Source organism: Pseudoalteromonas sp. NZS100_1, from assembly GCF_015864285.1.
Taxonomy (GTDB): Bacteria; Pseudomonadota; Gammaproteobacteria; order Enterobacterales; family Alteromonadaceae; genus Pseudoalteromonas; species Pseudoalteromonas arctica.
The window spans coordinates 1-57,671 of record NZ_JADYXN010000022.1; the positions used below are offsets into that span (position 1 = coordinate 1).

The 57,671-nt window shown below is 39.2% G+C and carries 55 protein-coding genes (1 of these 55 running past the window's edge); 22 read left to right on the forward strand and 33 right to left on the reverse strand.

Annotated features, from left to right (window positions below):
• Nucleotides 1-114: 114 nt before the first annotated feature.
• Together I6F66_RS14385 and I6F66_RS14390 are read right to left on the reverse strand one after the other, a co-directional pair.
• A complete protein-coding gene (locus I6F66_RS14385; protein WP_010554238.1) occupies nucleotides 115-1,332 on the reverse strand; it encodes a pyridoxal phosphate-dependent aminotransferase in 1,218 nt (405 codons plus the stop codon).
• Between the two features lie 105 nt (nucleotides 1,333-1,437).
• Nucleotides 1,438-1,782 (reverse strand): Hpt domain-containing protein, encoded by a 345-nt coding sequence (locus I6F66_RS14390; protein ID WP_007582543.1) that lies wholly within the window; start codon nucleotides 1,780-1,782, stop codon nucleotides 1,438-1,440.
• Nucleotides 1,783-1,919: 137 nt separating this feature from the next.
• Between I6F66_RS14390 and I6F66_RS14395 the strand changes: the two genes are divergently transcribed.
• Both I6F66_RS14395 and I6F66_RS14400 read left to right on the forward strand, forming a co-directional pair.
• A complete protein-coding gene (locus I6F66_RS14395; RefSeq protein ID WP_197209393.1) occupies nucleotides 1,920-2,516 on the forward strand; it encodes a tRNA-uridine aminocarboxypropyltransferase in 597 nt (198 codons plus the stop codon).
• A gap of 20 nt (nucleotides 2,517-2,536) precedes the next feature.
• Nucleotides 2,537-3,319 carry a CLCA_X family protein gene (locus I6F66_RS14400; protein WP_197209394.1) on the forward strand — a complete coding sequence of 261 codons (783 nt, stop codon included), beginning with the start codon at nucleotides 2,537-2,539 and terminating at the stop codon, nucleotides 3,317-3,319.
• Nucleotides 3,320-3,367: 48 nt separating this feature from the next.
• Here the strand turns inward: I6F66_RS14400 and I6F66_RS14405 are convergent, their stop codons facing one another.
• Nucleotides 3,368-3,931, reverse strand: coding sequence for a cysteine hydrolase family protein (locus tag I6F66_RS14405; protein WP_024592527.1), 564 nt, complete (start codon nucleotides 3,929-3,931; stop codon nucleotides 3,368-3,370).
• Nucleotides 3,932-4,028: 97 nt separating this feature from the next.
• Between I6F66_RS14405 and I6F66_RS14410 the strand changes: the two genes are divergently transcribed.
• Nucleotides 4,029-4,952 carry a GlxA family transcriptional regulator gene (locus I6F66_RS14410; protein ID WP_197209395.1) on the forward strand — a complete coding sequence of 308 codons (924 nt, stop codon included), beginning with the start codon at nucleotides 4,029-4,031 and terminating at the stop codon, nucleotides 4,950-4,952.
• A 229-nt stretch (nucleotides 4,953-5,181) separates the two neighbouring features.
• On the opposite strand, the gene dcd is transcribed toward I6F66_RS14410, so the two are convergent.
• Complete coding sequence (gene dcd / locus I6F66_RS14415; protein ID WP_197209396.1) at nucleotides 5,182-5,766, reverse strand: dCTP deaminase; 585 nt, start codon at nucleotides 5,764-5,766, stop codon at nucleotides 5,182-5,184.
• 6 nt (nucleotides 5,767-5,772) lie between these two features.
• On the reverse strand, nucleotides 5,773-6,849 hold the full coding sequence (gene apbC, locus I6F66_RS14420) for an iron-sulfur cluster carrier protein ApbC (protein WP_197179516.1): 1,077 nt from the start codon (nucleotides 6,847-6,849) through the stop codon (nucleotides 5,773-5,775).
• Between the two features lie 187 nt (nucleotides 6,850-7,036).
• On the opposite strand from apbC, the gene metG reads away from it, so the two are divergent.
• From metG to I6F66_RS14435, 3 genes are all read left to right on the forward strand, one after another.
• Nucleotides 7,037-9,058 carry a methionine--tRNA ligase gene (gene metG / locus I6F66_RS14425; RefSeq protein ID WP_197179524.1) on the forward strand — a complete coding sequence of 674 codons (2,022 nt, stop codon included), beginning with the start codon at nucleotides 7,037-7,039 and terminating at the stop codon, nucleotides 9,056-9,058.
• Between the two features lie 129 nt (nucleotides 9,059-9,187).
• A complete protein-coding gene (locus I6F66_RS22575; RefSeq protein ID WP_231611884.1) occupies nucleotides 9,188-9,379 on the forward strand; it encodes a hypothetical protein in 192 nt (63 codons plus the stop codon).
• 155 nt (nucleotides 9,380-9,534) lie between these two features.
• Nucleotides 9,535-10,101, forward strand: coding sequence for a bifunctional 4-hydroxy-2-oxoglutarate aldolase/2-dehydro-3-deoxy-phosphogluconate aldolase (locus I6F66_RS14435; RefSeq protein ID WP_197209432.1), 567 nt, complete (start codon nucleotides 9,535-9,537; stop codon nucleotides 10,099-10,101).
• 80 nt (nucleotides 10,102-10,181) lie between these two features.
• Here the strand turns inward: I6F66_RS14435 and lepB are convergent, their stop codons facing one another.
• The 4 genes from lepB to aceK form a co-directional block, all read right to left on the reverse strand.
• Entirely contained in the window at nucleotides 10,182-10,832 is a 651-nt protein-coding gene (gene lepB / locus I6F66_RS14440; RefSeq protein WP_197179528.1) for a signal peptidase I, read from the reverse strand.
• 152 nt (nucleotides 10,833-10,984) lie between these two features.
• A complete protein-coding gene (locus I6F66_RS14445; RefSeq protein WP_002963210.1) occupies nucleotides 10,985-11,239 on the reverse strand; it encodes a DUF2999 family protein in 255 nt (84 codons plus the stop codon).
• A 102-nt stretch (nucleotides 11,240-11,341) separates the two neighbouring features.
• Nucleotides 11,342-12,304 carry a zinc-binding dehydrogenase gene (locus I6F66_RS14450; protein ID WP_197179530.1) on the reverse strand — a complete coding sequence of 321 codons (963 nt, stop codon included), beginning with the start codon at nucleotides 12,302-12,304 and terminating at the stop codon, nucleotides 11,342-11,344.
• A 64-nt stretch (nucleotides 12,305-12,368) separates the two neighbouring features.
• Nucleotides 12,369-14,141 carry a bifunctional isocitrate dehydrogenase kinase/phosphatase gene (aceK, locus tag I6F66_RS14455; protein WP_197209397.1) on the reverse strand — a complete coding sequence of 591 codons (1,773 nt, stop codon included), beginning with the start codon at nucleotides 14,139-14,141 and terminating at the stop codon, nucleotides 12,369-12,371.
• Between the two features lie 117 nt (nucleotides 14,142-14,258).
• Between aceK and I6F66_RS14460 the strand changes: the two genes are divergently transcribed.
• From I6F66_RS14460 to I6F66_RS14475, 4 genes are all read left to right on the forward strand, one after another.
• Nucleotides 14,259-15,206: a LysR family transcriptional regulator gene (locus tag I6F66_RS14460; RefSeq protein ID WP_197209398.1), complete on the forward strand. Its 948-nt coding sequence runs from the start codon at nucleotides 14,259-14,261 to the stop codon at nucleotides 15,204-15,206.
• A 274-nt stretch (nucleotides 15,207-15,480) separates the two neighbouring features.
• On the forward strand, nucleotides 15,481-15,849 hold the full coding sequence (locus I6F66_RS14465) for a hypothetical protein (RefSeq protein ID WP_197209399.1): 369 nt from the start codon (nucleotides 15,481-15,483) through the stop codon (nucleotides 15,847-15,849).
• A gap of 136 nt (nucleotides 15,850-15,985) precedes the next feature.
• A complete protein-coding gene (locus I6F66_RS14470; protein ID WP_007582523.1) occupies nucleotides 15,986-16,192 on the forward strand; it encodes a hypothetical protein in 207 nt (68 codons plus the stop codon).
• A 416-nt stretch (nucleotides 16,193-16,608) separates the two neighbouring features.
• On the forward strand, nucleotides 16,609-17,040 hold the full coding sequence (locus tag I6F66_RS14475) for a hypothetical protein (RefSeq protein WP_197209400.1): 432 nt from the start codon (nucleotides 16,609-16,611) through the stop codon (nucleotides 17,038-17,040).
• A 12-nt stretch (nucleotides 17,041-17,052) separates the two neighbouring features.
• Here I6F66_RS14475 and icd read toward each other — a convergent pair whose 3' ends face one another.
• Complete coding sequence (gene icd / locus I6F66_RS14480; protein WP_197209401.1) at nucleotides 17,053-18,306, reverse strand: NADP-dependent isocitrate dehydrogenase; 1,254 nt, start codon at nucleotides 18,304-18,306, stop codon at nucleotides 17,053-17,055.
• A 187-nt stretch (nucleotides 18,307-18,493) separates the two neighbouring features.
• Between icd and I6F66_RS14485 the strand changes: the two genes are divergently transcribed.
• Complete coding sequence (locus I6F66_RS14485; protein WP_197209402.1) at nucleotides 18,494-19,297, forward strand: hypothetical protein; 804 nt, start codon at nucleotides 18,494-18,496, stop codon at nucleotides 19,295-19,297.
• Here the strand turns inward: I6F66_RS14485 and I6F66_RS14490 are convergent.
• Complete coding sequence (locus I6F66_RS14490; RefSeq protein ID WP_165727372.1) at nucleotides 19,294-19,845, reverse strand: hypothetical protein; 552 nt, start codon at nucleotides 19,843-19,845, stop codon at nucleotides 19,294-19,296. The genes I6F66_RS14485 and I6F66_RS14490 overlap by 4 nt on opposite strands.
• A gap of 370 nt (nucleotides 19,846-20,215) precedes the next feature.
• Here I6F66_RS14490 and I6F66_RS14495 point away from each other — a divergent pair, with 370 nt between their 5' ends.
• Together I6F66_RS14495 and I6F66_RS14500 are read left to right on the forward strand one after the other, a co-directional pair.
• A complete protein-coding gene (locus I6F66_RS14495; protein WP_002961566.1) occupies nucleotides 20,216-20,383 on the forward strand; it encodes a hypothetical protein in 168 nt (55 codons plus the stop codon).
• 139 nt (nucleotides 20,384-20,522) lie between these two features.
• The gene (locus I6F66_RS14500) at nucleotides 20,523-21,365 is read left to right on the forward strand and encodes a transporter substrate-binding domain-containing protein (protein WP_197209403.1); all 843 of its coding nucleotides are present in this window, start codon (nucleotides 20,523-20,525) and stop codon (nucleotides 21,363-21,365) included.
• Between the two features lie 84 nt (nucleotides 21,366-21,449).
• Here the strand turns inward: I6F66_RS14500 and I6F66_RS14505 are convergent, their stop codons facing one another.
• The 5 genes from I6F66_RS14505 to I6F66_RS14525 form a co-directional block, all read right to left on the reverse strand.
• Nucleotides 21,450-22,031, reverse strand: a complete 582-nt coding sequence (locus I6F66_RS14505; RefSeq protein ID WP_165741701.1) for a YceI family protein — start codon at nucleotides 22,029-22,031, stop codon at nucleotides 21,450-21,452.
• A 1-nt stretch (nucleotide 22,032) separates the two neighbouring features.
• Nucleotides 22,033-22,584 carry a cytochrome b gene (locus tag I6F66_RS14510; protein WP_165727370.1) on the reverse strand — a complete coding sequence of 184 codons (552 nt, stop codon included), beginning with the start codon at nucleotides 22,582-22,584 and terminating at the stop codon, nucleotides 22,033-22,035.
• Between the two features lie 274 nt (nucleotides 22,585-22,858).
• A complete protein-coding gene (locus tag I6F66_RS14515; protein WP_165727369.1) occupies nucleotides 22,859-23,695 on the reverse strand; it encodes a ScpA family protein in 837 nt (278 codons plus the stop codon).
• 6 nt (nucleotides 23,696-23,701) lie between these two features.
• On the reverse strand, nucleotides 23,702-24,322 hold the full coding sequence (locus tag I6F66_RS14520; RefSeq protein ID WP_165727368.1) for an L-threonylcarbamoyladenylate synthase: 621 nt from the start codon (nucleotides 24,320-24,322) through the stop codon (nucleotides 23,702-23,704).
• Complete coding sequence (locus I6F66_RS14525) at nucleotides 24,319-25,170, reverse strand: PHP domain-containing protein (RefSeq protein WP_165727367.1); 852 nt, start codon at nucleotides 25,168-25,170, stop codon at nucleotides 24,319-24,321. Before I6F66_RS14525 ends, I6F66_RS14520 begins: the two co-directional genes overlap by 4 nt.
• Nucleotides 25,171-25,634: 464 nt before the next feature.
• On the opposite strand from I6F66_RS14525, the gene I6F66_RS14530 reads away from it, so the two are divergent.
• The 6 genes from I6F66_RS14530 to trpA are packed head-to-tail and all read left to right on the forward strand — an operon-like array spanning nucleotide 25,635 to nucleotide 32,223.
• Nucleotides 25,635-27,203: an anthranilate synthase component 1 gene (locus I6F66_RS14530; protein ID WP_165727366.1), complete on the forward strand. Its 1,569-nt coding sequence runs from the start codon at nucleotides 25,635-25,637 to the stop codon at nucleotides 27,201-27,203.
• 1 nt (nucleotide 27,204) lies between these two features.
• Nucleotides 27,205-27,807: an aminodeoxychorismate/anthranilate synthase component II gene (locus I6F66_RS14535; protein ID WP_165727365.1), complete on the forward strand. Its 603-nt coding sequence runs from the start codon at nucleotides 27,205-27,207 to the stop codon at nucleotides 27,805-27,807.
• 11 nt (nucleotides 27,808-27,818) lie between these two features.
• Nucleotides 27,819-28,856 carry an anthranilate phosphoribosyltransferase gene (trpD, locus tag I6F66_RS14540; protein ID WP_197209404.1) on the forward strand — a complete coding sequence of 346 codons (1,038 nt, stop codon included), beginning with the start codon at nucleotides 27,819-27,821 and terminating at the stop codon, nucleotides 28,854-28,856.
• On the forward strand, nucleotides 28,849-30,213 hold the full coding sequence (trpCF, locus tag I6F66_RS14545; protein ID WP_197209405.1) for a bifunctional indole-3-glycerol-phosphate synthase TrpC/phosphoribosylanthranilate isomerase TrpF: 1,365 nt from the start codon (nucleotides 28,849-28,851) through the stop codon (nucleotides 30,211-30,213). The genes trpD and trpCF overlap by 8 nt, the downstream gene beginning before the upstream one ends.
• A 7-nt stretch (nucleotides 30,214-30,220) precedes the next feature.
• Nucleotides 30,221-31,405 (forward strand): tryptophan synthase subunit beta, encoded by a 1,185-nt coding sequence (gene trpB, locus I6F66_RS14550; protein ID WP_024590412.1) that lies wholly within the window; start codon nucleotides 30,221-30,223, stop codon nucleotides 31,403-31,405.
• The gene (gene trpA / locus I6F66_RS14555) at nucleotides 31,402-32,223 is read left to right on the forward strand and encodes a tryptophan synthase subunit alpha (protein WP_197139491.1); all 822 of its coding nucleotides are present in this window, start codon (nucleotides 31,402-31,404) and stop codon (nucleotides 32,221-32,223) included. Before trpB ends, trpA begins: the two co-directional genes overlap by 4 nt.
• Before the next feature lie 106 nt (nucleotides 32,224-32,329).
• Here trpA and I6F66_RS14560 read toward each other — a convergent pair whose 3' ends face one another.
• Both I6F66_RS14560 and I6F66_RS14565 read right to left on the reverse strand, forming a co-directional pair.
• A complete protein-coding gene (locus I6F66_RS14560; RefSeq protein WP_007582489.1) occupies nucleotides 32,330-32,908 on the reverse strand; it encodes a type 1 glutamine amidotransferase domain-containing protein in 579 nt (192 codons plus the stop codon).
• Between the two features lie 464 nt (nucleotides 32,909-33,372).
• Nucleotides 33,373-33,642 (reverse strand): HU family DNA-binding protein, encoded by a 270-nt coding sequence (locus tag I6F66_RS14565; protein WP_007375441.1) that lies wholly within the window; start codon nucleotides 33,640-33,642, stop codon nucleotides 33,373-33,375.
• A 191-nt stretch (nucleotides 33,643-33,833) separates the two neighbouring features.
• Here I6F66_RS14565 and I6F66_RS14570 point away from each other — a divergent pair, with 191 nt between their 5' ends.
• Both I6F66_RS14570 and I6F66_RS14575 read left to right on the forward strand, forming a co-directional pair.
• Nucleotides 33,834-34,409 (forward strand): inner membrane-spanning protein YciB, encoded by a 576-nt coding sequence (locus tag I6F66_RS14570; protein ID WP_165726114.1) that lies wholly within the window; start codon nucleotides 33,834-33,836, stop codon nucleotides 34,407-34,409.
• A gap of 89 nt (nucleotides 34,410-34,498) precedes the next feature.
• On the forward strand, nucleotides 34,499-35,140 hold the full coding sequence (locus tag I6F66_RS14575; RefSeq protein WP_165727361.1) for a CPBP family intramembrane glutamic endopeptidase: 642 nt from the start codon (nucleotides 34,499-34,501) through the stop codon (nucleotides 35,138-35,140).
• A gap of 78 nt (nucleotides 35,141-35,218) precedes the next feature.
• On the opposite strand, the gene I6F66_RS14580 is transcribed toward I6F66_RS14575, so the two are convergent.
• The 8 genes from I6F66_RS14580 to I6F66_RS14615 all read right to left on the reverse strand — a co-directional run bounded on the left by I6F66_RS14580 (nucleotide 35,219) and on the right by I6F66_RS14615 (nucleotide 48,565).
• Nucleotides 35,219-37,099: a hypothetical protein gene (locus I6F66_RS14580; RefSeq protein WP_197179562.1), complete on the reverse strand. Its 1,881-nt coding sequence runs from the start codon at nucleotides 37,097-37,099 to the stop codon at nucleotides 35,219-35,221.
• Nucleotides 37,100-37,108: 9 nt separating this feature from the next.
• Nucleotides 37,109-38,200 (reverse strand): hypothetical protein, encoded by a 1,092-nt coding sequence (locus tag I6F66_RS14585; protein ID WP_024607186.1) that lies wholly within the window; start codon nucleotides 38,198-38,200, stop codon nucleotides 37,109-37,111.
• Nucleotides 38,201-38,262: 62 nt separating this feature from the next.
• Complete coding sequence (locus I6F66_RS14590) at nucleotides 38,263-41,295, reverse strand: hypothetical protein (RefSeq protein WP_197209406.1); 3,033 nt, start codon at nucleotides 41,293-41,295, stop codon at nucleotides 38,263-38,265.
• A gap of 482 nt (nucleotides 41,296-41,777) precedes the next feature.
• Nucleotides 41,778-42,944, reverse strand: a complete 1,167-nt coding sequence (prpF, locus tag I6F66_RS14595; protein ID WP_197175520.1) for a 2-methylaconitate cis-trans isomerase PrpF — start codon at nucleotides 42,942-42,944, stop codon at nucleotides 41,778-41,780.
• An 11-nt stretch (nucleotides 42,945-42,955) separates the two neighbouring features.
• The gene (acnD, locus tag I6F66_RS14600) at nucleotides 42,956-45,565 is read right to left on the reverse strand and encodes a Fe/S-dependent 2-methylisocitrate dehydratase AcnD (RefSeq protein WP_197209407.1); all 2,610 of its coding nucleotides are present in this window, start codon (nucleotides 45,563-45,565) and stop codon (nucleotides 42,956-42,958) included.
• A 158-nt stretch (nucleotides 45,566-45,723) separates the two neighbouring features.
• Nucleotides 45,724-46,851 (reverse strand): 2-methylcitrate synthase, encoded by a 1,128-nt coding sequence (gene prpC / locus I6F66_RS14605; RefSeq protein WP_197209408.1) that lies wholly within the window; start codon nucleotides 46,849-46,851, stop codon nucleotides 45,724-45,726.
• Between the two features lie 46 nt (nucleotides 46,852-46,897).
• Entirely contained in the window at nucleotides 46,898-47,776 is an 879-nt protein-coding gene (gene prpB, locus I6F66_RS14610; RefSeq protein ID WP_002962361.1) for a methylisocitrate lyase, read from the reverse strand.
• Between the two features lie 96 nt (nucleotides 47,777-47,872).
• On the reverse strand, nucleotides 47,873-48,565 hold the full coding sequence (locus I6F66_RS14615) for a GntR family transcriptional regulator (RefSeq protein WP_165740738.1): 693 nt from the start codon (nucleotides 48,563-48,565) through the stop codon (nucleotides 47,873-47,875).
• A 265-nt stretch (nucleotides 48,566-48,830) separates the two neighbouring features.
• Between I6F66_RS14615 and rsmF the strand changes: the two genes are divergently transcribed.
• On the forward strand, nucleotides 48,831-50,282 hold the full coding sequence (rsmF, locus tag I6F66_RS14620; protein ID WP_197209409.1) for a 16S rRNA (cytosine(1407)-C(5))-methyltransferase RsmF: 1,452 nt from the start codon (nucleotides 48,831-48,833) through the stop codon (nucleotides 50,280-50,282).
• 336 nt (nucleotides 50,283-50,618) lie between these two features.
• Here rsmF and I6F66_RS14625 read toward each other — a convergent pair whose 3' ends face one another.
• From I6F66_RS14625 to I6F66_RS14655, 7 genes are all read right to left on the reverse strand, one after another.
• A complete protein-coding gene (locus tag I6F66_RS14625; protein WP_197209410.1) occupies nucleotides 50,619-51,743 on the reverse strand; it encodes an acyltransferase in 1,125 nt (374 codons plus the stop codon).
• 106 nt (nucleotides 51,744-51,849) lie between these two features.
• Entirely contained in the window at nucleotides 51,850-52,551 is a 702-nt protein-coding gene (locus I6F66_RS14630) for a VpsP family polysaccharide biosynthesis protein (RefSeq protein ID WP_197209411.1), read from the reverse strand.
• The gene (locus I6F66_RS14635; protein WP_197209412.1) at nucleotides 52,544-53,272 is read right to left on the reverse strand and encodes a tyrosine-protein phosphatase; all 729 of its coding nucleotides are present in this window, start codon (nucleotides 53,270-53,272) and stop codon (nucleotides 52,544-52,546) included. Before I6F66_RS14635 ends, I6F66_RS14630 begins: the two co-directional genes overlap by 8 nt.
• 14 nt (nucleotides 53,273-53,286) lie before the next feature.
• Complete coding sequence (locus I6F66_RS14640) at nucleotides 53,287-55,494, reverse strand: polysaccharide biosynthesis tyrosine autokinase (protein ID WP_197209413.1); 2,208 nt, start codon at nucleotides 55,492-55,494, stop codon at nucleotides 53,287-53,289.
• Between the two features lie 22 nt (nucleotides 55,495-55,516).
• Entirely contained in the window at nucleotides 55,517-56,035 is a 519-nt protein-coding gene (locus tag I6F66_RS14645; RefSeq protein ID WP_197209414.1) for a polysaccharide biosynthesis/export family protein, read from the reverse strand.
• Entirely contained in the window at nucleotides 56,035-57,249 is a 1,215-nt protein-coding gene (locus I6F66_RS14650; protein WP_197209415.1) for an outer membrane beta-barrel protein, read from the reverse strand. The genes I6F66_RS14645 and I6F66_RS14650 overlap by 1 nt, the downstream gene beginning before the upstream one ends.
• Nucleotides 57,233-57,671, reverse strand: partial view of an undecaprenyl-phosphate glucose phosphotransferase gene (locus I6F66_RS14655; protein WP_197209416.1) — the 3' end only. Its footprint extends 965 nt past the window's final position; only the last 439 of its 1,404 coding nucleotides appear in the window; its start codon lies off the right edge, out of view; the stop codon is at nucleotides 57,233-57,235. Before I6F66_RS14655 ends, I6F66_RS14650 begins: the two co-directional genes overlap by 17 nt.

Below are 57,671 nucleotides of genomic sequence, written 5' to 3' on the forward strand. Positions count from 1 at the left end.
CCAGATGGGTTAAGCCAAAACCATCTAAGTATCCCCATAAAAAGAAAAATGCCAGTCAGCTTAACTGACTGGCATTAGCCAAATTTGGCTCGTTTTTTTATTATTTTTTAATAACTATACTTGGCGATAGTCTTTAAAAAAGCGCTTCATTTTTAACATCGCATCCGATAAATCATCTTTGCTTGGTAAAAAGACCAACCTAAAATGATCAGGATCTGGCCAATTAAACGCCCTGCCATGCACAAGTAATATTTTTTCGGCTTTTAGCAAATCGTACATCATCTTTTCATCATCTTTGACGTTAAAAAGTGCTGTATCTACTTTGGCAAACGCATAGAGTGCGCCTTTAGGTTTTTTACAACTAATGCCTTCAATATCATTTAATCCACGCCATGCAATATCACGCTGCTCATATAAGCGCCCACCCGGGTTTATTAGACTATCAATTGATTGCACGCCGCCCAAAGCCTGTTGAATCGCATACTGTGCAGGTACATTGGCGCACAAACGCATAGATGAAAGTATTTCTAGGCCTTTGCGTAAATCATCCATTACCGAGGTACGACCGCTTAGAACCATCCACCCCATTCTCAGCCCCGCTGCACGGTATGTTTTTGCTAAACCATTAAAAGTAATAATAGGCACATCGTCGCAAAGTGAGCCGATTGAAGTATGCGTTATACCATCGTATAAAATCTTTTCGTAAATCTCATCGCTCAATAACAGCAGTTTATGTTCACGCGCTATATCAATTAATTGCATTAACAAATCATCACTGTAAACCGCACCAGTAGGATTATTAGGATTAATTAATACCAGAGCTTTAGTTTTAGATGTTATTTTGCTTTTTATATCTGCAATGTCCGGAAACCAATCTTGCTCTTCATCACATAAATAATGCACGGGATTACCACCCGATAACGTGACCGAAGCAGTCCAAAGTGGATAATCTGGAGCAGGAATAAGCACTTCGTCGCCATTATTTAATAGCGCTTGGGTGATCATCTGAATAAGTTCGCTTACGCCATTACCAATATAAATGTTATCTACATCTAAATTATGTAATCCACGTTGTTGATAGTGTTGATAAATAGCCACGCGGGCAGAATAGAGGCCTTTAGAGTCACAGTAACCTTGGGCTGAATATAAGTTGCGGATAATATCTCGGTGCATGTCCTCTGGCATATCAAAACCAAAAGCAGCCGGATTACCTATATTCAATTTTAATACTTTTTGACCTTCGTCTTCCATTTTTTTAGCTTGCGCTAAAACCGGCCCACGAATGTCATAACATACACCTTCTAATTTGTGACTCTTTTTAATATCAGACATTTTTACCTCGACTAGTGAGTCTTTAGACTAACCTAGTAAAGGCGTAAAATGCCAGCCTATTTAAACGCTTAATACTGAAATAAATTCACGTTTCAGTTTCAATAATTAACGAGATGCTAACCATTCATTTAGCTTAGCTTGAGAGCCTGTTACTTGAGCCATTAAGCTATTAGATGCGTCGATGGCTTCAGCTAAGTTATCTAGGTTTAAATTTTGTTCAATAACGCGAGATACTTCAGCAAGGCTTGAAGCACCAAACTGAGCAGCGTTAGATTTTAAGCTATGAGAATGACGAATCGCCGCTTCTCTGTCTTTTCCAATGGTTGCTAAAACTTCAGAGCCTAAACGCTCAAACTCCGAGCAGCAAAAATCAAGTGTATCAGCAAACTGCTCACCCAATAACGATTCCATACTCTCTAATGCTGATGTATCAATATTTATTTCTGTCATATTTTAAGCCCTTAAAACAATCCATGTAAATTACAGTTTAATAGTACTACTTTATATTGATGCGTAAAAAAAACCAACTTAATTACCTCATAAATGTATAATTGCGAGGATCATACTGGCAACAAAAAGTTTATTAAATGGCACGCACACTTTGTAATCATTGTAACTTTGCACTTAACACCTGTATTTGCAGCGCAATTACAAATATAAACAACAAAGTTAAGGTTATTATTCTACAGCACCCAAGCGAAGAAAAAATAGCAAAAAATACCGCTAAACTACTCAATTTGTGTCTAACTGATTGCCAAATAGTCAAAGGCGAAAATAATGACGACTTTTCTATTCTTAAATCACTGCCCGTAAGCTCAACTGTTTTGCTCTACCCTAACGAAAACGCTATTAATTTAGACGATAGCGCTGAGCAATCTAATATAAAAAACATCACCCATTTAATCGTGGTTGATGGTACATGGAAAAAAGCCTACAAAATTTTGCAGCTCACCACATTGCTAAATCAATTCAAAACGGTCAGTTTTAAACAGTTACCTAAAAATCGTTATGCTATTCGCAAAGCTCCTCGGGCCGACAGTCTTTCAACACTTGAAGCCGTAGCGCACAGTTTACTGCTTATAGAGCAGCTAGACCCAGCCCCACTTTATAATGTGCTTGATGAATTAATACAAAAACAAACCCAACACATGCCCGAGCACGTAAAAGCACGTTACTTAGATTAAATACGGTGCCATAAACTTAAATGCGTAGTTACCCAAACAGACTAAAACGTGGCTTTACTCGCCAAGGCCCCGATTATCGCTTTGAAGATCAAGTCGATTTTAGCGATATAAGAGATACCTTTGGTTTTAGATCAATGGTCGTTGGTAAATGGGTAACCAAAGAAGAGCGCTATATTAGTGCTAATTTAATTTACGATGCACTGGCAGACCTTGCGCAAATACTGCATTTACCGCCTAAAGCGATTGGCCTGCGCGGCAAGCTTAATTTTGCATTTGGTCATGGCGGTCAAAAAGGTGTGCAAGCACATTATAATGCGGCTTCTCAAACGCTTGCTCTTGCAAAAAATGCCGGCGGTGGCGCACTTGCTCATGAATGGTTTCACGCGTTTGATCATCACATAAGTGAGCATTTATTTGCAGCTAAACCCCGATTTGGTTTCGCCTCAAAATTATGGCTCTCAAACACGCCTAATTTATCGCACCCACTTAATAATACTTTGAACAGTTTTTATAAACATGTATTTTTAGATGAGCACGGCGTTGATGCAAATAACTTTGTACAAACGTGTATAGAACACGATAAAGCTCACAATATGAATTATATGAGCATGCCGGAAGAGCTTGCAGCTCGCTGTTTTGAAGCCTGTATTGAACGGCATTCAAGTATAAAAAATAGTTTTTTAGTGGGAGGCTTAAAAAGTAGTAATTTAATATACCCAAATATCGAGCATATTAATAAAGCAAATGAAGCGCTTAACCAATATTTTGAACTACTGGGTTATGCGCTTCATAAAATGGATTAAATCAGCTCTTAAAGTGATGCTTAGCTAAACCATTACCTGTACTAATGGTTAGCGAACTAAATCTAGTAATTTGTCTGTGCTCTGAACATTACAATAACCAAAGCTCAATGCAGCCATAAATGCATGATGAACATTATGTGCAGATACTACCACCCCATTAAATTCAAGATCTAATGTAGCACAAGCATCATGTGCTACATGACATTCATAGCCAAAATCTACTGCAGCACGAGTGACAGCATCAATACACATATGGCTCATAGCACCAACAATAATCAACCTTTCAACGTTGAGCTCTTCTAGTACTCTTTGTAAATCTGTATCGCGAAAACTATTTATTTGATGCTTTAAAACGACCGGCTCACCTTCAATTGGAGTAACCGTAGGATGGATTTTCGCACCATCAGAGTTAGGCACAAAGAACGGAGCCTCGTCAGAAGGAAACTCATGACGAACATGAACGACAGGCATACCATTATCACGAAATTGAGCTAGTAATATTGCTGCATTTTCTGAGGCTTTTTCAGTTCCAGATAAAGGCCATTTAGCTCCCTCGAATGTAGAGTAATAATCGTTTTGTAAATCAATAAGTAGTAATGCTATGTTAGACATAATAATCTCTCATGTTGTTTAGGTTATCTGTTGAGACTATTATGCAAAACATCAATCCATTACACCGATGGCGAAATAGCCATAAATCAGTTTAAAAATGACAAAGCATGTTCAGATCACAATTATCGACTACCCCAACGCCTTACAAAGTGCAGTACAAGGCTTTAAAGAGTTATTTTTTTTAGCAAACAGGATAGTTGTAGAAAGCCAGCTTAAAGTTAAGTTCTCTGTTAGGGTCATTCAGCCCGATATAGACTTAGATGGGATGAGCCAAAGTGATATTATTATTCTTCCACCAACCTTAGATGGTGATTACTACTACATGCCTCAACCCAAATTGTTGCAATATCTCAACGAGGCTCATCAAAAAGGGACTATATTATGCTCTGCTTGCGCTGGTGCATTTATACTTGCCAAAACCGGTTTATTAAATAATCGAGTTGCTACAACACATTGGCAATTAGCTGATGAATTTCATGAGGCATTCCCCAAAGTATCTCTTGAGATTGAAAGTTTACTAATTAATGACGGTGATATTATTAGCGCAGGAGGGCTAATGTCATGGATTGATCTAGGGCTAGAAATCGTTGCTCAATTCACAAAACCACACGTTATGCGTACACTTGGCAAGTTTCTTATCGTTGATACGGGTAAAAGAGAACAACGCTATTATGGCAGCTTTTCGCCAAAACTTAATCACGGGAATAAACAAATACTACAAGTTCAGCACTTCATTCAAGCAAATTATAATAAAAAACTGAATGTCTCCATGTTAGCTGCTTTGGCCTGTATGAGCGAACGAACATTTCTTAGAAAATTTACCCATGCTACAACATTAAAGCCGATACAGTATATTCAAAAAATAAGAGTGCAAAAGGCATGTGAGCTATTAGAATCGACCACTCACAGTTTTGAGCGAGTAGCTCTAAATATTGGCTATGATGATGTAAACAGTTTTCGCAAAGTATTTATTAAAACAATAGGGTTAAGCCCTACAGCGTTTAAAGAAAGGTTTGTTTAAATAGATAATACCAAAGAGAAGAGCCATTAATTACCGTTGTGTTCTCACTTCACTATTAAAATAAATGGCTATTATTCTAATTATTGAATTAAAGGTACAAAGCTTTCACTTTTATACTTAGTAAACTTGTTGTATCCGCTTAATAAAGCAAATGAAGCGCTTAACCAGTACTTTGAACTACTGGGTTACGCGCTTCATAAAATAGATGAGTAATGTCTATATTTGGTGATTACTTATCGTCACTAATACGACTTGCAACTGCACTGTTTTGATCTTTATATTTAGCATCTTTACGAATATTGTATGGGTTTTCACACGGGCCCGATAACATTTCAAAGCTCATTGCACCAATTTTCATCAGTGGGCGAAGCGCCAGTGGTAATTTACCTGAGTTGTAAAACTCTAACACAATATTACCGCTCCATCCTGGATCTATTCGGTGCGCAGTTACATGCACCATTAAACCTAAACGTGCTAGCGATGAGCGTCCATCTAACCAACCTACTATGTCTGCTGGCAGAGTTACTTTTTCGTGTGTAATAGCTAGAGCAAGTTCACCTGGGTGTAAAAAGAATGCTTCACCTTCATCAAGCACTATTTCTTCACTCATGATTGATTCCATGGCTTTATTTAGCTGATCTTTTGGACCACTCAAATCGACGTATGCCGCGTTGTGCGCATTAAAGGTTCTAAATTTATTACCTAAGCGTAAATCGGCAGTAACACCTGAAATCATATCGCTTGTAGGTGCAGGCTCAATAACAATGCGGCCATCGTTTAAGTATTCATTAATATGTGTGTCTGAAAGTCTCATTATTTATTAATCTTCTGTAATCACAATTTCAATCGGATTGTGATGCTGTTGATAATAGAGCGTGCTGGCTATAAGCCTCGCTGCTGCGCTGTATGTTTTGCTTATTGCGGCGTCGTTATCATTGGCAATAAGTTTGCCCTGCTCAGAGTATTCTCGAATATCTATAGCAAGAGGAATATGGCTAAGTACGGGCACGCCATGCTTGTGCGCCAATTTTTGTGCGCCGTCTTTACCAAATACATGATTAGCTTCACCACAATGGCTGCAAATGAAGTGGCTCATGTTTTCAATTAAACCAAGCACTGGCACGTTTACTTTATTAAACATGGCAATGCCTTTTTGCGCATCGGCAAGGGCTAAGTCTTGCGGCGTAGTGACAATAACAGTGCCGCTCGCTGGTACTTTTTGACTCATTGTAAGTTGAATATCACCAGTGCCCGGTGGCATATCTACAATTAAATAATCAAGCTCGCCCCAATCGGTTTCGTTAAGTAACTGGCTCAGCGCGCCTGAAGCCATTGGTCCGCGCCATACGGTGGCGTCATCGCTTGGGACTAAAAAGCCAATTGACTGCGCTTTAATGCCGTTTGCATCAAAAGGCTGTAGCTGTTTGTTATCTTTAGTGACGGGCTCTGCGCCCACCAAGCCCAAAAGCATTGGAATCGACGGCCCATAAATATCAGCATCTAAAATACCGACCTTTACGCCTTCATTTTTAAGGGCGCCCGCCAAGTTAACGGCAGTAGTCGACTTACCTACTCCTCCTTTGCCTGAGGCAATAAGTACAATATGTTTAATCGCTTTAAATTTAGCCGCCTCTTTAATGATAACCTTGGCGCTAATTGTTACAGCCACATTTAAGCTTTCACTTACGTGTTGCTCAACTAAAGGCATTTCTGATTGCCCAGCAAATGGTAAGGTTAATTTAATGTGTAGTGATTTATCGTCATTTTGAGTAATAGTATCAATGAAGCTTTCGTCAATACCCACGGCAAAAGCCGCACTACGGTATGCCGCTAAGGCAGTAATAATCGGTTGTTTTTGCACCGATTTAGAAGAGAATAGTTTCGACAGTCCAAACATAGCAATTAAATAGCGTTTCTTTGATGAAAAGTGCCACGGAATTATGTAACATTCAGGGCATTAACACCAGTCAATTAATAAAAATCCATAAGCTGTGTGCACTCTAAGCAAATAGCTTGTAGATAAATTAATGATAATTGCCGTTTGTATAATAAAAACGGCGTTTTATCCTCAATTCGGAATGATTATGACGCAGCGAAAGATCCTGATTACCAGCGCATTACCTTATGCAAATGGCCCTACTCACTTAGGTCATTTATTGGAATATATTCAAACTGATATTTGGTCACGTTTTCAAAAACTACAGGGCCACGAAGCTTATTATGTTTGCGCAGACGATGCCCACGGCACACCAATTATGCTTAATGCGCAAAAGCAAGGGATCACGCCTGAAGAAATGGTAAAACAAGTGAGCATAGAGCGCCAACGCGACTTCGCTGACTTTAATATCAAATTTGATAACTACCACAGCACGCACAGCCAAGAAAACAAAGAATTAAGCGAACTTATTTATAACCGCCTAAACGATGCCGGTCATATTAAAAAGCACACTATTTCGCAATTATTCGACCCTGAAAAAGGTATTTTCTTACCCGATCGTTTTGTAACAGGTACTTGCCCAACGTGTAAGTCTGAAAACCAAAACGGCGACAGTTGTGATTCGTGTGGTGCTACATACAGCCCTACCGAACTCATTAATCCGCGTTCTGTAATGTCAGGTGCAGAGCCTGTACTTAAAGATTCTGAACATTACTTTTTTGACCTGCCAGCATTTGAAGGCATGCTAAAAGAGTGGTTACACTCGGGCACTATTCAACAAGAAATGGCTAACAAGCTAGACGAATGGTTTACCGATGGCTTGCAGCAGTGGGATATTAGCCGTGATGCGCCTTACTTTGGTTTTGAAATTCCAAATGCACCAGGCAAATACTTCTACGTTTGGTTAGATGCACCTATTGGTTACATGGCGAGCTTTAAAAACCTGTGTGACAAAACAGGCATCAACTTTGATGAATTTTGGGCTGAAGGTTCAGACGCTGAGCTTTATCACTTTATTGGTAAAGACATCATTTATTTCCACAGCTTATTTTGGCCAGCAATGCTAGAAGGCGCTAATTTTAGAAAGCCAACTAACGTATTCGCTCACGGATTTGTGACTGTAAATGGCGAAAAAATGTCTAAATCAAAGGGTACGTTTATTAAAGCGCGTACGTATTTAGATAACTTAAACCCAGAGTACTTACGTTACTACTACGCAGCAAAATTAAGCAGCGGTATTGTTGACCTTGATTTAAACCTAGAAGACTTTGCACAACGAGTAAATTCAGACCTAGTAGGTAAAGTAGTAAACATAGCGAGCCGTTGTGCTGGCTTTATTACTAAAAAGTTTGATGGCAAGCTAAGCAGCACTATTATGCAACCAGAGCTGTTAGCAGAGTTTCAAGCGGCTGCACCTAGCATTACAACACACTATGAGAACCGCGATTACAGCCGTGCAATTCGCGAAATAATGGCGCTTGCCGACAAAGCAAACCAATTTATTGATGGCGCAGCACCTTGGGTGTTAATTAAAGACGACACTAAGCAACAAGAAGCACACGAAGTGTGCTCTCTTGGTCTTAACTTATTCCGCGTTTTAATTACTTATTTAAAACCAGTGCTTCCAGAAATGGCCGATAACGTACAAGCGTTTTTAAATGACGACCTTGCATGGGACGGCGTTCAAAACGCACTAGTAAGCCACCCTATCAATAAATTTAAGCCGTTAATGCAACGTGTTGAAATGGATAAAGTGAACAAAATGGTTGAAGAATCTAAAGAAAGCTTAGCGCCAACAGTAACTATTGACCCTAACAGCCCACTTGCAAAAGAGCCAATTAGCGACGAAATAGAGTTTGATGACTTTGCAAAAGTAGATTTACGCGTAGCCAAAATTGCTAAAGCAGAACACGTAGAAGGCGCAGATAAACTACTTAAGCTAACACTTGATTTAGGCGGCGAAACTCGCCAAGTGTTTGCGGGTATTAAATCTGCTTACGCTCCAGAGGATCTTGAAGGCAAGCTAACCGTTATGGTTGCTAACCTTAAGCCTCGTAAAATGCGCTTTGGCATGTCTGAAGGCATGGTATTAGCAGCAGGCCCTGGCGGAAAAGAAATTTATATTCTTAACCCAGATGACGGCTCAGAGCCTGGTATGCGCGTAATGTAATATTACTCATACTATAAAAAACCGTTGATGTATCAGCGGTTTTTTTATGGGCAAAAGCAATGTTTAGTCGTATATTAAGCCTAGCCGTTTATACAAACGCCTTTGCATTAAATAAAGTGAATTGTAATTATGACCCAGATTTTAGATGCCAACAGAACAAAAGTAAGTAGCCAAATAAAGCAACACAAGTTAGTCGCCATACTGCGCTTAAAACAACAAAGCGATGTAGCACCATTAATTGATTGTTTAGGGCCTGTTTATCTTTCGAGGTTAAATTTGCAGCAGACTGTTTGGTGTTTAGGCAAGGCAGAGCCTATGTAGTGTGGTTATTCCCCATAAATAGGCGATAACGCAGCATAAATGCCAAACAGGCGCTGCCCGAAGGGTTCTGCCTAGGGGCAATTTACTCTTTGTTGCTCGGTTTTTACTTAGCCCACTAGGTTACAAACCTCGCGCCGCGATTAAATAGCCCCTAGATTGAACAAATTTTAATCCTGAAAGGTCAACAGGCCCTAATAAATGCGGGCATAAACGCATTAGAGATCACGTCAAACACACCTGGCTTTGAGCAAGAAATAGCAAAAGCGCGTGCAGCTCATAAAAACGCACTTATTGGTGCAGGCACAATAATAAATACCACCCTTGCCCAGCAAGCAATTGATGCGGGTGCACAGTTTATTGTAACGCCAAATACCAACAAATCAGTTGTCGAACTTGCCCACCAACATGGTTTGCCAGTATTAATGGGCGCACTAACGCCTACCGATGTAGCAAATGCAATTGAATATAACGCAGATATTATTAAAGTATTTCCTGCCGGCAGTATGGGCGTTGGTTACTTTAAAGCATTAACGGGTCCATTTTCAGAAGCACAATTAATGCCTGTTGGTGGTGTGAATTTAGATAATTTATCACAATGGTTTGAAGCAGGCGCTTGCGGCGCTGCAGTCAGTGGCGATTTTTGTAAGGTATTAAACACTGAACAAGAGCGTAGTGATCTCACCAAGCTTGTAAAAAACTATATAAGTAAACTGCCTAAATAGGCAGTTCACTTTATTTATAAAATAGTTATATGTACGCTCATAAATTTGATTGGGCGCTATACAAAATTAACTATTACTAATTAATTCAGCTTTTTCAATACACGTTCTTTTCTTGGTAGGTAATAATTATCGTAATCAAGTGACACTATAACGCGCTCTGCTTTTCCTAATAACTCATCACGCGGAATTAAACCAATTACACGCGAGTCAGCGCTATTATCGCGGTTGTCGCCCATTGCTAAATAATAATCATCCGGAATGGTGATTGCATCAAACCCCGATAAACGTGAAGGAATATTTGCCACTCTTATCGAATGCTCTAGCCCGTTTAAATTTTCAATTTTATCAAGCGAGTCTATGTTGCTTCGCTGATCTGCATAATTAAGCTTTTTACCATTAATAATGAGCTCGTTGTTTTCTAGCGCAACGGTATCTCCTGGTACACCTATTACACGTTTAATTAAGCGGTTATCGGCAGCTTGTGAGTCAAAAACAATAATATCACCGGTTTGTGGGTCCGCTAGTTTAAGTAATTTTATATGCGTAAATGGTAGACGGATATCGTAAGCCATTTTATCCGTTAAAATTCTGTCGCCTTCTTGAATGGTTGGCTTCATTGAGCCTGTTGGCACTTCGTACCAGTCAGCTACAGCGCTTCTAAATACGCTCATCAGTGCTATAAATACGATAAGAGCGCGGTTGTTTTTCCAAAACCTATAAAGCGGTTTCATATTATTTCCCTGCGTTAATTAAGTATTATTATGACTAACTAAATACAGAGCAGTTCAATGTAGAGTGTAACAAAAAGTGTGAGGTTTACGGCGGGTATAGCAAGGTAGTTGCTTACCTTGCTATATGATCAATCTGAAAATTAGATTATAAATTATTGTTGATTTAGTTTTTCTTTTGCTTCTTTTACTTTTTCAAAATCCAAACCAAGTTCGTCAGTCGCTTCTTTGATCAGATGCGGTTGCGTCATCACGACTGCCATAAGTTGCTGTAGTTTCTCTGGCGGAATACCAAGCTCTTGAACAAGCGCCATTGCCATCATTGGGTTTTGAGTAAACGCTTCAAACAATGCTTTTACTTTTTCATCGCTTACATTGTGCTCTTTAAGTATTGCTAGTATTGGGTTCATTTTTAACCTTGTGTGTTTTGTACGTATTTTATATTACTAAATTATATTAGCTGAGCCATGCATTAACAACGTCAATACACGTCCCAGTGTTACATCCCATGGTTATTCTACAAGTAAAACCACTTTTCCTGCGTTTTCATTACGCTCTAAAATAGCGTGAGCTTCGCTTGCTTCGCCCCATGGTAGTGTTTTATACAGGTTAAAGTCGTACTTTTTAGTAGCAATATCATTGTAAAAACGCGCTACAAAGTCGTCGCGCACCTGGCGTTTAAACTCAATACTACGATTTCTAAGCGTTGATGCATGAAACGAAATACGTTTGCGTAAAAGCGCGGCAAAATCCACTTCTGCAAAACGTCCATCTAAAAATGCAAGCATAACAATTTGGCAATCCATCGCTGCAATAGCGGCATTTTTATTTAAATAACTACCCGAAACAGGATCTACAATTGCATTTGCTGTTAACTCATGTTCTTTCATGTATTCTACAAAGTCGGTAGTTTTGTAGTTAATTGCATGATCGGCACCGAGTTCTTTTGCATGTTGGCATTTATCATCCGTACCGGCAGTAACAACAACGGTAGCACCTGCGCTTTTAGCCATTTGAATTGCAGCACCGCCTACGCCACTCGCACCTGCATGAATAAGTGCTGTTTGTCCTTTTTGCAATTTACCAAGCTCAAATAACGCGCCAAATGCTGTTAGGTACACTTCGCTTATTGCAGCGCCTTCAGCCATTGTTACATCATCGGGTAATTCCATAAGCTGCTTTGCATCAACGGCTACATATTCACTATAAGCGCCGCCTGAGCACAAGGTAAAAACACGTTTATTAAGCCAAACTCTATCAACTTTACCGCCAATATCACTAACTACACCAGCGCATTCTAAACCTAAAATTGGGCTATCTCCCGCAGGAGCCGGGTATTTTCCTTGACGCTGCATGCTATCTGCACGGTTCACACCTATAGCTTCTACTTTTACGAGTACTTCATGGCTCTTTAAAACCGGTTTTTCGGTTTCACTAAATGCAAGATTGCCATCTTCATGAGAAATATATTTCATTGTCGCTCCAAGTTTAAAAACTGTAATTACATATAGATGGGGATGAACACAGATTCAAACAACCTCAAAATCGCCAACTTTGTTTATAAGGATAAACATCGGGTAGATAGCCATTATATATTTGTTGCTGGCAGCCTTCCCAAAATGTCGCTAAAAACAAATGACTGTGCTCGTTATTAAAATAGTTAAACGCAAGTTCGTTAGCACTAAAAAACACCTTAAATTGGCTCGGAAATATATCATTTTCGGCTATATCAAAATACGAGTGGCTACTTAGCTCTTCAAGTGCATTTTGGGTTTGTGGCACCTCTCTAAAGTTGCAATCGGTCAGTGGGCAAATTTCGTCAAAGTCGTAAAATACCACTCGTCCCCATCGCGTTACGCCAAAATTTTTCATTAGCATGTCGCCCGGAAATATATTAGCGCCGGCAAGCTCCTTTATTGCTTTACCGTAATCATGCATCACTCTTTCTAAGGTTTTGTTATCGCATTGGTTAATATACAAATTAAGCGGGGTCATTTTACGCTCAACATAAACGTGCTTTAAAATAAGTGCCTTGCCCGATATAACCATACTGCTACCAATTTGGTTTTTCATCTGCTCGAGCAGTTCGTCGCTAAAACGACTTAAATCAAACGCTAAATATCTAAATTCGTGTGTGTCTACCAAACGACCAACCCTATCTGCTTGTTTTACAAAGTTATATTTTTCTTTCACCTGTGCTTTAGTAGCTGTTTTTGGCGCGCTAAATTTGTCTTTTATTACTTTATATACGTAATCTAGCCCTTCAATAGTAAAGACCAGCATTACCATGCCCGGAGTACCTGGCGCTGTAACATATTTAAAGTTGGCTGGACTATTTTTAGTGGTATCAACTTTGTGCCGATAAAACTCAGTTTTGGCGTGCTTTATAAAACCAATCGCGTTAAATAATTCAAAGCGTTGTTTGTGCGGCATTAACACGCTTAAGTAATCTACATAACGAGCAGGCTGGTCGGTATCAACCATAAAATACGTGCGCGCAAAACCAAATAATAAACTTAATTGATCGGCGCCCATCATTACAGCATCAAGCTTTAGTCCCTCATCGGTATTTAAAATAGCGATAGCAAAAGGCATGTTGTCGCCATTTTTAGCAATGCAGCGCCCAATTAAATAACAGGCTTTGTTTCTAAAAAATAATGAGTTGGCGTATTCAATATAACCGTCGTTTAAATTTATAAGTTCGTACACCTGTTTGCATTGCTGCTTAGCGCCTTGCATTAATGTACTTTGTAACGTGGCTACATCGCTCGCTAACTGACTAAATGGCAATCTAAACACTTGATTAGTAATAAGCGTTTTAACGGCGTTATTAAACCCGTTTTGTAGCGATATCCTGCTCACTAAGCTTTCATAAGAGCGCGGCTCACTACGATACTTTGCTTTTAATACAAACAAATGCACAGTACGAATTTTTTTATCGTCCCAAATTGCGCCAAACGTTGAGTTAAAAAAGGTATGCGCAATAGGTTTATTTTCGTGATTTTGTACCATATCGCCATAAATATTTTTAGCTAGCTGCCACGTTTGCGGGCAAGTAAGTTCAGCGTAAGCAATAACTCGCACTGCTTCACTCACATTTTTTACTTCGCGCTCATACACTTGTAAACGCTCACGCATAGCGCTTTGTACATCATGGTATTTTTGTTGTTCAAAACGGCTTTGTGCACCCAGTGTAATATTTAAAAATTGCGAAAACATAGCCTCAAAACCAGCAAAAATAGATCGTGCAAGCTTACTGGCTACAACGCGTTGTAGCGCATTATTAGATTGATTTGTTAGCCTATTTTGCATAAATACAGCACTTATATTGATGCCAGTTATGGCGGTTATTTTTTATTAATTGTTTACACCTTAGCAAGCAGGCTTTAATTTAGATAATTAATAAAGCATATAATTTAAATTGATCATATGAATATAAGAAACGTCGATCTCAACCTTCTCGTTTATTTAAATGTGTTAATAGATGAAAAAAGTGTGTCTAAAGCTGCAAATAAACTCGCGCTTACGCAACCTGCTATGAGTAACGCATTAAAGCGTCTGCGCGATTTATTTGACGACCCGCTACTTGTGCGTGCCGCTGGCTCAATGACGCCAACAGCTAAAGCACTTGCATTAAAGCCCGAAGTTGAGGCGCTATTAAAAATGGCCGAAGCTATTACGCAGCCTAGTGAGCAATTTAACCCTGCAACGGCTGAAGTTACGTTTAGAATAATGGCAAACGACTACATAGAGTCGACCTTAATAGCCCCTTTTATAACCGCGCAGCTTAGTAAAAACCCCGGTATTAATTTCGATATATTAAGCCCAAGCGACGTAAACCTACAAGACATGGAAAAAGGCACTATCGATTTAGCCATAAACCGCTTTAATGGCCTACCACGCTCGTTTCATCAAGCCAGTGTTTGGCGCGATAACTACTGTTGTTTAACGCATCCTAAAAATACATTTTTACAACGTTCAGGGTTAGACGACTACTTAAAAAAAGAACATATTTGGGTAAACCGTGCAGGTTGGGGGCCAGAGGCTGCTGTTACTAATAAATCGGGAAAGCAAAAATTAGGCTGGGTAGACGAAGCGCTTTGGCAACTCGAACAAACCCGTAAAATACGTGTTTTTACTCGCCACTACATGGTTGCAAGCCTGCTTTGCCAATCAGAGGAACTTATTGCCACCCTACCGCGCAGGCAAGCTAAGTTATTAACTTCTCATACTGATTTAGTAATCAGCCCGGTGCCGTTTCAAATAGTGCCTATTGAGGTAAAAATGATATGGAGCCCACTGCTGCACCATGCCCCTGCGCACCAATGGTTAAGGCGTGAGCTATTAGTGTTTGCTAAAACAATTGCGGACAGATAATTAAGAGTAAGCATTTAATTAGTACTCAAGAGCCTAACGCGAAAGCCAGTGCTATGTACTGAATCATCAGATTTTGAGCTGATAGCTTGGTTAGCATTTTAAATACATTGTGTTAGAAACTACCTAATAAAAGCTGGAAGTCCAGCTCAAATACAATGTTCGCTAAAGAATTGAATCAAAATAGGTACTGCGTTATTCTTAATGAGTAATATAATGCCAATAACTTTAGATACTCGTTATCAAGAACCTACGACATATTAAAAAATGGAATTTTATGTACCAATACTTATATTTAAAATGTTCACTTATAATGAGCAAGGCCACCAAAATTAGCTTTATTCCTTTCTCTAAAGTTGAAACTGATAATTTAAAAACTCTCTTATTTACTGCACGACTTTTTGTTTATATAGCTCTTGCATACTTTTTGAATGGGTTAGGTACTTTTGTATATGATGTTCATGAAGTTGTTAATTTATACAACTTTGAACAAACTTGGAGCGTAATATTTACAAACATTCATCAGACTCTACTATTGAAAAAATTATTATGGGAGATGTTATTTAGCGCTGCTATATTAGCGACTGGTGGTGTATTGGCCGCAATAGTTTCGTTCGGGTTTAAGTATGAAAGTAAAAGTGACTAACCTCAAGCCTTTGCTGTACTTTAAAACCTTATGCTATTGAAGCTGAAATGATTAACGCACTTAACTTTCCTCCTTTGACACATAGCGCTAATAATATAAAAATTCAGACAAAGTATTTTTAATAGGTAATTTATAAATGGATAGTGCATCAATAATTGCGTGGAGTGTTTTGTTTGGCGGCATAGGTATTGGCTACCTTACTTACGGGCGAAGAAAAAAAGCCGTAGTTCCACTTTGTATTGGTTTATCGTTATTGGTGTTTCCGTACTTTATGACCAGTGTTAGCATGCTACTGATTGTAGGCGCTATTTTAGTGGCCATTCCCTACTTTGTTAAAATTTAACATTGTTATTGCTATTGTGACGGCTAAATAAAATACACGCGAAAATAAAAAGCACCATGGTATTCAACTTTGGGAAAATACCGTGGCGCTTTTGGAAATCGTCGATATAGGAATCTACCTACAGTGTATTATTAGCAAGCTTAGTACCAACTTCATAAAATAATTAAAATTCAATAAAAACAATTAACTAAGATTCCTTCTTTATTCCTCAACTCCTCCCTCTGTTCCAGTTTTGTGCACACTTTCACGACTTTGCACCAAATTAATTGGCATTATTTAAGGTTGTTTCCTGCGTTCTATTAACCATTAAATTTTACTATTGATAAAATCAATATCAGTTATTGAAAACAACAATTTCATTAATAATACACTTAGCGCTAGAGTGAAGTTAAGCCAACAAACTAAGAGTAATTATTATGACAACAGCTTCTTTCACACGCCAAGACGGATTATTCATCGATGCTAACTTGCATCAATTCATTGAAGAGCAGTTATGCACTAAAGCTAACACCACTGAAACTTACCAAGCATTAGCTACTTTAGTGGATGAGTTTGGTTGTAAATGCCGTAAAACAAAACATCAACCAGATGATGTATTAGAAGTTGATACATTATTAAACGCATACCAACTTAAAAACCACCCGCTTTGCCATGTTGATGCGCAAACTACGGAAGCCGTTTTAGACGAATATTGCTGCCAGGTTCCTGCAATTATTGTTGTTGCGTTAATGGATACGCTTAGTGGTACGCAGTGCGATGAACCTGAAGCACATGAGATTTACCATCGTGCAGCGCAGTTAACCAACCGCCCTTGTATGCACAGAGTAAAAACTGCCTCAGCAGCTTAATAATGGATGTATTTAAAAGTGCTCGATAACCTTCTTTGCAAAGCCAGTGCAAGTTAAGGTTGTTGAGTTATCGCTCTGCTCTTGCGCTAAATCAAAGGTTACTTCACCGCTTTTAAATGTTTGCTCTAAGGCATTTTCGATGAGTAATGCAGCCTCTTCCCACCCCATAAATTTAAGCATTAATACTGCACTTAAAATACTGCTACTTGGGTTTGCTTTGTTTTGCCCTGCTATACGCTCAAACGTGCCATGTGTGGGCTCAAAAAATGCGACATCGTTATTTAAATTTGCAGCAGGCATTATGCCAACACCACCAACCTGCGCGCTGAGCATATCCGCTAAAAAGTCGCCGTTTTGGTTAGTAGTTACCACTACATCAAATTGCTCTGGATGCATTAAACATTGCTGCAGCATATTATCGGCTATAACTTCTTTAATAATTAAGGGCGCTTGATGTGCTCGCTCTATTTGCAGCCAACGGCCATTTTCGTGTGCAGTGGCATTAAACTCATTTTGTGCAAGTGCAAAGCCCCAACGTTTAAATGCCCCATCGGTAAATTTAAGTACATTGCCTTTGTGCACTAGCGTTAATGATTCACTATCGTTTTTAAGTGCATAGTTAATGGCATAGCGCATTAGTCGCTCAGAGCCTTCTTTAGATATATTTTTAATACCAATTCCGCACTCTTGTGTAAAACGAAGCCGAGTTACCCCCATTTCCTCACATAAAAAGTCGAGCATTTTTTCACTTTCTACACTGCCCGCTTGCCACTCAATACCTGAGTACACGTCTTCGCTGCTATCACGAAGTACTGTTATATTTGTTAAAAATGGATTTTTTAAAGGAGAAGGGAGCGCACTAAAACCTTTTATAGTGCGCATATTTACAAACAAATCCATTTCTTGCCTGAGTGCGACATTAAGCGATCTAAAACCACCACCCAGTGGTGTGGTTAACGGCCCTTTTATGGCGATTTTACAGGCACGTACCGCGTTAATTGTTTCTTGTGGAAACCAGTCACCGTCATACAGCTTTGCGGCCTGCTCGCCATTATAAACCTGCATCCAATGAATTTTCCGTGCACTTTTATAACAATGATCAATTGCACTATCAACAACATGGCGCATTACCGGCATAACATCTAGGCCCACGCCATCGCCATCAATAAAGGCAATTATAGGTTCTAACGGTATTTGCCAGTGTCCTTGTGCATCAATAGTGATATTTTGGCCGTGCTCAGGAACTTGAATATGCTGATACGTCATGGCTAAAACCTAACTTAAAATAACGATTAATTGATTAAACCATGCTTAGCTAGGAGTGTCTGTATTTGTACTTTTATAGTTGCTATCATTTTAAAAAATAAAGAATTAGGCGTGATTATTTATCCATTTAGTTGGTCTTGTATATTAGAATTTTCGTACCAGTTATTAATTACAGCGGAGCACTTTAATGAAATTATTTTTTGTACTGCTACTATCAATCAGCTCTTTTAACGTATTAGCCGTTGAGGTAGTCATACATAACCTTAGCTCGCTCTCAAGTAATGCTAAAAACACAGTGTCTACATGGGTTAATCAAAGTGTTGAAAAAACACAAAATACTCTGGGGCCTTTAAAACAAACCACATTGCCTATTTACTTAAAACCACAATACGTTGCTTTTGAGCCTGTACCTTGGGCTACAGTTAAGCGCAATAACCCCGATGGGCTTGAGCTACATATAGATCGCTACGCTAGTTTAAATGCATTCACTAAAGATTGGACGCTATACCATGAACTTTCGCATTTATATTTACCGCTGCTTCCTTACTCTGGCTTTTGGCTAAGTGAAGGTTTTGCCAGTTATATGCAAAACGTAATAATGCGTGACAGCGGTATAATTACCCAGCCGCAGTTTGTACAATGTTTAAATGCAGGATTTGATCGTGCCCGCCTGCAAGCCAAAACTAAAACACAGCCACTTAATGAGCTCTCTGCTGATATGTGGAAACAACAAGCCCAGCAACGTGTTTATTGGACAGGTGCGGCTTTTTTTGCACAGGCCGATTTGGAGCTACAAAAACAAGGTTTATCTGTCGCGGGTATAATAAAACAGTATCAAGTATGCTGTAGACCCGCTCGATCTAGTGCGAAAACCTTTATAAAAGAGTTAGATAAGCTATCCGGTAGTAGCGTTTTTACAACGCTGTATGCAAAATATAATACCCGCACCGATTTTCCTGATATTAGTAAAGAGCAGCTAAACACGCTTTAACGGCTGCTCAGTTTTATATAGTTACTATATTCAACAAGCCCTTGCGCATTAAAATTGGTTGAGTACTCGTTCATAAAACCATGCAAAAAATTGGTTTTATAGCACTTAACATCCGCTTTGGTGCTTAAAGCTTTAATAACTTCATCAACATTAAAGTGACTCTCACTTGCTGGAAATATGAACTCACAGGGTACTTTTGCACTTAAATTTAAGTTATGTCTAATTTGCGACGGATAAAAGCCAATTAACTTTTTAAGGTGTGTATTGCCTGTTAATAACTGTGCCCGCCATGCTGCACTTGCCCCTGCACTAAAAGCAATACACGTCGTTGGCAATTTTAAACTCTCAAAGCATTTTTGAAGTTTGTCGGTGTATTTATCATGGCCACACTGCTGTATAAAATTGTTGTAACTATCTTGTTCACTTTCAATGGCTTGATACTTGTTATTGTAAGGGTCAACAATAACTAAATTTGAACTAATTGCCTGTGATAACCTCCTTAAAGCAGGGGTTAAACCATAAATATCACTCACTATTAGGTAATTCATACTTATCCTTTGGTAACTAAAAACGGGCTTTGTAAGCAGTTGATAAGATTTATTATAAATATTTTTACAAAAATAGCTTGCACACAATTTATATATAAGTTACCTTCCCTCTCTGGTTTAAAGAAACCGCCGCGGTTAACCATTTACCCTGATCCAGTAAGCCCCGCAAAACGTATATTTGAAAGCTAAGTTATTGTACGGCGAGAACCCCTTGAATAATACCGAGATGATTTTTTACTATCATCGCAAAAGTGTCATAAAGATCGTCAACACTGTAATGAAGCTAAACACAACATCGTTAATTTATTAACTGCAATTTGCTATAAAAATATAGCGCAGAATAAATAACAAGAATAAAGTGAGTTTTATTATGTCTTATAAATATAATGGGTCTATGATCCAAATCGCACATCCAGTGCAATCAATTTCAGTAAACAAACATCGTGTAATCTTTAGTGATACACAAGGTTTAAAAAATGCATTGTTTCAAAAAGCGAGTGATGCACGCCAGTTTGTTAAGTGGCTAAAAGCTAACTAAGCAACACATAACTTTAATTGCCCTTTTATTATTGCAATTATTGATAAGATATTATGCCAGCCTCGTTGCTGGCATTTTACTTTTTAGCTCTTTATTGGTTACAATAGTTTTACAATAATAATTACTGGCAGCTGTTGTAATGCTCCGTATATTTTTAACTTTCTTACTTTTTTTCTGTCTGACCTCAATAGGCAATGCTAGAACCATAAACTGGCTAGCGCACGACTTTGCACCCTATTATATTTTAAATGGTCAATATCAACACCAAGGCCGTGACGAAAGCATAATTTATTTACTTGAAAAACAACTTCCTAATATTACCTTTAACCGCATGCTTATCCCCTCAGGTAAGGTAATCCAAGAGCTGTCTAATACTTCAAATAATGTTTGTGCGTTATCGCTTTATAAAAACGATGACAGAAAAGAGCATATTTATTTTACAGACGAAAGCTCAACAACGGGCCTCTCGCCTTCAATAGCAATGCACAAAAGGCTCGCCAAAGCGCTAAATATAGCGGAATCAAAAGAAGTATCACTATTAGATTTAATACAAGATAAAAAACTAACTCTTGGGATCTCTATGAGCCGCTCTTATGGCCAAGAGATAGATACATTGATAAACAGTACGCCTAATATAGATTTAGTAATTAGACCCACTCGCGATAGCCTAGCGAGCCTCACATATATGCTTAACCTAAAACGAATTGATATTTTGCTGGGTTACCCAAGCGAGCATTACTATTTAGCTAAATCAATGCACTTTGAAGAGAACTTAACGCAGCGTCCATTAACCGAATCACCTGCGTTAAGTTATGGTTTTATTGGCTGTACTAAAAACGAGCAAGGCGCAGAAAACATTGCTACTCTTAATAAGCAGCTTAAAGTTATTAAAAAAACGCAGGCTTATAATGATTTACTCATGCGCTGGTTGCCCGAGCATTTAAGGCCGCTATTACAGTCACGTATTAATAGCGCAAAATAAGCAAATTCGAAGTCGCTTAATTTGAGTTTCTGTTAAGCAAAAAAAACGCCACAGTAAGTGGCGTTTTTATATTTAATAATGCTATTACTGACGAACACCTTCTATTGATAAAATAATATCAACATGAGTAGATGCAGGTCCTAAGTTGTAATCAATACCGTAATCGGTAAGTTTAAGGCTGGTTTCGCCCTCAAAACCTACGCGGTAGCCGCCCCACGGATCTTTACCTTCGCCCACTTTATCTATTTCAAAGGTAATAGTGTTAGTTACGCCGTGCAGCGTAAACTCACCGGTTACATCAGCCTCTTCGCCGTCTTCATCAAATTTAATACTCGTGCTTTTAAATGTCGCTTTTGGGTATTTATCTACATTTAAAAAATCTTTACCATGTAAATGCTTATCGCGCTCTGCATGGTTAGAGTCAAGACTTGTGGTATCAATGTTTACCATAATTTTTGACGTATTAGGGTTTTTAGCATCGTAGCTAAATGTGCCGTCAAAAGTATTAAAACGACCATATAACCAGCTGTAACCTAAGTGTTTAATTTTAAAGTTAACAGATGCATGCCCGCCTTTTGTATCAATTACATAATCAGCTGCATTGGCGGCTGTTGCCGATAACATCATTGCAGCCGAAACGGCTGTGCTTACTAATAATTTTTTCATTTTAATCATCCTTTAATGGTTTGATCATTCTAATTAAGGTTTTATCTTTATCGATAAAGTGATGTTTTAACGCCCCTAGTGCATGCAATACTGCAAACCCGATTAATGTGCACGCGCCGTAATAATGTACTTTTCCTGCAATATCGGCTTGGTCATCAAAGGCAAAATCAAGCGCTGATACGTTAAATAAAGTAAATACTTCTATTGGACGCCCGTCTGCGGTTGATATTAAATACCCTGCAACAACAATAACAGCCAAAATAATATACATAGCAATATGCGCCGTATGCGCTAATTGGTTCATGCCTATACTCTCACCTAATGGTTTAGGTTGTGTAGATAAAGCACGCCATAAAATTCTAAATAAAAATACGGCCACAAGCGTAATACCAATACTCTTATGTAAATCGAGTGAACCTTTATACCAGCTATCGTAATAAGTAAGCTCAACCATATATAAACCTAAACCAAACAGGCCAAAAATAGTCAGCGCCATGAGCCAATGTAAAATAATGGCGACAAGTCCGTAAGATGAAGGTGTATTTTTAAACATGTGTAAGTTCCTATAATGCTATGACGTTACAATATAGTGCACAGCCGTAAATGAAAATAACATTTACAAACACTTTACGTGCGTATACGCACAGAACTTTGTTATTTAGCCTGAAATTTGAATAATAAATCTATCTTGAGCAGCTATTTTCAGCGCTAACTGCGCTGAAAATAAACTTAAATATCACCATGATTCAATACGTAGAAAGTCTCTTAACCAGAGTTCAGATTATTTAAAGTCAGTTGTGCAAAAATGGAGGATTAAACAGATAGTTTTATAGGGTGGATTGTTCGCTTAAGCTGACATAAATTAAGCTTTCAGGGTTTACTTGCAAACAGGTAACAAGCCCTTCTTTAATAAGCTCAAGCATGGCAATAAAACTAACTACTACACCACTTCGCCCTTCATCTGGGGTAAAAAGTGCATTAAATACAACCGCTGCCTTTGCTTGCGATAATTGCTGTAATATTTGACTCATTCTCTCTCGGGTTGAGAGTACTTCAGCAGTAATTTGATGATGCTCAAAGGTTTTTGCACGCGCCATTACATCACTCAGCGCCAGCATTAAGTCTTTAAGTTCAAGTTCGGGGAGGTTTTGACTTGTATCTTCACTTATTGGCATAGCGGCATGCGCTATAAAAATATCACGACCAACACGAGGGATATCGTCGAGGTTTTCGGCGGCTTGTTTAAACAGCTCATACTCTTGCAGGCGTTTAATAAGCTCAGCGCGAGGATCTTCTTCCTCTTCAAGCTCTTCGTGTACAGGTAATAATAAGCGCGACTTAATTTGCGCAAGTAACGCAGCCATTACTAAATATTCGCCAGCAAGTTCGAGTTGAAATTCTGTCATCATTTCTACATAACTTACGTACTGCTCTGTAATACTAAAAATAGAAAGTTCGAGTACATCAAGCTTATGCTTTTTAATTAAATAGAGCAGTAAATCGAGCGGGCCTTCAAAGGTTTCTAATATTATTTCGAGCGCGTCAGGTGGAATGTATAAATCTTCTGGTTTGTCTACAACCGCTTTACCATGCAAAAAAGCCAGTGGCAGCTTTTGCTGCACTGGCTTTTCACTATTTTTTGTATTCGCATTGCTTTCGCTCACTCGCTATTACTCAAACGGGCTTGTATCACCACAGCCAACACGCAAAATCTTGACTTCATCTTCCGACAAATCGATTACCGTGGTTGCTTGCTCGGCTAAGTGGCCACCGTGAATAATTAAATCAACGTGTTTATCTAATCGATCCAATATTTCATCAGGATCTGATTCTGTAAACTGCTCACCTGGTAAAATTAAAGAACACGACATTAACGGCTCACCAAGTTCGGCAAGTAACGCACAGGCTATTGGGTGTTCAATTACACGCATGCCAATGGTTTTTTTCTTGTCGTTTAATAAACGTTTAGGGACTTCTTTTGTGCCTTTAAAAATAAAGGTATAAGGCCCTGGCGTATTATTTTTAATGAGTCTAAATAGCTGGTTATCTACGCGTGCATAAGTAGATAACTCCGATAAATCACGGCAAACTAGCGTAAAATTATCGTTTTTTTCAATACCACGAATACGCTCTATGCGCTCTTTGGCTTGCTTATTACCAATGTTACAACCGATGGCGTAGCCCGAATCTGTTGGGTAAACAACAACGCCGCCTTGTTTAATAATATCAACGGCTTGACTAATTAGTCTCGGTTGCGGGTTATCAGGATGAATATGAAATAATTGACTCATGTTAATGCCCCTTCTCCTTCCCAAGCTTGCCAAACACCTTGGCAGTCTTTTGGTAGGTATAAATTTTTGCCAAGCTCTAAATAGCTTGTCGGAAAATGAAAATCAGACCCTTGCGAGCAAAGTAGTTCGTACTCACGGCTGAGTTCACCTAAAAATTGACGTTCGCTTGGCGCCTGTTGAGGTTGTGCAACTTCCATTGCGTCCCCTCCTACACTTTTAAATTCTACTAATAATTTGCGTAGCCACTTGTTTGACATTTGATAACTACTTGGATGCGCAAGTACAGCAACACCACCAGCGGCATGTATGGCCTCAATAGCGGTTTGCATGGTGCACCAGCAACTTGGTACGTAGCCTGTTTTGCCACGCCCTAAGTACTTTTTAAAAACACCCGGGAAATTTTTAGCAACACCGCGCTCAATAAGGGCGCGTGCAAAATGTGCACGCGTTATTTGTGCGTCTTTTGCCAGCTCTTTAGCTTGCTCGTAAATGCCATCAAAGCCATTTTTTGCAAGGCGAACACCAATCTCTAGTGCACGCTCTTCTCGCTTTTGCTGCTGAGCTGATAATAAAGAGGTAAGGTCAATATTATTAATATCAATATTTAAACCTACAATATGAATTTCGAAGCTTTCCCATTTAGTAGACACTTCGGTACCCGTTATTAATGAAAGCGGTAAGTTTTCGGTTTTAATAAATTGCTGCGCAGGCTTAATAGCCGCCACAGTGTCATGATCGGTAATAGCAAACACATCAATATTTTTATCAACAGCGCGATGCAATAATTCTTCAACCGTTAAACGCCCGTCTGAATGTGTGGTATGGCTATGTAAATCATATTTTATCAAAAGAAAACTGCTTAAAATTAAGGGTTACTAGTGTTTATGTAAGTATAACAACTTTTTTGACTAAATTGTTTTAAATAAACACTTGACACAAAAGCATAAGATACGTTTTACTGTAGCCACTTTCAGACACATTAAGAATTAACAATAATGATCAATTCAAACTTAAACACTATTTGGTGGTGGCACTCGTAATTATCGGGTGATGAATTGTCGTGTCTAACAAAAATTCAAAACCCGCAACTATGCGGGTTTTTTTATAACTAAATTTTACGAAACGTATACGTTAAAAATATTTAATAAATTTTGAGGCAGAAAAACATGAATAACGGTCTTACTCTTACACATCGTTGGTGGTGGCGCCTGATATAGCGGGACGGTAATGATCTGTTTGTAATTTAGATATCGTTATTCAAACCCCGCATTGCTAAAGCATTGCGGGGTTTAATTTTTTGAGGGAATGAGGTTTGATTTTTAGTCATATAACTACCACACCAGGCGAAGTAACAAGCATTACGCAAGTACGCGACTATATTAGTAGTCCACTTGCATTATACGCGGCACTTGATAAGCCTAACTCACTACTGCTTGAATCGGCTGAGATTGATTCTAAAGACAGTGTAAAAAGTTTAATTTTAGTCGACTGTGCCCTACGCATCGTATGCCAAGGTAAAACAGTTACTATTACTGCTCAATCTAATAATGGGCAACAACTACTTAGCTACTTGCAGGCAAATGTTAAAAGCTGTGATGCCACTTTAGACGGCGCAACGCTTACCCTGTGTTATTTAGACACAAGCGGCGATACTGACGAAGCAAGTAAACTAGTTGCAGATAATGCATTTAGCGCCCTTCGTACTTGTATTAACAGTATTAAAAGCACAACTAACAATCCATTTTCGTTGTTTTTAGGCGGTGTATTTGCCTACGATATGGTAGCAAACTTTGAGCAGTTAAGTGATGTACCAGATGGCGAAAATACCTGCCCAGATTACGTATTTTATTTAGCCGAAACCTTAGTTGTTATTGATCATCAAAAACAAACAACCGAACTCATTGGTAATGTATTTAACGGTCCAGACGTACATGCAAATTGCTTTGAAGTAGGCAAAGAGCTAGAGCGATTAAATACACTGTGCGATAACGCTTCAGAATTTAGTGCGGATATGCAAAGTGGCGAATGTGAGGTAAGCGTTGATATTGACGATGACACTTACTGCGAGCAAGTGGTTAAGCTTAAAAAGAATATTGTAGACGGTGATATTTTTCAGGTAGTGCCGTCGCGTACATTTTCACTACCTTGTCCTGATCCTCTGCACGCTTATAGCCAGCTTAAAAAGCAAAACCCAAGCCCGTATATGTTTTATATGCGCGATGAAGACTTTGCTTTATTTGGCGCATCGCCTGAATCAGCACTTAAATACACAGTGCAATCTCAGCAAGTTGAAGTATACCCGATTGCTGGCACCCGCCCACGTGGCAAATTTGCTAATGGGCAAATAAATCCAGACCTAGACAGCCGCATTGAGCTTGAACTTAGAAACGATCAAAAAGAGCGCGCCGAGCATTTAATGCTTGTCGATTTAGCCCGTAACGACGTAGCCCGCATTAGTGTTGCAGGTACTCGTTTTGCCAAAGAGCTATTAAAAGTAGACCGCTATTCACAAGTAATGCATTTAGTGTCACGCGTTGTAGGCACACTAAAACCCGAGCTTGACGCACTGCATGCTTACCAAGCGTGTATGAACATGGGCACGCTTGTTGGTGCACCAAAAGTGCGTGCTGCTGAGCTAGTTCGTCAAACAGAAGGCAAGCGCCGTGGCAGCTATGGCGGCGCAGTAGGTTACTTAACCGGTGATGGCGCAATGGATAGCTGTATTGTTATTCGCTCAGCTTTTGTTAAAAATAACAAAGCGTATGTGCAAGCAGGTGCCGGTGTGGTGTTTGACTCAGATCCTATTTCAGAAGCAAACGAAACTCGCGCTAAAGCACAAGCGGTTATCACCGCCATAAAATCTACGTATAAGGCGGTATAAAATGAGTAAAGCGAATCCTATTAAAATCTATTTTTTAGATAACTTTGACTCATTCACATATAACTTAGTTGATGAGCTAACGATGCTTGGCTGCGAACTCGTTGTTTACAGAAACAACATTAGCGCTGAGGTTATTTTTAACAAAATGCGCCAAGAGCAAGGCCAAGTACTATTAGTACTTTCGCCGGGTCCTGGAACACCAAGCGATGCAGGCTGTTTAATGGAGCTTATTGAGCTCTCTAAAGGCCACTTCCCAATGCTAGGCATTTGTTTGGGTCAACAAGCGTTAACACAAAGCTACGGCGGAGTAATCGGTCACGCGGGTGAAACCGTACATGGTAAGTCTTCAATTATTAATTTAGGCGAGCACCCTGTATTTGATGGTATGGGCAATACAATACCTGTGGCACGTTACCATTCATTAATGGCAACAAAAGTACCTGATAATATTGAGGTTATTGCCCAGTACGAAGATATCCCTATGGCTATTTATCATCATAGTGACAATGCATTGGGCTACCAGTTTCATCCAGAATCAATACTAACGCCAAACGGCGCAATGCTACTCCAGCAAAGTGTAGCTTACTTAACACGCACTAAATAAAAGAGGACATTATGAGTACACAACCAGAACAACCCATAAATGTTCAACACGCGATTGAGCAACTAATTACTGGGCAATCATTAAGCTACGCAGACGCCAAAGCACTTTTTGATGAAGTAATGCAAGGTAATATGAGTGAAATTGAGCTAACCGCCCTACTTATAAGCCTTAAAATTAAAGGCGAAGTAAGCGACGAGATTGCAGGCGCTGCAGCCTCAATGCGCGAAAACGCCGTTGCTTTTACTACCAGCAGTACGCAACTTGCCGATAGCTGTGGCACTGGTGGCGATGGCTCAAACACAATTAATATAAGTACAACGGCTGCAATTGTTGCCGCTGCTGCCGGTATTAACATGGTAAAACATGGTAATCGCAGTGTATCGAGTAATTCAGGCTCAGCCGATTTACTCAAAGCCCTGGGCATTAATATAGATATGAGCCCAGAGCAAGCAGCAAAATGTCTTGAGCAAACCAATTTTACCTTTTTGTTTGCACCGCACTATCACAGTGGCGTACGCCATGCGATGGGTGTACGAACATCGCTTAAAAAACGCACTATTTTCAATATTTTAGGCCCGCTTGCTAACCCTGCTGCACCTGAAGTGCAATTACTCGGCGTCTATAACGAAGCGTTGTGTATGCCAATGGCACAAACACTTAAAACCCTTGGCACAAAGCGCGCTATGATTGTTCACGGCTCGGGCACTGACGAAATAGCCCTACACGGCCCAACAACGGTAGTTGAGCTAAATAATGGCGAGATTACGCAGTACACACTAAACCCAAGCGACTTTGACCTTGCAAACTATTCACTTGAACAACTCGCTGGTGAAGGCCCACAATACAACGCAAATGCTAGCCTTGCCATCTTGCAAGGCAAAGGCACAGATGCACATAATGCTGCTATTGTGGTTAACGTAGCTGCCCTTTTATACCTAACAGGTAAAGCAGAAACGTTAAAAGAAGGGGCAAAACAAGTACAAACATTATTAAGTTCAGGGCAAGCCATGAACACACTAAGTGCAATTATTGAGGTAAGTAATGGCTAATGTATTAGACAAAATTGTTGCTGATAAAAAATTAGAGCTAATTGAGCGTAAAGCCGCACGCCCACTTGAAAGCTTTAAGCACCTTGCAGTGCCTACAAGCCGTAGCTTTTATAAAGCACTTGCAGCACCTGGCACTCAGTTTATTTTAGAGTGTAAAAAAGCATCGCCTTCAAAAGGGTTAATTAGAGACCCTTTTGATTTAACCGAAATCACATCGGTTTATAAAAAATATGCCACCTGCATGAGTGTGTTAACTGATGCTAAATATTTTCAAGGCAGTTTTGACTATCTTGAATTTGTGCGCAGCCAAGTAGAACAACCGCTTATCTGTAAAGACTTTTTTATAGACGAATACCAAGTGTACATGGCACGAATTTATGGCGGCGATGCTATATTACTGATGCTTTCGGTACTCGATGACGAAAGCTATAAAGCACTGCATGCTGTTGCCGATTCACTTAATATGTCGGTGTTAACAGAAGTAAGTAATGAAGAAGAAGTACACCGCGCACTTGCACTTGATGCACAAATTATTGGTATTAATAACCGCGATTTACGCGATTTAAGCACCGACTTAGCCACTACTGAAAAACTACGAAAGCTTATTCCGGCTGATAAAGTGGTTATTTCGGAATCGGGTATTTACACCCATCAAGACGTAAAACGTTTAGCTCCATTATGCGATGGCTTTTTAATTGGCAGCTCACTTATGGGCGAGCGTGATTTAGAGCAAGCATGTCGCCGTGTTATTTTAGGCGACAATAAAGTATGTGGTTTAACACGTAGCCAAGATGCACAAGCGGCATATCAAAACGGTGCTGTTTATGGTGGTTTAATTTTTCATCCTAAATCGCCTCGCTATGTCGATTTAGATTGTGCAAGAGAGCTGAGCCAAAGCGCACCACTTAACTTTGTTGGTGTATTTGTAGATGCTCCCATTGAGCAAGTTGCTCAATACGCAAGTGTGCTAAAATTAGCGGCAGTTCAATTACATGGCCAAGAAAGTGACGATTACATTGCTGAGTTGCGTACACAGTTACCAACTAATTGCGAAATTTGGAAAGCCCAAGCAATAAAAAATGCATTGCCAACGCCTGTAAATGGGGTTGATCGACACCTTTACGATACGCACAGTGATACACAAGCTGGCGGTACTGGTAAAGCATTTGATTGGTCGGTGCTTAGCGGCGCAACTACACCATTTATGCTCGCTGGAGGCTTAAATCCAGACAATATTAAAGATGCGCTTTTTAAAGGTGCCTTAGGCCTTGACTTAAACTCAGGCGTTGAAGAATCTGCGGGTAAAAAGTGCCCTAACAAATTACATAATGCTTTCACAAGCATCAGAAATTATTGAGGTTAAAATGCAAAATCCAGCTTATTTTGGCGAGTTTGGCGGTATGTTTGTACCCGAGTTACTTGTCCCTGCGCTTAAGCAGTTAGAAAATGAATTTAACAAAGCACAAAAAGATCCTGAGTTTCAGGCAGAGCTAAGTAAATTATTAAACGAGTATGCGGGTCGTCCTACCCCACTTACTTTAACGCGCAATTTAGTTAAAAATCCAAAAGTAAAACTGTACCTAAAGCGTGAAGACTTACTACACGGCGGCGCACATAAAACGAACCAAGTACTTGGTCAGGCGTTACTTACTAAGCGTATGGGTAAAAAACAAGTTATTGCTGAAACAGGTGCCGGTCAACACGGCGTTGCAACAGCGCTAGCGTGTGCCTTACTGGGTTTAAAATGTCGTATTTATATGGGTGCAAAAGACGTTGATCGTCAGCAACCTAACGTATTTAGAATGAAGTTAATGGGCGCAGAGGTTATTCCGGTAACAGCGGGTTCTGGCACATTAAAAGATGCCGTAAACGAAGCACTGCGTGACTGGTCAGCAAACTACCAAGACGCACATTACCTACTAGGTACAGCTGCGGGTCCTCACCCATTCCCAACAATTGTACGCGAGTATCAAAAAATTATTGGTGAAGAAGCCAAGCAACAGGTACTTAAAGCAGAAGGTCGTTTACCTGACGCTGTTATTGCCTGTGTTGGTGGTGGTTCAAACGCGATTGGTATGTTTACTGACTTTATTGACGAGCCAGGCGTTAAATTAATTGGTGTTGAGCCAGCTGGTAAAGGGCTTGATACAAATGAACACGGTGCAACAATTTGTAAAGGCACTAAAGGCATATTGCACGGTACTTATACGTACATTATGCAAAATGACGATGGCCAAATTGAAGAGTCTTACTCTGTATCAGCGGGTCTTGATTACCCAGCTGTTGGTCCTCAACATGCATTTCTACACGAAACTGGTCGCGCTCAATACGTGGGTATTACCGATACAGAAGCGCTTGATGCGTTTCAGTCGCTTGCTAAAAATGAAGGTATTATTCCGGCACTTGAATCAAGCCATGCGCTAGCTTATGCGCTTAAGTACGCAGAGGAGCTAACCGAGGAGAGTGTTATAGTGATTAATTTGAGTGGTCGTGGCGATAAAGATTTAGCACACGTTCACAATGTACTAACTGAAAGAGGTCAGCTATGAGCCAAGTAAAAACGGATCGTTACGGCAAAATGTTTGCAGCGCTTAACGAGCAAAAACAAGGTGCGTTTGTACCATTTGTAACGATTGGCGACCCAGGTAAAAAGCAAAGTATTGCGATTATTAAAAGTCTAATTGACGGCGGAGCAGATGCGCTTGAGCTTGGTATCCCGTTTTCGGACCCAATTGCAGATGGTCCAGTAATTCAAAAAGCTAATATTCGCGCACTCGATGTGCACATTAACACACAAGATTGCTTTGATATTATTAAAGAAATACGTGAGTATAATGCTGATATTCCAATTGGCTTATTATTGTATTCAAACCTTGTGTTTAAACGCGGTATAGAAGCATTTTATAAAGATGCAAAAGCAGTAGGCGTAGACTCAATTTTAGTGGCTGACGTGCCTCTGCATGAATCTAAAATGTTTAGAAAGTCAGCAATGGATAACGGTGTAGACCCAATTTTTATTGCAACACCAAATGCGGATGACGACACACTTCGCCAGTGCGCCTCTTACGGTCGTGGTTACACGTATTTACTATCGCGCGCAGGTGTTACCGGTACCGATACTAAGGCACAAATGCCTGCTGGTAATATTGTCACTAAATTAAAAGAATACCATGCAGCGCCTGCTCTTTTAGGGTTTGGCATTTCAACGCCAGATGATGTTAAAGCGGCTCTTAATGCAGGAGCAGCCGGTGCTATTTCAGGCTCTGCCGTGGTTAAAATTATTGAAGCTAACCTTAATGATTTACCAACAATGACCGCGCAACTAAAAGTATTTGTAGCTGATATGAAAGCAGCGACATCGCTATAAGTTAACTAGGGCGTGTTTTATACGCATTAAAAAAGGGCATTTAAAATGCCCTTTTTTGTTTTTTAAAAATCAAACGCTATAGCAATATCCAAACGTTTTAAAAAAATTAGTGAGCTTGGTGTTTACCCTCTAAAATCTCTTCAATAAATTTAGCATTAAATGCTTCTAAATCGGCTGGGCTACGGCTTGTTACTAGGCCTTTATCTACACATACTTCTTGGTCAACCCAATTGGCACCTGCATTAATTAAATCGCTTTTAATACTTGGAAAAGAGGTAATGGTACGGTCACGCAGTTTATTAATTTCAGCTAACAGCCACGGCGCATGGCAAATAGCAGCAACGGGTTTGTTTTTTTCTGCGCCAAAAAAGCCATCAATAAAGGCTTTAGCATCTTTATCTTGGCGTAAACTGTCTGGGTTAAATAAACCACCAGGAAGCATAAGCGCGTCGTAATCAGCAGGGTCTGCGTTTGTAACTAGTTTATCTACTGTTACTTTATCGCCCCACTTATCTTCATCCCAGCCCGTAATTTGGCCTTCTTTAATTGATACTATTTCGATGTTTGCACCGGCATCAAGTAATGCGCTGCGTGGAGATAAAAGCTCACTTTGCTCAAACCCATCAGTGGCTAAAATTGCAATTTTTTTGCCTTGTAAACGCGTGCTTGTTTGTAATGTACTCATTGAGATCTCCTTATTTGATACCAACCTGCATAAATCTTTGAGCAATTTAACGAATTAAATCGCACTATAACGTCGTTAAAAACCTTTCATTTAGAACAACTAAATACGAAAAATTTTTGCCTAGTTCTAGCGTAATTTTCTTAACGTTCAATAGACCCCATATATAAGCGGACTGGTATTATTTAAAAATATGTTCGAAACACACAGTTAAACAGCATAATGCATGCCGATGGCAAGCAATTGAAAATAAAGGATTTAATGTAAGTGGGATTTATAATACCATGTAAATCATTTAGAGATTATGAATAATCTACATAGGTGCGAATTTATTTCCAGCTCATATAATTTAAAGCCACCAAACGCGAGGTGTAAAACCTCACCTACAACATATACCCGTAGGTGCGAATTTACTTCGCGCTCATGTAACTTATCTATCAATACGGGGTTTAAAACCTTAAATAGAATTAAAGTAGATCTTTTAACGCTTTAGCAGGCTTAAAAACCGCTTTATTAGCGCCTTCTATTTCAATTGCAGCACCTGTTTGCGGGTTACGTCCAGTACGCGCTGGGTAATAACTTAGTGCAAACGTACCAAAGCCATTTATTTGAACCTGATCACCCTCAGAAAGCGATTTAGTAATTACTTTTTGCAAGCTTGAAAGCGCCGCTTGAGAATCTTTTTTTGTTAATTCACTTTTGTGTGCAATGGCAGCAACGAGTTCTGCTTTATTCATTTTAGGCTCCTAAATACACGCCAAATCAGTGTTGGTTAAGCGTGGGAATATGATGATATAAAAAATACCAAACCAAATTGGCAATAAAGCCACGCAGGCTAAGGGTTACAGGGCAACAAGTCAACCTTGTAGTTGTTAAGCTTTATGTGGTAAAAAGCCTTTGACTCTTTTTTGTATAATTTAGGTAAGCTATGCACGCATTAATTGAATACATCCCACTCATACTGTTTTTTGCAGTTTTTAAGCTAGTCGATATTTACTGGGCTACCGGTTTATTAATGGCAACTACACTCATTCAAGTTGCTTATAGCTACTTTAAACATGGCTCTGTGCCAACTCGTCAGTGGATATTTTTTGGCATTGCTGCCGTGTTTGGTACGTTAACGCTGGTACTTCATGATGAGCAATACATAAAATGGAAAGCAACACTCATATACGCAGGTTTAAGCTTAACGTTACTTGTTAGCCGTTATGTACTTAAGAAAAATCTCGTTAAAAAAGCGCTTAGCTCAATCCTCGAAAATGCTAATGATACAAAACAAGCCATTGTAGTCCCAGAACCATTATGGGATAAGCTTAACCTAATGTGGGTTGCTATAACTGCTGGCATCGCAGCACTAAACATTTATATTGCATATAATTTCTCGCTCGACTTTTGGGTTAATTTTAAAGTGTTTGGTTTAATGGGTATTACCTTTGTGAGTATTTTTGCCACTATTATTGCCTTGTACAAATACCTCCCTAGTGAAGAAGAACCTGCAAAATAATTTTATAGATCACTTTGTAGATTACTAATCTCGTCATAAAAATGTCGTCTTAGCTTGATAGCTTATTAAAAAAACAAGTTGAGACGACCTTGAACGCCAATCAATATCGCTGGTTTGAATTTACCCTCATTTTTGTGTTACTACCCTTATTGGGTTTTGTATTACGCGAGTATTTAGCTAACTGGCTTATTCCTGCGCTTATTATTTTAATGAGCGTGTGTTGTATGTTGCTACTGGGCGATCCCCACTTTAAACGTTTTAGGCTTACAAGCCTTGGGCAATTTTCTGCTGTTAAAAAACGTGTGTTTAGCTTCTTTTTTTTAGGTGCACTGTTCTCAGGTATGTTTTACGGGATTATTCATCAGGGCAACTGGTTTACCCTTCCCCGCAACTCGTTTAATGATTGGCTTTTACTGTTGCTACTCTACCCAATACTGTCGGTTATTCCTCAAGAGTTAATATTCAGAACGTATTTTTTTCATCGTTATAAACGCATCATGCCCAAAAAAGCAGTGCGTATTGTAGTTAGTGCGAGTGTATTTGCGTTGGCGCATATTGTGTATGCAAATTGGATTGCAGTAGCCTTAGCCTTTTTAGGTGGCTTACTGTTTGCTTATACCTATGCACAAAGCCGCTCAACCGTCGTATGTGTTATTGAGCATAGTTTATGGGGGATATGGATGTTTACACTCGGGATCGGCAGCTACCTTGATTCAGGCGCATTTAACTAATATAACAAGCATTAAAAAATCCGATACTAGAAAACTAATATCGGATTTTGAATATTTCTAAAACTACTTAACTAATGGTTAAAATAACGATTCAAACTCACCATTTGGAAATAAAACACCAGGAATACCACGTACTGCAGTAACATCAGCTAGTTTAGTATCACCAAAATATAAACCGCCACTGTAATTACGGCCCTTTTGCTTTACATCTAACCAACGTCCATTTTCGCCTTTCGCTATTAGATTAATGTTGCCACTAACATCACGAATACGTAAATCTAGCGCACGGTTTTTTATACTAACAAATATATCTGTAGAGGTAAGTTCTGATAAGTTTTCAACATCGCCCACGTAAGCAAACTTAAAATCGCTTGCACCACTCAACGGAAAATCTAATTCAAAAGTAAATGCTAAATCGTCATTATCTTCACCAATAAAAGGCGAAGCCTCTACTGCTGTAATATGAAATGCAGTGCTCTGAATGTCACTTACGTAATCGCCATTAAAATCAAAAGTAGATAACGTCGTAGACTCTTCACCTAATGAATTAACAAAACGATTTAAGTTTAGTGACAAGTCACCTTCAAGTTTACCAGCTGCTTTATTGATAATTACATTGGTCGTTACCTGTGTAATACCTGTATCGGCTTCTGGGTTTAATTCACTTTGTGCATCTATGCCGTCAAATTGAATCAGTAGTTCACTTACATCTACACTTAAAACCGTAGCACCATTTGTGACTGTTGCGCTCATTACACCTTCAATTTTATTACCTAATACACCACTTACTCTAAATGTTGGAATTGATAAATCAATTGTTATAGGTAAATCATCATATGTGCCAGTTATAGCCCAAGTATAAGGTGATTGGCTGTAATCAATATCTAAGTCACGAAGTTTATATTGTCCTGATGGTGTAGAGCCATCAGCTAGTGGTGAATAATTTGTAATAACTTCGTTTAAAGCATTAGTAAGTGCATCAAGTGTTCTTTGTGTGTCTTCATCAAACGCACTTTCAAGCTCAGCGAATTTTGCGTCTAATTCATCTGAATAGCTTTTTTCTTGAAGTCTTGCTGCACCTATAATATTTCGTGTATCAACAAGTAACTCTCTTGAATCTAAGCTTTGAACTTCTGTTGAGCGAGCCTGCCAATTTGTAAATGTAGTTACACTTGCAATCGTTTGCTTAACTTGACCAGCTACATTTTGCAGTAAAGCATTACCTTGGTCGCTAAATAAGTTATCTGTAACATACTGCGCTGCTAAATCGCTATAATCTTGCCATGCTTGCTGGTCAGTCTCTAAGTTAGTAAATGCATTAAAAGCACTTTCAACACTAAACGAACTATCAGCAACACCAGCTAAAATTGCCGCGTAAGTAAATGCATTAGTAACCATTTCTGCTTCAACACTTGCATTTAAATTGCTGTGCGTTAAATGATAAAAAGGCGTGGCTGATAAACTAGCTTGCGTAGCACTAAAGCCTTCATCTGTAATTGCTTTACTCAATGGCGATAAATAAACCGTATTTACACCTGGTGCACTAAATGCATCTGCTTTGTAATTAAGAGTAACGGCTGTCAATTCTTGGTAGTCTATTAAACGGTTTGCGTTTAAGTCATTTACATCACCACGAACTGTTCTGCCACAACCTGTAAAGCGAGGACAAGGTAGAGCAGTATCACTCGGTATAAACTCAAAACTATTAAAAGTAAGTGGAGTTACACTTACACTCGCAGTATTGATGTTTTCGACTTCAATTGATTCTTGCACCACCCCGTCGCTATCTAAAACATTAAGCGTGCCCTGTGGTGATTGCCAATTAGATACATAAAAACTCACAGAAGAAGATGTAGCAATCTCACTCACTGCAACAGATTCTGAACTGTCACTGTCTGATGAAGAACCACAACCTACCAATGCAATAGCTACCCCTAAGGGTATAATTTGTTTTAACATCTTCATTCCTTAAAACTTAATGTTCACGTACCAATTCACATTAGCATAATAGGCTTTATCTAAATCTAGGCTATCAGTTTGTAAATTAAGACCAAAATACTCGTTTTCTATACCAACTAAAAATGCTTCACTTTTTGTCTCATAGCCTGCCTGTACTTTCCAATGATCCCAAAAGTGTATACGGCCTTTTAATTGGCTGAACGTGTCTTTGTCGTAACGTTTTAAAGTTAACTGAGTCGAAAATCGGTCGTTTATTCTGTAATCGGCAAATGCTTGTAGTCGCATTTCCATTTCTAAATCATGAGATACCGTATTTCCAAATGCAGATGTTTTTAATGAAACTGTTGGCTGAGTAATAATATCGCCGTTGTCATCTTCGCTAAATGGAATTTCAGTAGTTTGACCTTTTACAGAGCCGCTGTCTTCGTACTCTGTTTTATAGAGTAAATCTTTTACGCTAAAACCAACTTGAAGCTCATCATTTACTTGCCAATCAGCAAAAATATCTAGGCTATAGCCAAGCCCTTCAGGTTTTTGTGAAGGTGAAAACTTTTTAAATAATATGTCTTTTGAAAAGTTGTAATCGACAGTTACAGCGCCTTCAACTTCATCACTATAAATTTCACCATTTACAGTGGCATCTTGATAGTGCGAGCTGGCAAAAACAGAAAGTTTAGGTGTTATTGTTAATGCATTTTTATCTAAAAATTTAAAATCATAAGATACAAATACACCGTTAGACGTTGCTTGTTTAGCATCAAGGTAATATGTATAAAATCTATCTTCAAACTCTAGATCATTTTTTTCGGTATGAGTATATTTGGCTGTATCAGGATCAAAGTTAAGAACATAGTCGTAACGACTTTGTAAACCTACCTTAAAATTACCGTAGCCAACACCTACTTCAAATATATTATAGGTGAATGCACTGTCACCCGATTTTAATGGAGCATCAAAATCATCTACAAAGGCTTGTACTGGTTGTGCTTCTGTATAAATTTCTGCGTCAAAGTGGGTAAAAATTTGAAATTGGTTATCTGCGGAAGCAAGAGGAGAAATAAAAGCTGTTGAAAATCCTAACAAGAGAATTTTTTTTTTCATAATTTAATCGCTTTCTATAAAAAAAGGGAAAAGCGCTGCTTTCCCCTTTTATAGTTTAAATATTACTTAGATGAATCAATTAAATCAACATCAGTGTAATCAACTACGTCACCATCAATGTAAGTAATTGAAAGACCGTTTGTTGTTTTAGCTGCAGTACCAAAAGACATCATCATCTCATTGTACATAGCCATAACGTCACCAGTGTAACCTGCACTTTCATTACCAGTAATAGACAACGTGTAACCCATTGCATTATTTACTGTAATAGTTAAAGCACTTGCTTCTTCCATGTCGCTGTCAAGGTATGTAGTCATTACTTTAAAGTCTACATCACCAGAAACACCCTCTAATGTAATAGAGCCTGAATCTGTTGCATCATCAGCTGTAATACTTAACATACCAGTGAAGCCAGAATCACCATCCATGATTTCAACATGGTTAGCCGTTTCAGTCATTATGATTTCTGCATCATCTACATTGTCAGCAGTTACTGCGCCATCAAAAGTAAATACTAAACATGAATCGATTTGAGTAGCATCAATTGTACCGGCTGCAAAATCAACACAATCTGTAAGTGCTTGTGTTTGTGTAGCAGCAGTAACAAGCTCAACAGATACGTCATTCTCACCTTTTAATGTAGCGCCCCAAGCAACAACAAGCTTGTCGCCTTCATAAGAAGCCGCTGCATTAATCATCTCACCTGTAGTAGCATTGCTAAGCATTAGCGTAAGATCATCTAAGCTGTAAGTATAATCCCAATCTGCATTGCGAGTTGATGTGCCTGTACCTGAGTTATTACCCATTTCAGCTAATTCATCAATTACGTCTGCAAGAATGTCTGCTGCATCAGCAACTGCATCAGCACCAGTGCCTGTAAGCACAGTCATAGTCGATAATGACTCTGATGTAGCTTTAACAGAAGTTAGTACTTCAAGTTTTGCAACTGCAGTTTCAGCAGCAAGCTGTAGATTATAAGCTGTTACAAATTGCTCGCTAGCTAGTTCACCTTGAGCTACAGCAGCTGTTTGCATAGCTGTAAGCGCATCAATCATTGCTTGTGCGCCTTCGCCTTCAAGTTCTAGGTAGGCATTAGCAGCAACAAGTGCTTGCTCAATAGCAATTTCAAGTGCATCAACAGCAGCAGCAAAATCAGACGCAGCAGTAACGGCAGTCATTGCAAGCTCAAGAGCTTCTGTTGCGTTTGCAGCTGTATCTACCATTGCATTTTCTGCGTTAGCAAGTGCGCTAGTAGAAGCCGCTTCAGCTGTGTCTGCTACTGATTTTTTCTCATCAGCAACGTCTGCAGTGTCTTCAGCAACTAGTTTTGCAGCAGCAAGAGCCACATCAAACTCTGTAATCGCTGCTTCAGCTTCAGCTACTAGTGCAGCTAGTGCCGCGTCGTATGCAGCGGTGTCAGTTACAGCAACAGATGCATCTGTTTGCAACGATGTTGCAGAATCAAGAACTTGTTGGTAATCAGAGCTTTGAGTAACTAACGCTTTTGCAGCAGTTACATAGCCTTGTGATTTAACAAAAATAGAGTCTGCTTTAGCTGTTAAATCAGCCGTAGTAGCTTCATTTTTCAGTAATGTAACAGCGCTTACAAATGCAGCTGCGTTATCAGCTGTAAGAGCATCGCCACCCATTGCTTGAACATCTGCAAGTGAGCTTTGAGCTGTTTCAATGCTCATTTCTAATGCAGTAAGTGCAGTTTGAGAAGCAGTAACTTCTACTGTTAAAGCAGCTGCTAGAGCTGTATAAAAATCATCTCCAACTGTACATTCTGCACCAGTACAACCAATTACTTCTAGTGCTTTTTTAACTTTTACTGCAGCGGCTGCAAGGCTCGCATCAGTTGCTGCACCATTTTTAACAGCTTTATCTTTAGCAGCTTTTGCTTTTTTAGCAACATCAGCTGAGTTAGCAGCAAATGCAACTATCTCACCAGCAGTAGGAGCTGGGATTTTTGCTGCGAAAGCGGCTTCTAATGCAGTTTTAATGTCATCTTCAGTACCAGTAGCAATGGCAACAAAAACATTTGCAGTATTTGTAATAGCTGTTTGTAACATTGTCGCTATTGCTGCAATGCTAGCATCAGCATTACCTTTAAACTGGCCTGATTTAATACCAGCTTTAATGCTGCTCATTACATCACCAATTGAAGGTAAACCTTGAATTGAAGATGAAAGCTGTGCAATTGCTAAAATACCGTCAGTAAGTTCTTCTTCGCCATCAACATCACTTAAATCTACAGCGCCGCCGTTAGATAAATCACCAATAATAGCTGAAAGTAAAAGTGCAGCGTCTTGACCCATTACTTGTACAACAGTATCTAAGCTTGCTTTAGCAATTGCGTCTTCATCTACACTTGAACCTGAGTCAAGAAGAAGAGCCGCCACTAACGATGTTAAGAAAGTAACATTAGCTTTATAAGAAGCTTCTACATTAGCATCGCCTGCAGAACCACTTACTCCAGATGTATCTGCTTCAACAGCTGGAACAAATTTAACAACTGAAAGCTCTAGGTCAGTTTTGTACCATTCGCCAAACTCAATCGCAGTATCGCCATCATTTACGTCATCTTCTTCTGGCGCTACATCGTAATCGCCACAACCTACGTAAGCATCACAACGTAAAAAGCTATCATCGCCTTCTGCAGACGTTTTAACAGTAATGTAAACTGGTCCAGTAAAGTCATCATCTAAGTAGATGCTGTAACGGCCGCTTTCATCAGTTAATACTTCAGGGTTAGCAGCAATTTTACTTGCTTCTACTGCAGCATCAGCAGCACTTTGTGATAGTGCTTCTTCAGAAAAAGACTCTGCTTCTGCTGAAGCAGCTGAGCGAAACGCAACAGGAACGCTTTGACCAGATGCATCTAAAGTCATTACAGTTACTACTGCACTTTTCATTGAACCTTTAACTGCTTTACCAGTAACTTCAATGTTGAACTGTGCATCACCTGTTGCAGTAAAAGATTCTACAGGTGTAACAGGAATGTTTCTGTCATTGTCCGAACCACATGCTGTTAAGCCTAATGTAAGTGCAACTGAAGCTGCAATAGGTGTAAATTTGATCGTACGCTTTACCATTTATTTCTCCTTGATAGCCTGGAATGAGTATCAGAAATTAGTTTAGTTGATAGTGGCTTGTGTAAGCTTTTATGTTTAAAAAGCATTAAAAAAGTACACAATCATAACCTTTGTTACCAGAACATTAAAAATACCATTAAGCTATATAGTTATGCTACATATTTATACGTTTTATAGAAGTATTTATCTTTATTCTATGAGCTACTTCTTTATCAGCATCTCTATTATTCAATAACCTATAGACACTCATAAAGAACCAGCACATATTGATACAATATATTCACTTTATTAAATGAATATTACATACAATCTAGTTTGTTAATTATATTCTTCAAGTAAATGCGATGGATGAGAGCTAAAAAAGAGGATAATTCGAAAAATTAATGAAAAAGGATTGTTTATAACGAATGTTAGTAGGTTTTACTTTAGCTAAGCAAACGTTTATAAAACTTGTTTACTTACCTAAAGTAAATGTTTAGTAATTACTGAGGGACTCTTACAACCCCTTCCATTAATACCCGTGCACTTCGGCTCATACTTGCTTTGGTAACTAGCCAGTTGCCAGCATTATTTTTAGCCTCAGCACCTACTTTTAGCGTGCCCGACGGATGACCAAAGTTAACTTCACTCAATGCGCCTCCACCAGCGGCTATATTTACGAGTGTGCCTTCGATTGCTGCAGCCGTGCCAATAGCAACAGCAGCTGTGCCCATCATGGCATGGTGCAGTTTACCCATCGACATAGCGCGTACTAATAAGTTAATGTTTGTAGCTTCAATAAGCTTTCCGCTAGACGCTTTGTAATCTAAAGGCGATGCAACAAACGCAACCTTTGGCGTATGTTGGCGAGCTTGCGCTTCACTAATGTTAGTAATTAAACCCATTTTAACAGCGCCATAAGCACGAATGGTTTCAAGCTTTTTAAGCGCTGCAACATCGTTATTTATATCGTCTTGCAGCTCTGTGCCGGTATAACCAATATCAGTGGCGTTAATAAATATGGTAGGAATACCTGCATTTATCATTGTTGCTTTTAAAGTACCAACACCTGGAACCTCTAAGTCATCAACTACGTTACCTGTTGGAAATAACGCGCCATCGCCATCAGCAGGGTCAATAAATTCAAGTTTTACTTCAGCTGCTGCAAATGTAACGCCATCGAGCTCAAAGTCGCCGGTTTCTTGAACTTCGCCATTTGTCATAGGGACATGCACTAATATGCTTTTTTTAATATTAGCCTGCCACACACGCACGATAGCAACACCGTTATTAGGTACTCTGCTTTTATCGACCAAACCATTACTAATGGCAAAAGCACCCACTGCTGACGTTAAGTTGCCGCAGTTACCGCTCCAATCTACAAAAGGTTTATCTATCGCCACTTGACCAAACAAGTAATCAACATCGTGGTCAGTTTGCTCACTTTTACTTAAGATTACGGTTTTACTGGTACTTGATGTAGCACCGCCCATGCCATCCGTTTGCTTAGCATACGGATCGGGGCTGCCAATAACGCGCAGTAATAAATTATCGCGCGCCTCGCCTGCTACTTGAGCAGGCTTTGGCAAGTCAGTTAAATTAAAAAACACACCTTTACTGGTGCCGCCACGCATATAGGTTGCAGGCACTTTAATTTGCGGTTTAAACATAATGCTTGCCCTTATGCAGATTGTGCTGCTTCTAAAAAGTCTTGTGCAAAGCGTTGTAACACACCACCAGCCGCGTAAATAGAAAGCTCTTCTTGGGTATCGATACGGCACTTCATAGGCACAGTGAGTACTTCACCGTCTTTACGAGTAATACTTAAATTAACGGTGGCACCTGGTTTTAAATCGCCTGCTACATCGTACGTTTCACAGCCATCCAGCTTTAGAGTTTTACGCGTTGTGCCTGCTTTAAACTCAAGCGGTAAAACACCCATACCAATTAGGTTAGTACGGTGAATACGCTCAAAACCTTCAGCTGCTATTACTTCAACGCCTGCAAGTCTTACGCCTTTTGCTGCCCAATCGCGCGACGAACCTTGCCCGTAATCGGCACCAGCTACAATAATAAGCGGTTGTTTACGCTCCATGTAGGCTTCGATTGCTTCCCACATACGGGTATTAGTGCCTTGTGGCTCTAACCGTGCGTAAGAGCCTTGCTTAACTTCGCCGTTTTCGTCCAGTACCATTTCGTTTAGTAGTTTTGGGTTTGCAAATGTTGCGCGCTGCGCTGTTAAATGATCGCCCCGGTGCGTTGCATACGAGTTGTAGTCTTCCTCTGGCACGTTCATTTTGGTCAGGTATTCACCAGCAGCACTACTTGCCATAATTGCGTTTGATGGCGATAAATGATCGGTTGTAATGTTATCGCCAAGAACTGCAAGCGCACGCATACCGGTCATTGTGCGCTCACCCGCAAGTGCACCTTCCCAATAAGGAGGGCGACGAATGTACGTACTTTCTGGGCGCCAGTCGTAAAGTGGATCGTTATCTTCACCGTAATCTACGGTTAAATTAAACATCGGCTCGTATACTTTTCTAAACTGCTCTGGCTTAACGCTTTGCTTAATTACTGCATCAATCTCTTCGTCTGACGGCCATAAATCTTTAAGCGTAATATCGTTGCCTTGTTGATCTTGCCCTAGTATTCCTTTTTCAATATCAAAGCGAATAGTGCCTGCAATGGCGTACGCAACAACTAAAGGAGGTGACGCTAAAAATGCTTGCTTAGCGTAAGGGTGGATGCGCCCGTCAAAGTTACGATTGCCCGAAAGCACCGCTGTAGTGTATAAATCGCGATCGATTACTTCTTTTTGAATAATAGGGTCAAGCGCCCCGCTCATACCGTTACAAGTTGTACACGCAAAACCCACAATACCAAAGCCCAGTTGCTCAAGCTCTGTTAGTAGATTTGCATCTTCAAGGTATGATTGCACCGCTTTTGAACCCGGTGCTAATGAGGTTTTAACCCAAGGTTTGCGCATTAACCCCTTGGCATTTGCGTTACGGGCAAGGAGTGCTGCAGCAATTACATTGCGCGGATTACTCGTATTAGTACAGCTAGTAATAGCAGCAATAATACACGCGCCATCGGGCATTAAGCCTTCTTCGTTTTCTACAACGCCCGAAATCCCTTCTTTAGCTAAATCGCTTGTTGATACACGGCGGTGCGGATTAGACGGACCCGCAATATTGCGTCCCACGCTTGATAAATCAAACGTAAGCACACGGTCGTATTTAGCTGTTTTTAAGCTATCGCTCCAAAGGCCTGCTGTTTTTGCGTAGTTTTCTACAAGGGCTATTTGTTCTTCTTCGCGGCCAGTTAAACGCAAGTAATCTATTGTTTTATCATCGATATAAAACATAGCTGCAGTTGCGCCAAATTCAGGCGTCATGTTCGAAATGGTTGCTCTGTCACCAAGAGTAAGCGCATCAGCACCTTCACCGTAAAACTCTAAATAAGTAGATACAACACGTTGCTCACGTAAAAATTCAGTAATGGCGAGCACAATATCGGTTGCGGTAATACCAGGTTGGCGTTTGCCTGTTAGCTCAACACCGACAATATCGGGTAAGCGAATATAAGAAGCACGGCCAAGCATTACACTTTCAGCTTCAAGCCCACCTACGCCCACGGCAATAACGCCCAGTGCATCAACATGTGGTGTGTGGCTATCGGTACCAACTAAAGTATCTGGAAATGCAATGCCATCTCGATTTTGAATAACCGGCGACATTTTTTCAAGATTAATTTGATGCATAATGCCGTTACCCGGTGGAATAACATCAATATTTTTAAAGGCAGTTTTAGTCCAGTTTATAAAGTGAAAACGGTCGTCATTTCGTCTGTCTTCAATGGCGCGGTTTTTTTCAAATGCATCAGGATCAAAACCAGCATGCTCTACCGCTAGTGAATGATCCACTATTAACTGCGTGGGTACCACAGGATTCACTTTTGCCGGATCGCCGCCTTTGGCTGCAATTGCATCACGCAAACCTGCTAAATCAACAAGTGCCGTTTGGCCTAAAATATCGTGGCATACTACGCGCGCCGGATACCACGGGAAGTCTAAATCTTGCTTTCGCTCAATTAGCTGATTAAGTGCATCGGTTAACATGGCAGGGTCGCATCGGCGTACTAGGTTTTCGGCAAATACACGTGATGAATAAGGTAGTGTGGCGTATGCACCTGGCTTAATTGCATCTACGGCTTCTTGCGTATCGTAATAGTCGACATTTGAGCCCGGCAGAGGTTTACGGTATTGGGTATTATTAATTATGGTCATGGTAAGGGTTCGCTAATTTGGTGACGGATGTAGTACCAATTTTATGGAGAGTGCAATTGGTATTTTTCAAGAAAGGCTTTAGGTTTGTAGTTGTTTTTATTATATAAAGCATTAAAGCCGTAAAAGGTGAGCCACTGGCTCACCTTAGTTAAAAATAATTAACTTCTTGATTCGATTGGTGTGTAACTACGTGCATCAGGCCCTGTGTAATCGGCACTTGGGCGAATAATACGGTTGTTAGCGCGTTGCTCTTTTACATGCGCAGTCCAACCCGTAACACGGCTCATTACAAATATTGGCGTAAATAACTTAGTCGGAATATCCATAAAGTGATAAGCAGACGCATGGAAAAAATCGGCATTACAAAACAGTTTTTTCTCGCGCCACATAATCTCCTCACAACGAACAGACACTGGGTAAAGCACGGTATCGCCTACCTCTGCCGCTAGTTTTTCAGACCATTTTTTAATAATTACATTGCGTGGATCAGATTCGCGATAAATAGCATGACCAAAGCCCATAATTTTATCTTTACGTTCAAGCATGCCCATTACTTCTTGCTCAGCATGCTCAGCACTTGTAAAACCTTGAATCATATCCATAGCTGCTTCGTTAGCACCACCATGTAATGGCCCACGTAGCGTACCAATCGCACCTGTTACACAAGAGTGAATATCAGAAAGCGTTGATGCACACACACGACCCGCAAATGTAGAAGCATTAAACTCATGCTCTGCGTATAAAATTAGTGATACGTTCATCACTTGTGCAAATAAATCACTAGGTGCTTTGTCATGTAACAGTGTTAAAAAATGTGCGCCAACTGAGTCGTCATCAGTTTGTGTTTCAATGCGTACGCCATCATGTGTAAAGCGGTACCAGTAACAAATAATACTTGGGAGCACAGCAACCATACGGTCGATTGCATCATTGGCTTGGTTAAAATCAAGCTCCATTTCAAGGTTACCCAACATTGAGCAGCCCGTGCGCATTACATCCATTGGATGCGCGTCTTTAGGAATATTTTCAAGCACGGTTTTAAGTGCATCTGGTAAGCCGCGTAAGCTTTTAAGTTTAGCTTTATACTCAGCCAGTTCGTTTGTTGTAGGTAACTCACCGCGTGAAAGTAAAAAAGACACTTCTTCAAACTGCGCTTTTTCAGCAAGTTCGCTAATATCGTAACCACAATACGTTAAACCAGAACCACTTTGCCCAACAGTACACAATGCTGTTTGACCAGCCACTTGTCCGCGTAAACCCGCGCCGCCTAATGCTTTATCTACCATGATCTTCTCCTATCTTAAATTTGTGTGTGATTTATTTTAATAATTTTTATTTGTCAGATTTTGATGAAAAAAGGGTGTCGAGTGTGTTCTCGTACGTGTGGTAATCTAAAAAGTCGTAAAGCTCAGAGCGCGTTTGCATATTTTCGATTTGGCTTTGTTGCGAGCCTTCATTTAAAATTGCTGAATACACGTTTAGTGCTGCTTTGTTCATGGCTCTAAATGCACTTAGTGGGTAAAGCACCATTTCAACACCTACATCACTTAGCTGCTCTTTTGTGTAAATAGGTGTTTGGCCAAACTCAGTAATGTTTGCCAAAATTGGAACGTTAATCGCTTTTGCAAATGCTTGGTAATCAGCAAGGTCGTGTACGGCTTCTGCAAAAATAGCGTCTGCACCGGCTTCAACACAGGCAGCTGCACGGTCTATCGCGGCGTTTAAACCTTCTTTTTGAAATGCATCGGTACGGGCCATAATATAAAAATCGCTATCGGTTTTTGCATCAACCGCCGCTTTAATGCGGTCAACCATTTCACCTTGGCTTACAATTTCTTTATTAGGGCGATGACCACAGCGCTTTTGCGCTACTTGGTCTTCTATATGAAAACCCGCCGCACCGGCCTTAGTCATTTCTTTTACTGTGCGTGCAATGTTAAACGCCCCACCCCAACCGGTATCGGCATCAACAAGTAGTGGTAAATCGCTCGCACCTGTAATACGGCGAATATCTTCAAGCACGTTATCAAGGCTCGTCATACCTAAGTCAGGCATACCAAACGAGGCGTTTGCAACACCGGCACCTGAGAGGTAAATAGCTTGGTGACCCATTTTTTCAGCCATCATCGCTGTGTATGCGTTAATAGTACCTACTACTTGTAACGGGCGGTTATTGGCAATAGCGTGTTTAAATTTTAATCCTGCTGACATTACTTTCTCCTCACTTTGAACGGTTGCTACGTGGAGTAACTTATAGTTTTAATCTGTAATTGTGACTTTTTAACTGTTTTACTTATTTTTAGCGGTTTATGCTTTTTGCTTAGCTAATAAGTCGAATTTGGTTTGAATATTTGCTTGCGATGCACTTATGTGGCGCTTCATAAGCATTTCGGCCAGTTCGCCATCGTGGTTTTCAATCGCGTTAATAATAGCTAAATGCTCATCAAACGCTTTTGATACACGCGGCCCCACCATGCCCATTTGTACACGGTACATGCGTATTAATTGATAGAGCTCATTACACAGTAAATGAATTAAATGCGCGTTTTTACTGCCTTGAATAATACGGTAATGAAAATCTAAATCGCCGGCTTCTTGATAATAAGATTCGCCCTCTTTAACACGTTGTGTTTGTAGGTGCTGATTAAGTAATTGCTTTAAGCCTTTTACTTCTTCGGGTTCCATATTGTCGGCAGCAAGCCTGCATGCTAAGCCCTCAAGAGAGCTACGAACCTGGTAAACTTCAATCAAACGCTCTGCAGTAAGGGCTACCACTCGGCAACCTACGTTAGCTTTACGCTCAACAAGGTAGCAACTTTCTAAGCGATTTAACGCCTCTCTAAGTGTTGCACGGCTTACACCATAACGTTTTGCAAGTTCAGGCTCTGATATTTTACTACCTTGAACTATAGTGCCTTCAACAATCTCACGGCGCATATCTACAAATACTTGATCTGATGCGGTAGTTATAGGCGCTTCGTTTAAAAATGTGTGTGTCATAAGTTATTTTTTAGATTGTCGACAATTCATATGGTCACTATGTGCTTATTAAAAAAACATGTCAACCCTAAAACCCAATAAAAAGATTAAAAAACACACTCATTGTCGACACTATTAATCTAAAGTCGTATATAACTGACTTTAAAATAGGCTAAAACAGTAAAGTGTCGACATAACTTCAAAGTAGTTAATATGCTTTTTAGCGCTGAAAACACCTCGCATAAATGCTATTATCGCGCTTTATTTTTATAGTATGAGCTAACGCGTGAACGCCAACACTTTTATTCCTGAGCACTTTATTGACGACGTAAAAACCTATTTACCAGCGCATCTAAATTTAGATGACTTTTTAAATGCGTGTCGTAGGCCCCTCAGAAAATCTATCCGCGTTAATACATTAAAAATTAGCATTGAAGAATTTGTAGAACGTGCAACTGAAAAAAATTGGCTGCTAACCCCGATCCCATGGTGCAGTGAAGGCTTTTGGTTAGAGCGCCCAAATGATGAAGAGCAAAACCTAGCCCTTGGTAATACCGACTTACATCTAAGCGGTGCTATGTACGTACAAGAAGCAAGCTCAATGCTGCCCCCTATCGCATTAAAGCAAAGTATTAAACTCGCTAACTCTCAAAATAACACCGTACTTGATATGGCATCAGCACCGGGCTCTAAAACATCGCAACTTGCAGCACTTATGGATAACCAAGGCGTGCTTGTTGCAAATGAGCTTTCGTCATCTCGTTTAAAAGTACTTAGCGCAACACTCAAACGTATGGGCGTTGGTAACTGTGCACTCTCGCATTTTGATGGCGTTATATTTGGCAACTACATGTTTGAATGCTTTGATAGCATATTGCTAGACGCGCCATGCTCTGGCGAAGGCACAGTACGTAAAGACGCCGACGCACTTAAAAATTGGTCAATAGAATCAAACATTCAAATAGCCCAAGTACAAAAAGACTTAATTAAAAGCGCTTTTTATGCATTAAAGCCAGGTGGCACATTAGTGTATTCAACCTGCACACTTACCCCGCTCGAAAACCAACAAGTGTGCGATTATTTACTCAGTGAATTTGGCGACTATATAGCGCCTGAGTCACTAAGTGATTTATTTGAAGGTGCAAGTAAAGTAACAACAAGTGAAGGCTATTTGCATGTATGGCCGCAAACTTTCGATAGCGAAGGCTTTTTTATTGCTAAATTTAAAAAACATGCCAGTTGCAATAACCCAAATCAAACTGTTAAAAAAGGCGCGTTTCCGTTTAACGAATTTGATAAAAAACAAAGTGCCGCGTTTATGCAATCGCTTAAAAAGCACTTTGGGCTAACTAACCTACCTGGCAGCTTAATGCAGCGCGATAAAGAACTGTGGTTATTTCCACAAGGGTTTGAAGCCGTACAAAATAAAATTAAGTACGCACGTTTAGGTATTCAAATTGGCATCATCCATAAAAATGGAGTGAGGCTAACGCACGAATTTGCAACCGTATTTGGCAATGAGTGTAAAACTAATATTTACGCGTTAAATAACGAGCAAGCTAATGATTATTTTCAAGGTAAAGATATACGCTTAACTGAGGCAACTCAAACAATAGGTGAAGTAGTTTTAACGCTGTGTGGTTGCCCTATCGGGCTGGGTAAATGGCAAAAAAATAAGATCAAAAACTCACTACCACGCGATCTAGTGCAAAATACGCAGTTAATAAGCTGGGGTTAAACTAAAGTACAAATTACGCATAATTAATCTAATCCTTTGTTATCAAATGTAACCAGATGACAAAATTAGTTATGCTTTATTGAACAGCTTTACTATAGTTTTAAGTACTTTCTTCTTCTCCCTAACGAACCAGAAAGTTTTTAGTTAACGCTAGACTCAATTTAGAGTCACTTTATGGCCCAGAGTAGCAAAAGCTCTGGGCATTTTTGATACGTTTAACAAACCTTAAAACGATTTACTTTAGAGCTTTTTAACAAAGACTAAAGTAATTTAAGGCATTGTTTTTACCTCCACATACACTCTCTTTTTACATATCCGTTTACTAATAACAATAGATCAAATAGCGCGCTGTTGAACATTATTTTTTTTCGTATTTTTACCAAATGTAATGAAGTATTTTTCTATATATTCATACGAAAAATACGATGCAACAACAGTAAATAAAAAAGGGGCTATGAGCATAATAGGAGTGTAAAACGCCAAATCAGTATTACTTTTAATTAAAACATATGAAACAGCGTAAAGAAAAAACATATGACTGCAATACATTGAATAAGATATATTGCCTAAAAATATTGAAATACGATTAGTTAAAATAACTCTGTAAAAAGATTGTAGCGGAGAGGTTGTCGCAGAAACCTCTATAAAAAAACAAATTGACCAAATTATGATAGGTATAGCTGCTAACAACCGCTCACTAACCCATTGGTAAATTGATATAGAAAGTAAGAAAATAATTAAAGCAGAATAAAAGTTTGTATTTGTTAGCTTATTCATTTTATTAAAATTTAATAGAATTGCACTAAACATACCCACAAAAAACATATTGGAATTAACTAAAAAGAACGATCTATGCCCCATCACACCAAAAAAGAATTGACTTGAAGCCAAAATCAACATAACAAATAAGACAAGAAAACAAACATGTTTACGCAAAATAAATATAAAAAGTGGTGCAAGAATAAAAAATTGAAATTGAAGTGTTAAGCTCCAAGCTTGGCCCATTATGGTGTATGTGGGATTACTAAGAATGAACGATGGAGTGATCCCATGAAGCATGAATAAATGAGTAAAAAAGTGCAATTTAAAGTCTTTTAATGAGGCTGTTGCATATTTTAGCCTATCCGCAGTTTTCTCTATGTCCTCAGGAAAGTTTTGGAGTACAAACACAGTTTCATTAAGTATCAAAGCTGATAAAAACAAAAATAATAAATACGCAGGAAAAATTCTCAGTACTCTTTGCTTAATATATTTACTAAAAGGCACATCCTTACTTAATAGTAATAAAGTAATTACAAATCCACTTATTATAAAGAAAACATCTACGGCTAAACCTTTACCAAGTACCTTACCAAAGAAAGAATCTTTATCTAATTCGAGGCCAGCCATCGTTATAGAATGTCCAATAACTACCCAAAGACACATTAACCCCCTCAAACCATCCAATCCAATAAACCTCATACTCAAAACTCCTTTTATGACTCTATAATTTTGATTTAAAAAAATAAAAACCCAGCTTGCTGGAAATTCGAATTCAATATTATCTACCTATAACCAATTAGTTATTTTACCCGCAGTAATCTTTAAAAATATAACTACTTCTAATTGCTTTAAAATGAGAACCGAATTGCAGCGATAAACACACTGTAGGTAGACGATTAATTTTTTTTGCCAACCTAAAAATCTCATAAAATTCATTACCATACTTAACTGCAGAGTTAAGCTCAGCAACATACAATGCTTTATACTTTGGAGGGAGTTGCTGCCAGTTCATTAGAGCTATTTGAATAATACCAAGCTGCACATCAAACTTGTACGGCCCGAATTTTTTGGCCTGCTGAATATACTCGTATACGTGCTCTGTCGGACCTTCTTGATAACTAACTACTTGCGCTAGTGCAATCCACGTTTCTGACCATGTTTGCCTTAACTCTAATGATTTTAACAGCTCTTTTTCTGCTTGTTGGTAAACCAAAAGCTTATTCTTATTTTGGCCGCTATTTACAGCTAAATTGAGCATTTTTATATAAGCACTTAACTGCCAGTAATGTGGCTGTGAAGGGTCTTGACTTGTTGCAAATGTAATTGCCCTATCTGCAAGCTCTAGTTCTTCAGGAGTAATTGTGCTTTCAGGCTGCTTTAAAATATTGAGTGCATTAAAATACCATGTATTTGCACGCATACTTTGTAAGCTTTGATAACCTATTACTAATGTAATAACTGCAAGTATGGCAATTTGTGCGAGGCGGTTTGTATTTATATTACTCATTAAACAACGACTCTGTTAAACGCTGTGGATTATTAAAAAACAAATTTTGCGCTTCAATTCCACCAATTAAATCCGTAACTATCTTTTTTGCATTGCTTAATATTGGAGGCCTACGCTTAACTGAATGGGCATCAGATGCAACATAAGTAACTAAACCCTTTTTTAGCATATCTATACTAATATTTTTTGCAGTTTCGCCCCATGCACCATCAATGCTTGAAGCCGTTAATTGAAACTCACACCCTAATTGCTTTAAACGCTCAATATAAAAAGGATTAGCTTGAATATCGCGATTACGTTCAGGGTGAGGAATAATTACTTTTATATTTTGTTTAGCTAGCCAATTTATAAACTTATCGTAACCTTGGGGTACATGAGAGTGCGGGAGTTCTAATAATAAATAATTTACTGAATTAAGTGTACCAATAAACGGGAGTTTATTACCAAGCACTAAACTCATTAGCTCTACATCAAGCCTAACTTCAGCGGCCACAGCTAGTTTAATCCCAATATTATTTACTAATGCCTGTGCTTTTAAATTAGCAAGCTCGCTATACAATTGCGAAACCGAATTATTAAATCGCCCAATATGTATATGTGGCGTGGCAACCATATGGGTTATTCCATCATTTTGTGCAATATCCAATAGCGCTAAAGTTTCATTTAAATCTTTAGCACCATCATCAATGCCTGGCAAAATATGGGAATGAATATCAATCATAGATTTGCATTTAACTATGTATTAGGTTGTTCAGGTTTTTGCGAGTAATCATAATAGTCGTAATAACCATGGCTATGCTGGTCTTTACTTTTACTCATATCTACTTGATTAAGCACAATACCTGCAACATGAGCTTTAGATTCAAACAACCGTTCAATACCCGCTTTAATAGGTTTAATTCGCGTAATATCCGACTTAACAACATAAATAACCGAGTCTGCACTTTGCGCAATAACTAAAGCATCACTCACAGCTTGTGTTGGTGGTGTATCTATAATTATATGGTCGTATTCAGCTTTCAAACCCTCGATTACTTGATTAAAGCGCGCGTTAGATAAAAGCTCTAAAGGGTTACTAGGTATTTGGCCGCTAGGCATAATAGCTACACCTGACTGCACATCAATATGTACACATTCACTTAACTGCTCCGTGCCTACAATTAAATTACTTAACCCCGGGTGAAATACCGGAATATCAAAGCGTTTAGCAATACTTGGTTTTCGTAAATCAGCATCAATTAATAATACTTTACCCATTTGTGCAAGCGACATAGCTAAATTAGCTGAGGTCGTTGTTTTACCCTCACCCGGAGAGCTAGAAGTAACTGCAATTACTTTATGGTTACGTTCTAACTGGGTTAATAACAAACTAGTTCTGAACGTACGTACCGACTCTGCAAAACGCCTGTAATTGTCATCAAGATATGCGTGAATCGGAAAAACACTATTTTTAGGTATTTTTACATGCGGTAATAAACCCAGCATGCGCTGCGCTAACTTACTTTCAACATCATTTTTGGTTTTAACAGTATCGTTAAGTGCGTCAAATATAAAGCTCATCACTACTGCAAAACCAAAACTAGCGATAAAAGCTAAAATAATAATAAGCTTTTTATTTGGTTTTGCTGGTTTGTTTGGAGCATAGGCACGGTCGGTAAAACGTGCAGCAGCAGAGCTAAAATCACTTGTTACTTCGGTTTCTTTTGAGCGAGATAAAAACGTATTAAAAATATTTCGATTAGTTTCTACTTCACGCTTTAATTGATTATATTGTGTTTCTTTTCGGGTAATGTCTTGGTATTCAGCACGAATTTTAACTAAGTCACGCTCAAGCGCACTCACTGTGCGTGTTATACGGTTTAGCTCTTTTTCAATACCTGTAATAAGGCCTTTAATTTGCTTATCTAAGTTATTTTTTACAGTAATAAGCTCTGCTTTAGCTGAAATGATTTTAGGATGTTTGGGCCCATACACTTCACCTAAGTCACTTAATTTACGTTCTACTATAACAACTTCACGCTTTACGTTTTGTATAACCTGGTGTGATGTAATTTCAGGCATGCTACCTAAAAGTTCTATATTATTGTTACCGTACTCACTAATAACTCGATTAATACTTTCAAGATTGTTTTTTTCATTACGGGCAACAATTAACTGTTGTGATATTTGCTCAAGCTCTTGCGTGGCTAGCCCTGCTATACCTTCAATATCAACTAGCTTTTGCTCCTCTCGGTAAGCTTGCAGGCGCACTTCTGAGTCATCAAGCTGGATTCGTAATTGCGATAAGCGCGTATTTAGCCAACTAGACGCTTGTTGAGTAATACCCATTTTTGCGCGCATTTGGCTACTAATATAAACCTCACCAACTGTGTTAGCTACAAGTGCAGCTAACTTAGGATCGCTTGATTCAAAACTAACCATAACTAACTGTGTATTACGAATAGGCGAGACTGATAGACGAGATTTAAAAGCGCCTAACAAGCCAAGCATTTCACGATCAGCTTGATCTTCAGGTGAATATACAGTTTTTTCTTTTTTATTTAAGAAAGGGAGTTGCTCTTTTATCCCCGTTTTCAGCTCACCTAAAACAGATGGCTTAGCTATAAAGTCTGGATGTGCTTTTAAATTAAGTTTGGTAATTACCTCACGGGAAATACTGTCCGATTTAATAACCTCAAATTGGGTAAGGTAATATTCTTTTTGAGTCGAGTCTAGACCATATATTTCTTGAAAACTTACGGCCTTAGTTTGCTTAGCTTCAATAAGTAAAGTAGCCGTAGCAATATATTTAGGTACTAACGTTAGAGCTACCATGATAGTTAATAAAGTAACAACGGTTGCAAAACCCAGGATACGCCATTTCGCGCGTTTAATCACATTAAGATATACACTTAAATCAATAATGTCTTCATTACTGCTCAGGTTTTCATTTTTTTGGTTCATTAAATACTGCCCTGTAAACTGCTTAAAACAACCGTTGTTCTATTTTTATGGTATCGCCCGCTGCAATTTGGCTATTTAAATTACCTTTTTGTTGCTGCTGTTTAGTTTGTTCTTTAAATATGTATATTTTATCAATCGAGGCCCGCTCAGTTAATCCACCGGCTAGTGCTATAGCTTGGTTAACTGTCATCGCAGGCTGATAAGGGTAGGCACCGGGGTCTTTAACTTCACCATGAATATAAAAAGGACGATATTCAATTACCTGCACATATACATTGGGATTTATTAAATACTCAGGCTTTAAGCCTTGCGTTATAACTTGCTCAATCTCAGACGTATTAAGCCCCGCAAGTTTTACTTTACCTAAAAAAGGATAGTTAACTTCCCCACTATTACCCAAAAGTGCAGTAACCTCTAAATCGGGTTGGCCAAATACTTTTATTTCAACCTTATCACCTGCACCTAATACATAACTTTGTGCAGTTTGCGCAAAACAAACGCTGCTTAAAACTAGCAGCGTTAAACTAAAAATAAACTTCATTAATTAGCCTTTAAAGCAAATGTAAAATTAACACCTACAACTACTCGGTCAAACTCAATAGCAGTTTGCGTAGAGTCTTTATCAATAAAGTCTACATAAGTAGAGACCATACCAAATTTACTCGCAACGTAGTTTAATCCTAAGCGTGCACTTTTGGATTTATCTTTACGGCCAATATCTCCAGTGTATTGTTCGTCAGTATAATTAACACCAGCAAGTGAGCTTAAATAATCGCTCCAGTTATGAGCCCAATTAACACCATAACTACTTTCTTTAATGTAATCGCCTTGCACTAATGGATCTTTAGCTGAGCGGCTAGTTGTAAATTGTACAGTAGAATAGCTAAGTGGTTGCCAGTTAACACCCGCCTCCCAGCTTAAACCGCTAAAACTTTTACGCTCATTAGCGCTAAAGTCTTTATTTTGATAACCCAATTTAAACGAGCCAGAAGTAACCGCTGTTGCTTCCCACTCCATACCAAGTAGTATTTTTACATCATCACTATCACGTGAAATACCATTAGTTTGTAAAAAATCGTAACGGTAGTTTTCTTGCTTAACTTCTAAAAATGTACGAGTAGATGCTTGGGTGTTATAGTAACCCGTTACACTAATTAACGATTTATCGTAATCACGATATTGCGATACTTCTCTAAAATTTTGATATTTTTTACTAAAAAAACCAGCTTTTAAAGCAACTTGAGCTTTTGAGCTTTGCGCACCATATTCATAGCGAGCTGTAATATTTTGTTGCTGATACTTTACAAGCTCGTTCACTGTATCGCCAAGGCCTTCGGTTAAGCCACTACCACGCGGCTCGTATAGCCAATCTGCATCACCGTTAATATCTAAACGATGTTGACTAGTAAACTCTTTATGTACGCCAGCACCTATATTTACTTGAGTAAAATTATCGTCAGAATCTTTATTATGTAAAGAACTGCTAGTTCCTAAGTCTAAGCTATAACTATCCGGGCCATCATCAATAACCGCTTTAACGTTAGGAGTTATAGTCCAAATTAATCGCGACTCTTTATTATCAGGTGTACTAAAAAAGTTATTATTACTGCTCATGCCTGTTTGTAAGGTAGGTGTAATTTCGGCGCCATCCTTAGTCATAACGCTGCCTGGTTTTAAATTAGCAGCTGCCGGAGCTGCAATCCCAGCACTTAACAAAGCAAATATAGGTGCAAGTGTTTTAGTATGCATTCGCATTCTTAAATCCTTTAAAAATTGTCATAAAAATAATTTTTATATCAAACCATAACGACCAGTGCTTAATATAATGTAAATCAAATTCTACACGTTTTTCCATTTTATCAAGAGTGTCGGTTTCACCACGCCAGCCATTAATTTGTGCCCAACCTGTAATTCCTGGCTTAGCTTTATGGCGTAACATGTAAAACTCCACCTTTTTGCGGTATTCCTCATTATGGGCAACCGCATGAGGCCTTGGCCCTACAATAGACATATCACCTTTTAGAACGTTTATAAATTGCGGTAACTCATCAAGGCTTGTACGGCGTAAAAAACCACCCAGTGGCGTAATACGCACATCATTTTTTGTAGCTTGTGTTACTACAGAGTTGTTTTCTGTAACACTCATTGAGCGAAATTTCCAAACCTTAATTTTACGC

Excerpts from the sequence above, each read along its gene's own strand:
- I6F66_RS14645 (WP_197209414.1), bottom strand. The coding sequence starts at position 56,035 with ATGAAGTTTATTTTTAGTTTAACGCTGCTAGTTTTAAGCAGCGTTTGT.
- trpA (WP_197139491.1), top strand. The coding sequence starts at position 31,402 with ATGAGCCAAGTAAAAACGGATCGTTACGGCAAAATGTTTGCAGCGCTT.
- I6F66_RS14510 (WP_165727370.1), bottom strand. The coding sequence starts at position 22,584 with ATGTTTAAAAATACACCTTCATCTTACGGACTTGTCGCCATTATTTTA.
- dcd (WP_197209396.1), bottom strand. The coding sequence starts at position 5,766 with ATGAGACTTTCAGACACACATATTAATGAATACTTAAACGATGGCCGC.
- trpD (WP_197209404.1), top strand. The coding sequence starts at position 27,819 with ATGAGTACACAACCAGAACAACCCATAAATGTTCAACACGCGATTGAG.
- metG (WP_197179524.1), top strand. The coding sequence starts at position 7,037 with ATGACGCAGCGAAAGATCCTGATTACCAGCGCATTACCTTATGCAAAT.
- I6F66_RS14565 (WP_007375441.1), bottom strand. The coding sequence starts at position 33,642 with ATGAATAAAGCAGAACTCGTTGCTGCCATTGCACACAAAAGTGAATTA.
- I6F66_RS14560 (WP_007582489.1), bottom strand. The coding sequence starts at position 32,908 with ATGAGTACATTACAAACAAGCACGCGTTTACAAGGCAAAAAAATTGCA.
- I6F66_RS14450 (WP_197179530.1), bottom strand. The coding sequence starts at position 12,304 with ATGAAATATATTTCTCATGAAGATGGCAATCTTGCATTTAGTGAAACC.
- prpB (WP_002962361.1), bottom strand. The coding sequence starts at position 47,776 with ATGTCAGCAGGATTAAAATTTAAACACGCTATTGCCAATAACCGCCCG.
- I6F66_RS14615 (WP_165740738.1), bottom strand. The coding sequence starts at position 48,565 with ATGACACACACATTTTTAAACGAAGCGCCTATAACTACCGCATCAGAT.
- I6F66_RS14580 (WP_197179562.1), bottom strand. The coding sequence starts at position 37,099 with ATGTTAAAACAAATTATACCCTTAGGGGTAGCTATTGCATTGGTAGGT.
- I6F66_RS14485 (WP_197209402.1), top strand. The coding sequence starts at position 18,494 with ATGAAATTATTTTTTGTACTGCTACTATCAATCAGCTCTTTTAACGTA.
- I6F66_RS14520 (WP_165727368.1), bottom strand. The coding sequence starts at position 24,322 with ATGAGTCAATTATTTCATATTCATCCTGATAACCCGCAACCGAGACTA.
- prpC (WP_197209408.1), bottom strand. The coding sequence starts at position 46,851 with ATGGTAGATAAAGCATTAGGCGGCGCGGGTTTACGCGGACAAGTGGCT.
- I6F66_RS14570 (WP_165726114.1), top strand. The coding sequence starts at position 33,834 with ATGCACGCATTAATTGAATACATCCCACTCATACTGTTTTTTGCAGTT.
- I6F66_RS14405 (WP_024592527.1), bottom strand. The coding sequence starts at position 3,931 with ATGTCTAACATAGCATTACTACTTATTGATTTACAAAACGATTATTAC.
- aceK (WP_197209397.1), bottom strand. The coding sequence starts at position 14,141 with ATGCAAAATAGGCTAACAAATCAATCTAATAATGCGCTACAACGCGTT.
- I6F66_RS14390 (WP_007582543.1), bottom strand. The coding sequence starts at position 1,782 with ATGACAGAAATAAATATTGATACATCAGCATTAGAGAGTATGGAATCG.
- apbC (WP_197179516.1), bottom strand. The coding sequence starts at position 6,849 with ATGTTTGGACTGTCGAAACTATTCTCTTCTAAATCGGTGCAAAAACAA.
- prpF (WP_197175520.1), bottom strand. The coding sequence starts at position 42,944 with ATGTTTAAACCGCAAATTAAAGTGCCTGCAACCTATATGCGTGGCGGC.
- I6F66_RS14495 (WP_002961566.1), top strand. The coding sequence starts at position 20,216 with ATGTCTTATAAATATAATGGGTCTATGATCCAAATCGCACATCCAGTG.
- I6F66_RS14385 (WP_010554238.1), bottom strand. The coding sequence starts at position 1,332 with ATGTCTGATATTAAAAAGAGTCACAAATTAGAAGGTGTATGTTATGAC.
- I6F66_RS14500 (WP_197209403.1), top strand. The coding sequence starts at position 20,523 with ATGCTCCGTATATTTTTAACTTTCTTACTTTTTTTCTGTCTGACCTCA.
- I6F66_RS14460 (WP_197209398.1), top strand. The coding sequence starts at position 14,259 with ATGAATATAAGAAACGTCGATCTCAACCTTCTCGTTTATTTAAATGTG.
- I6F66_RS14505 (WP_165741701.1), bottom strand. The coding sequence starts at position 22,031 with ATGAAAAAATTATTAGTAAGCACAGCCGTTTCGGCTGCAATGATGTTA.
- acnD (WP_197209407.1), bottom strand. The coding sequence starts at position 45,565 with ATGACCATAATTAATAATACCCAATACCGTAAACCTCTGCCGGGCTCA.
- trpCF (WP_197209405.1), top strand. The coding sequence starts at position 28,849 with ATGGCTAATGTATTAGACAAAATTGTTGCTGATAAAAAATTAGAGCTA.
- I6F66_RS14490 (WP_165727372.1), bottom strand. The coding sequence starts at position 19,845 with ATGAATTACCTAATAGTGAGTGATATTTATGGTTTAACCCCTGCTTTA.
- I6F66_RS14650 (WP_197209415.1), bottom strand. The coding sequence starts at position 57,249 with ATGCGAATGCATACTAAAACACTTGCACCTATATTTGCTTTGTTAAGT.
- I6F66_RS14585 (WP_024607186.1), bottom strand. The coding sequence starts at position 38,200 with ATGAAAAAAAAAATTCTCTTGTTAGGATTTTCAACAGCTTTTATTTCT.
- I6F66_RS22575 (WP_231611884.1), top strand. The coding sequence starts at position 9,188 with ATGACCCAGATTTTAGATGCCAACAGAACAAAAGTAAGTAGCCAAATA.
- I6F66_RS14640 (WP_197209413.1), bottom strand. The coding sequence starts at position 55,494 with ATGAACCAAAAAAATGAAAACCTGAGCAGTAATGAAGACATTATTGAT.
- I6F66_RS14410 (WP_197209395.1), top strand. The coding sequence starts at position 4,029 with ATGACAAAGCATGTTCAGATCACAATTATCGACTACCCCAACGCCTTA.
- I6F66_RS14630 (WP_197209411.1), bottom strand. The coding sequence starts at position 52,551 with ATGAGTAATATAAATACAAACCGCCTCGCACAAATTGCCATACTTGCA.
- I6F66_RS14445 (WP_002963210.1), bottom strand. The coding sequence starts at position 11,239 with ATGAACCCAATACTAGCAATACTTAAAGAGCACAATGTAAGCGATGAA.
- I6F66_RS14465 (WP_197209399.1), top strand. The coding sequence starts at position 15,481 with ATGTACCAATACTTATATTTAAAATGTTCACTTATAATGAGCAAGGCC.
- I6F66_RS14635 (WP_197209412.1), bottom strand. The coding sequence starts at position 53,272 with ATGATTGATATTCATTCCCATATTTTGCCAGGCATTGATGATGGTGCT.
- I6F66_RS14400 (WP_197209394.1), top strand. The coding sequence starts at position 2,537 with ATGCGTAGTTACCCAAACAGACTAAAACGTGGCTTTACTCGCCAAGGC.
- I6F66_RS14470 (WP_007582523.1), top strand. The coding sequence starts at position 15,986 with ATGGATAGTGCATCAATAATTGCGTGGAGTGTTTTGTTTGGCGGCATA.
- I6F66_RS14590 (WP_197209406.1), bottom strand. The coding sequence starts at position 41,295 with ATGGTAAAGCGTACGATCAAATTTACACCTATTGCAGCTTCAGTTGCA.
- I6F66_RS14395 (WP_197209393.1), top strand. The coding sequence starts at position 1,920 with ATGGCACGCACACTTTGTAATCATTGTAACTTTGCACTTAACACCTGT.
- lepB (WP_197179528.1), bottom strand. The coding sequence starts at position 10,832 with ATGAAACCGCTTTATAGGTTTTGGAAAAACAACCGCGCTCTTATCGTA.
- I6F66_RS14535 (WP_165727365.1), top strand. The coding sequence starts at position 27,205 with ATGAGTAAAGCGAATCCTATTAAAATCTATTTTTTAGATAACTTTGAC.
- I6F66_RS14625 (WP_197209410.1), bottom strand. The coding sequence starts at position 51,743 with ATGAGGTTTATTGGATTGGATGGTTTGAGGGGGTTAATGTGTCTTTGG.
- icd (WP_197209401.1), bottom strand. The coding sequence starts at position 18,306 with ATGACGTATCAGCATATTCAAGTTCCTGAGCACGGCCAAAATATCACT.
- I6F66_RS14475 (WP_197209400.1), top strand. The coding sequence starts at position 16,609 with ATGACAACAGCTTCTTTCACACGCCAAGACGGATTATTCATCGATGCT.
- trpB (WP_024590412.1), top strand. The coding sequence starts at position 30,221 with ATGCAAAATCCAGCTTATTTTGGCGAGTTTGGCGGTATGTTTGTACCC.